Annotated in this window: 57 protein-coding genes and 5 pseudogenes (1 of these 62 running past the window's edge); 33 read left to right on the top strand and 29 right to left on the bottom strand. The window is 63.3% G+C overall.

Features of this window, described 5'->3' with window-relative positions; translation table 11 throughout:
- Positions 1-190: 190 nt before the first annotated feature.
- A complete protein-coding gene (locus ACFFDA_RS08755; protein WP_404478731.1) occupies positions 191-1,816 on the bottom strand; it encodes a tetratricopeptide repeat protein in 1,626 nt (541 codons plus the stop codon).
- 546 nt (positions 1,817-2,362) lie between these two features.
- Here ACFFDA_RS08755 and ACFFDA_RS08750 point away from each other — a divergent pair.
- On the top strand, positions 2,363-4,165 hold the full coding sequence (locus ACFFDA_RS08750) for an ATP-binding protein (RefSeq protein WP_404478730.1): 1,803 nt from the start codon (positions 2,363-2,365) through the stop codon (positions 4,163-4,165).
- Between the two features lie 31 nt (positions 4,166-4,196).
- Here the strand turns inward: ACFFDA_RS08750 and ACFFDA_RS08745 are convergent, their stop codons facing one another.
- From ACFFDA_RS08745 to ACFFDA_RS08725, 5 genes are all read right to left on the bottom strand, one after another.
- Positions 4,197-4,535, bottom strand: a complete 339-nt coding sequence (locus ACFFDA_RS08745) for a response regulator (RefSeq protein WP_404478729.1) — start codon at positions 4,533-4,535, stop codon at positions 4,197-4,199.
- 8 nt (positions 4,536-4,543) lie between these two features.
- A complete protein-coding gene (locus tag ACFFDA_RS08740; RefSeq protein ID WP_404478728.1) occupies positions 4,544-7,993 on the bottom strand; it encodes a chemotaxis protein CheB in 3,450 nt (1,149 codons plus the stop codon).
- A gap of 8 nt (positions 7,994-8,001) precedes the next feature.
- Positions 8,002-8,604: a PAS domain-containing protein gene (locus ACFFDA_RS08735; RefSeq protein ID WP_404478727.1), complete on the bottom strand. Its 603-nt coding sequence runs from the start codon at positions 8,602-8,604 to the stop codon at positions 8,002-8,004.
- Between the two features lie 271 nt (positions 8,605-8,875).
- Positions 8,876-9,508: a response regulator gene (locus tag ACFFDA_RS08730; RefSeq protein ID WP_404478726.1), complete on the bottom strand. Its 633-nt coding sequence runs from the start codon at positions 9,506-9,508 to the stop codon at positions 8,876-8,878.
- Between the two features lie 18 nt (positions 9,509-9,526).
- The gene (locus tag ACFFDA_RS08725) at positions 9,527-11,455 is read right to left on the bottom strand and encodes a PAS domain-containing protein (protein WP_404478725.1); all 1,929 of its coding nucleotides are present in this window, start codon (positions 11,453-11,455) and stop codon (positions 9,527-9,529) included.
- Between the two features lie 409 nt (positions 11,456-11,864).
- On the opposite strand from ACFFDA_RS08725, the gene ACFFDA_RS08720 reads away from it, so the two are divergent.
- The 10 genes from ACFFDA_RS08720 to ACFFDA_RS08675 all read left to right on the top strand — a co-directional run bounded on the left by ACFFDA_RS08720 (position 11,865) and on the right by ACFFDA_RS08675 (position 20,602).
- The gene (locus ACFFDA_RS08720) at positions 11,865-14,312 is read left to right on the top strand and encodes an AAA family ATPase (RefSeq protein ID WP_404478724.1); all 2,448 of its coding nucleotides are present in this window, start codon (positions 11,865-11,867) and stop codon (positions 14,310-14,312) included.
- A 4-nt stretch (positions 14,313-14,316) separates the two neighbouring features.
- Positions 14,317-14,607 carry a hypothetical protein gene (locus ACFFDA_RS08715; RefSeq protein ID WP_404478723.1) on the top strand — a complete coding sequence of 97 codons (291 nt, stop codon included), beginning with the start codon at positions 14,317-14,319 and terminating at the stop codon, positions 14,605-14,607.
- Between the two features lie 444 nt (positions 14,608-15,051).
- Positions 15,052-15,591 (top strand): HD domain-containing protein, encoded by a 540-nt coding sequence (locus ACFFDA_RS08710; RefSeq protein WP_404478722.1) that lies wholly within the window; start codon positions 15,052-15,054, stop codon positions 15,589-15,591.
- 344 nt (positions 15,592-15,935) lie between these two features.
- On the top strand, positions 15,936-16,253 hold the full coding sequence (locus ACFFDA_RS08705; RefSeq protein ID WP_404478720.1) for a hypothetical protein: 318 nt from the start codon (positions 15,936-15,938) through the stop codon (positions 16,251-16,253).
- Positions 16,254-16,300: 47 nt separating this feature from the next.
- Positions 16,301-16,639 (top strand): signal transduction protein, encoded by a 339-nt coding sequence (locus ACFFDA_RS08700; RefSeq protein ID WP_404478719.1) that lies wholly within the window; start codon positions 16,301-16,303, stop codon positions 16,637-16,639.
- Positions 16,636-17,202, top strand: a complete 567-nt coding sequence (locus ACFFDA_RS08695) for an RNA polymerase sigma factor (protein ID WP_404478718.1) — start codon at positions 16,636-16,638, stop codon at positions 17,200-17,202. Before ACFFDA_RS08700 ends, ACFFDA_RS08695 begins: the two co-directional genes overlap by 4 nt.
- The gene (locus tag ACFFDA_RS08690) at positions 17,192-17,608 is read left to right on the top strand and encodes a hypothetical protein (RefSeq protein WP_404478717.1); all 417 of its coding nucleotides are present in this window, start codon (positions 17,192-17,194) and stop codon (positions 17,606-17,608) included. The genes ACFFDA_RS08695 and ACFFDA_RS08690 overlap by 11 nt, the downstream gene beginning before the upstream one ends.
- Entirely contained in the window at positions 17,605-18,081 is a 477-nt protein-coding gene (locus ACFFDA_RS08685) for a periplasmic heavy metal sensor (protein WP_404478716.1), read from the top strand. The genes ACFFDA_RS08690 and ACFFDA_RS08685 overlap by 4 nt, the downstream gene beginning before the upstream one ends.
- Positions 18,078-19,457 (top strand): DUF1800 family protein, encoded by a 1,380-nt coding sequence (locus ACFFDA_RS08680; protein WP_404478715.1) that lies wholly within the window; start codon positions 18,078-18,080, stop codon positions 19,455-19,457. Before ACFFDA_RS08685 ends, ACFFDA_RS08680 begins: the two co-directional genes overlap by 4 nt.
- On the top strand, positions 19,454-20,602 hold the full coding sequence (locus tag ACFFDA_RS08675) for a DUF1501 domain-containing protein (RefSeq protein WP_404478714.1): 1,149 nt from the start codon (positions 19,454-19,456) through the stop codon (positions 20,600-20,602). The genes ACFFDA_RS08680 and ACFFDA_RS08675 overlap by 4 nt, the downstream gene beginning before the upstream one ends.
- A 39-nt stretch (positions 20,603-20,641) precedes the next feature.
- On the opposite strand, the gene ACFFDA_RS08670 is transcribed toward ACFFDA_RS08675, so the two are convergent.
- Entirely contained in the window at positions 20,642-21,091 is a 450-nt protein-coding gene (locus tag ACFFDA_RS08670; protein ID WP_404478713.1) for a DoxX family protein, read from the bottom strand.
- A 59-nt stretch (positions 21,092-21,150) separates the two neighbouring features.
- Positions 21,151-21,423, bottom strand: coding sequence for a DUF2282 domain-containing protein (locus ACFFDA_RS08665; RefSeq protein WP_404478768.1), 273 nt, complete (start codon positions 21,421-21,423; stop codon positions 21,151-21,153).
- A 213-nt stretch (positions 21,424-21,636) separates the two neighbouring features.
- Here ACFFDA_RS08665 and ACFFDA_RS08660 point away from each other — a divergent pair, with 213 nt between their 5' ends.
- The 6 genes and pseudogenes from ACFFDA_RS08660 to ACFFDA_RS08635 form a co-directional block, all read left to right on the top strand.
- Complete coding sequence (locus ACFFDA_RS08660) at positions 21,637-22,176, top strand: sigma-70 family RNA polymerase sigma factor (RefSeq protein ID WP_404478712.1); 540 nt, start codon at positions 21,637-21,639, stop codon at positions 22,174-22,176.
- Positions 22,173-22,814 (top strand): DUF1109 domain-containing protein, encoded by a 642-nt coding sequence (locus ACFFDA_RS08655; protein WP_404478711.1) that lies wholly within the window; start codon positions 22,173-22,175, stop codon positions 22,812-22,814. Before ACFFDA_RS08660 ends, ACFFDA_RS08655 begins: the two co-directional genes overlap by 4 nt.
- 92 nt (positions 22,815-22,906) lie before the next feature.
- On the top strand, positions 22,907-23,170 hold the full coding sequence (locus ACFFDA_RS08650) for a hypothetical protein (RefSeq protein WP_404478710.1): 264 nt from the start codon (positions 22,907-22,909) through the stop codon (positions 23,168-23,170).
- 57 nt (positions 23,171-23,227) lie between these two features.
- Positions 23,228-24,058 carry a DUF692 domain-containing protein gene (locus ACFFDA_RS08645; protein WP_404478709.1) on the top strand — a complete coding sequence of 277 codons (831 nt, stop codon included), beginning with the start codon at positions 23,228-23,230 and terminating at the stop codon, positions 24,056-24,058.
- Positions 24,055-24,810, top strand: coding sequence for a DNA-binding domain-containing protein (locus tag ACFFDA_RS08640; protein ID WP_404478708.1), 756 nt, complete (start codon positions 24,055-24,057; stop codon positions 24,808-24,810). Before ACFFDA_RS08645 ends, ACFFDA_RS08640 begins: the two co-directional genes overlap by 4 nt.
- A 188-nt stretch (positions 24,811-24,998) precedes the next feature.
- Positions 24,999-25,433: pseudogene (locus ACFFDA_RS08635) on the top strand (FMN-binding glutamate synthase family protein); the annotation flags it as partial.
- Here ACFFDA_RS08635 and ACFFDA_RS08630 read toward each other — a convergent pair.
- Positions 25,419-25,739 (bottom strand): annotated as a pseudogene (locus ACFFDA_RS08630) (IS110 family transposase); the annotation flags it as partial. The pseudogenes ACFFDA_RS08635 and ACFFDA_RS08630 overlap by 15 nt on opposite strands.
- A 69-nt stretch (positions 25,740-25,808) precedes the next feature.
- On the opposite strand from ACFFDA_RS08630, the pseudogene ACFFDA_RS08625 reads away from it, so the two are divergent.
- From ACFFDA_RS08625 to ACFFDA_RS08610, 4 genes and pseudogenes are all read left to right on the top strand, one after another.
- Positions 25,809-26,062 (top strand): annotated as a pseudogene (locus ACFFDA_RS08625) (transposase); the annotation flags it as partial.
- Positions 26,063-26,158: 96 nt separating this feature from the next.
- Positions 26,159-27,712, top strand: a complete 1,554-nt coding sequence (istA, locus tag ACFFDA_RS08620; protein ID WP_404478707.1) for an IS21 family transposase — start codon at positions 26,159-26,161, stop codon at positions 27,710-27,712.
- 15 nt (positions 27,713-27,727) lie between these two features.
- Positions 27,728-28,505: pseudogene (gene istB, locus ACFFDA_RS08615) on the top strand (IS21-like element helper ATPase IstB).
- A gap of 107 nt (positions 28,506-28,612) precedes the next feature.
- Positions 28,613-29,698: pseudogene (locus tag ACFFDA_RS08610) on the top strand (IS1182 family transposase); the annotation flags it as partial.
- 198 nt (positions 29,699-29,896) lie between these two features.
- Here the strand turns inward: ACFFDA_RS08610 and ACFFDA_RS08605 are convergent.
- Positions 29,897-30,958: an SDR family oxidoreductase gene (locus tag ACFFDA_RS08605; protein ID WP_404478706.1), complete on the bottom strand. Its 1,062-nt coding sequence runs from the start codon at positions 30,956-30,958 to the stop codon at positions 29,897-29,899.
- A gap of 91 nt (positions 30,959-31,049) precedes the next feature.
- Here ACFFDA_RS08605 and ACFFDA_RS08600 point away from each other — a divergent pair, with 91 nt between their 5' ends.
- Positions 31,050-31,430, top strand: a complete 381-nt coding sequence (locus tag ACFFDA_RS08600) for a winged helix-turn-helix transcriptional regulator (RefSeq protein ID WP_404478705.1) — start codon at positions 31,050-31,052, stop codon at positions 31,428-31,430.
- A gap of 202 nt (positions 31,431-31,632) precedes the next feature.
- On the opposite strand, the gene ACFFDA_RS08595 is transcribed toward ACFFDA_RS08600, so the two are convergent.
- From ACFFDA_RS08595 to groES, 4 genes are all read right to left on the bottom strand, one after another.
- Complete coding sequence (locus tag ACFFDA_RS08595; RefSeq protein ID WP_404478704.1) at positions 31,633-32,223, bottom strand: PIN domain-containing protein; 591 nt, start codon at positions 32,221-32,223, stop codon at positions 31,633-31,635.
- Positions 32,224-32,226: 3 nt separating this feature from the next.
- On the bottom strand, positions 32,227-32,685 hold the full coding sequence (locus ACFFDA_RS08590; protein WP_404478703.1) for an excisionase family DNA-binding protein: 459 nt from the start codon (positions 32,683-32,685) through the stop codon (positions 32,227-32,229).
- A gap of 611 nt (positions 32,686-33,296) precedes the next feature.
- On the bottom strand, positions 33,297-34,916 hold the full coding sequence (gene groL, locus ACFFDA_RS08585; RefSeq protein ID WP_404478702.1) for a chaperonin GroEL: 1,620 nt from the start codon (positions 34,914-34,916) through the stop codon (positions 33,297-33,299).
- Between the two features lie 55 nt (positions 34,917-34,971).
- The gene (groES, locus tag ACFFDA_RS08580; RefSeq protein WP_404478701.1) at positions 34,972-35,286 is read right to left on the bottom strand and encodes a co-chaperone GroES; all 315 of its coding nucleotides are present in this window, start codon (positions 35,284-35,286) and stop codon (positions 34,972-34,974) included.
- A 272-nt stretch (positions 35,287-35,558) separates the two neighbouring features.
- On the opposite strand from groES, the gene ACFFDA_RS08575 reads away from it, so the two are divergent.
- From ACFFDA_RS08575 to ACFFDA_RS08565, 3 genes are read left to right on the top strand one after another with little or no spacing between them, the layout of a single operon-like run.
- Positions 35,559-35,795, top strand: a complete 237-nt coding sequence (locus ACFFDA_RS08575) for a hypothetical protein (RefSeq protein ID WP_404478700.1) — start codon at positions 35,559-35,561, stop codon at positions 35,793-35,795.
- Positions 35,792-36,061: an usg protein gene (locus ACFFDA_RS08570; protein WP_404478699.1), complete on the top strand. Its 270-nt coding sequence runs from the start codon at positions 35,792-35,794 to the stop codon at positions 36,059-36,061. Before ACFFDA_RS08575 ends, ACFFDA_RS08570 begins: the two co-directional genes overlap by 4 nt.
- Positions 36,058-36,417, top strand: a complete 360-nt coding sequence (locus ACFFDA_RS08565) for a hypothetical protein (RefSeq protein WP_404478698.1) — start codon at positions 36,058-36,060, stop codon at positions 36,415-36,417. Before ACFFDA_RS08570 ends, ACFFDA_RS08565 begins: the two co-directional genes overlap by 4 nt.
- 8 nt (positions 36,418-36,425) lie before the next feature.
- Here the strand turns inward: ACFFDA_RS08565 and ACFFDA_RS08560 are convergent, their stop codons facing one another.
- The 6 genes from ACFFDA_RS08560 to ACFFDA_RS08535 all read right to left on the bottom strand — a co-directional run bounded on the left by ACFFDA_RS08560 (position 36,426) and on the right by ACFFDA_RS08535 (position 40,002).
- Positions 36,426-37,052 carry a MarC family protein gene (locus tag ACFFDA_RS08560; protein WP_404478697.1) on the bottom strand — a complete coding sequence of 209 codons (627 nt, stop codon included), beginning with the start codon at positions 37,050-37,052 and terminating at the stop codon, positions 36,426-36,428.
- 101 nt (positions 37,053-37,153) lie between these two features.
- Entirely contained in the window at positions 37,154-37,702 is a 549-nt protein-coding gene (locus ACFFDA_RS08555; protein ID WP_404478696.1) for a hypothetical protein, read from the bottom strand.
- Positions 37,703-37,718: 16 nt separating this feature from the next.
- Positions 37,719-38,120: an NADH dehydrogenase ubiquinone Fe-S protein 4 gene (locus ACFFDA_RS08550; protein ID WP_404478695.1), complete on the bottom strand. Its 402-nt coding sequence runs from the start codon at positions 38,118-38,120 to the stop codon at positions 37,719-37,721.
- Positions 38,121-38,214: 94 nt separating this feature from the next.
- Entirely contained in the window at positions 38,215-38,736 is a 522-nt protein-coding gene (locus ACFFDA_RS08545; protein ID WP_404478694.1) for an Hsp20/alpha crystallin family protein, read from the bottom strand.
- Positions 38,737-38,819: 83 nt separating this feature from the next.
- On the bottom strand, positions 38,820-39,296 hold the full coding sequence (locus tag ACFFDA_RS08540) for an Hsp20 family protein (protein ID WP_404478767.1): 477 nt from the start codon (positions 39,294-39,296) through the stop codon (positions 38,820-38,822).
- A 325-nt stretch (positions 39,297-39,621) separates the two neighbouring features.
- Positions 39,622-40,002: a TetR/AcrR family transcriptional regulator C-terminal domain-containing protein gene (locus ACFFDA_RS08535; RefSeq protein ID WP_404478766.1), complete on the bottom strand. Its 381-nt coding sequence runs from the start codon at positions 40,000-40,002 to the stop codon at positions 39,622-39,624.
- Positions 40,003-40,419: 417 nt separating this feature from the next.
- On the opposite strand from ACFFDA_RS08535, the gene ACFFDA_RS08530 reads away from it, so the two are divergent.
- Positions 40,420-41,166 (top strand): SDR family NAD(P)-dependent oxidoreductase, encoded by a 747-nt coding sequence (locus ACFFDA_RS08530; RefSeq protein ID WP_404478693.1) that lies wholly within the window; start codon positions 40,420-40,422, stop codon positions 41,164-41,166.
- 112 nt (positions 41,167-41,278) lie between these two features.
- Here ACFFDA_RS08530 and ACFFDA_RS08525 read toward each other — a convergent pair whose 3' ends face one another.
- The 4 genes from ACFFDA_RS08525 to ACFFDA_RS08510 form a co-directional block, all read right to left on the bottom strand.
- Complete coding sequence (locus ACFFDA_RS08525) at positions 41,279-41,557, bottom strand: hypothetical protein (protein WP_404478692.1); 279 nt, start codon at positions 41,555-41,557, stop codon at positions 41,279-41,281.
- A complete protein-coding gene (locus tag ACFFDA_RS08520; protein ID WP_404478691.1) occupies positions 41,554-41,817 on the bottom strand; it encodes a hypothetical protein in 264 nt (87 codons plus the stop codon). Before ACFFDA_RS08520 ends, ACFFDA_RS08525 begins: the two co-directional genes overlap by 4 nt.
- A gap of 359 nt (positions 41,818-42,176) precedes the next feature.
- Positions 42,177-43,184 (bottom strand): FecR family protein, encoded by a 1,008-nt coding sequence (locus ACFFDA_RS08515; protein ID WP_404478690.1) that lies wholly within the window; start codon positions 43,182-43,184, stop codon positions 42,177-42,179.
- A 33-nt stretch (positions 43,185-43,217) separates the two neighbouring features.
- Positions 43,218-43,748: an RNA polymerase sigma factor gene (locus ACFFDA_RS08510; protein WP_404478689.1), complete on the bottom strand. Its 531-nt coding sequence runs from the start codon at positions 43,746-43,748 to the stop codon at positions 43,218-43,220.
- Between the two features lie 122 nt (positions 43,749-43,870).
- On the opposite strand from ACFFDA_RS08510, the gene ACFFDA_RS08505 reads away from it, so the two are divergent.
- Together ACFFDA_RS08505 and ACFFDA_RS08500 are read left to right on the top strand one after the other, a co-directional pair.
- A complete protein-coding gene (locus ACFFDA_RS08505) occupies positions 43,871-45,031 on the top strand; it encodes an IS110 family transposase (protein ID WP_404478688.1) in 1,161 nt (386 codons plus the stop codon).
- 932 nt (positions 45,032-45,963) lie between these two features.
- Positions 45,964-46,464, top strand: a complete 501-nt coding sequence (locus tag ACFFDA_RS08500) for a hypothetical protein (protein ID WP_404478687.1) — start codon at positions 45,964-45,966, stop codon at positions 46,462-46,464.
- A 68-nt stretch (positions 46,465-46,532) separates the two neighbouring features.
- On the opposite strand, the gene ACFFDA_RS08495 is transcribed toward ACFFDA_RS08500, so the two are convergent.
- From ACFFDA_RS08495 to ACFFDA_RS08480, 4 genes are all read right to left on the bottom strand, one after another.
- Complete coding sequence (locus ACFFDA_RS08495) at positions 46,533-46,904, bottom strand: MarR family transcriptional regulator (RefSeq protein WP_404478686.1); 372 nt, start codon at positions 46,902-46,904, stop codon at positions 46,533-46,535.
- Positions 46,905-47,020: 116 nt separating this feature from the next.
- Entirely contained in the window at positions 47,021-47,464 is a 444-nt protein-coding gene (locus ACFFDA_RS08490) for a hypothetical protein (RefSeq protein ID WP_404478685.1), read from the bottom strand.
- An 11-nt stretch (positions 47,465-47,475) separates the two neighbouring features.
- Positions 47,476-47,814, bottom strand: coding sequence for a hypothetical protein (locus ACFFDA_RS08485; RefSeq protein ID WP_404478684.1), 339 nt, complete (start codon positions 47,812-47,814; stop codon positions 47,476-47,478).
- A gap of 86 nt (positions 47,815-47,900) precedes the next feature.
- The gene (locus ACFFDA_RS08480; RefSeq protein WP_404478683.1) at positions 47,901-48,488 is read right to left on the bottom strand and encodes a helix-turn-helix transcriptional regulator; all 588 of its coding nucleotides are present in this window, start codon (positions 48,486-48,488) and stop codon (positions 47,901-47,903) included.
- Between the two features lie 1,605 nt (positions 48,489-50,093).
- On the opposite strand from ACFFDA_RS08480, the gene ACFFDA_RS08475 reads away from it, so the two are divergent.
- Both ACFFDA_RS08475 and ACFFDA_RS08470 read left to right on the top strand, forming a co-directional pair.
- Positions 50,094-50,444, top strand: coding sequence for an antitoxin Xre/MbcA/ParS toxin-binding domain-containing protein (locus ACFFDA_RS08475; RefSeq protein ID WP_404478682.1), 351 nt, complete (start codon positions 50,094-50,096; stop codon positions 50,442-50,444).
- A gap of 8 nt (positions 50,445-50,452) precedes the next feature.
- Positions 50,453-50,953, top strand: a complete 501-nt coding sequence (locus ACFFDA_RS08470) for an RES family NAD+ phosphorylase (RefSeq protein WP_404478681.1) — start codon at positions 50,453-50,455, stop codon at positions 50,951-50,953.
- Positions 50,954-51,692: 739 nt separating this feature from the next.
- Here the strand turns inward: ACFFDA_RS08470 and ACFFDA_RS08465 are convergent.
- Positions 51,693-52,121, bottom strand: coding sequence for a hypothetical protein (locus tag ACFFDA_RS08465; RefSeq protein ID WP_404478780.1), 429 nt, complete (start codon positions 52,119-52,121; stop codon positions 51,693-51,695).
- On the opposite strand from ACFFDA_RS08465, the gene ACFFDA_RS08460 reads away from it, so the two are divergent.
- The 3 genes from ACFFDA_RS08460 to ACFFDA_RS08450 all read left to right on the top strand — a co-directional run.
- Positions 52,002-52,259 carry a toprim domain-containing protein gene (locus tag ACFFDA_RS08460; RefSeq protein WP_404478765.1) on the top strand — a complete coding sequence of 86 codons (258 nt, stop codon included), beginning with the start codon at positions 52,002-52,004 and terminating at the stop codon, positions 52,257-52,259. The two genes, ACFFDA_RS08465 and ACFFDA_RS08460, sit on opposite strands and share 120 nt — an antisense overlap.
- Complete coding sequence (locus ACFFDA_RS08455; protein WP_404478680.1) at positions 52,246-54,471, top strand: ParB/RepB/Spo0J family partition protein; 2,226 nt, start codon at positions 52,246-52,248, stop codon at positions 54,469-54,471. Before ACFFDA_RS08460 ends, ACFFDA_RS08455 begins: the two co-directional genes overlap by 14 nt.
- Positions 54,472-54,618: 147 nt before the next feature.
- Positions 54,619-54,623, top strand: the beginning of a protein-coding gene (locus ACFFDA_RS08450; RefSeq protein ID WP_404478679.1) for a strawberry notch-like NTP hydrolase domain-containing protein. It continues 4,372 nt past the right edge of the window; 5 of the gene's 4,377 nt are visible here — the first part of the coding sequence; its start codon is at positions 54,619-54,621; its stop codon lies beyond the right edge, outside the window.

Genomic DNA, 54,623 nt, shown 5'->3' with positions numbered 1-54,623 from the left:
GCTAGAAGCGTCTCCGGTTCTGGATAGCACACAGCAGCGGAAGTCAGAGTGAAACGCGTCATCGTCAAGCTCGGAAACCCCGACATTTGTGGCTCCGCGGCCTTTCCTGATGTTGATCGAGCACGTCAGCCAGGGTCAGCGAGGCTTTTAAGGGGCAGAGGCAGGTGTGTCTGGACTGTGAGACACGTCTTCACGGCGTTGCTTGCTGGCGCGCCTCTCCCAACTGCGGCCGTTCTGGGTGGTCAGGGTGCGGGGACATGGCCAGCAACTTCTGGAAATAGGCTCTGGCGCTCTGGCCTTTGCCGGCTCGCTTGGCCGCCTCGGCGGCACCATATAATGACCAGAACCGATTGGGCTCCTGAACAAGCGACGCTTCGAAAGCTGTCAGCGCTTCCTCCGGCTGGTTGTCCGCTAATAGCATCTCACCCAGCATCTCCCGAGCCGGCGCCACCGGTCCAGGCGTTACAGACGCCAATTGGGTCTTGTCCTCAAGGTCAGCGGCCTGGCGCATGCCCGTAAGTGCCTCTCGGACATGACCTTCCTCTAGAGAAAGGAGCGCCGCAACTTCTCGGCGCTGAATATCCGTCTGCTCTGCCCAATAATCCTCGCCCTGCTGGGCCAGCTCGTCGTGGATTTGGTCAAGCCATGATATCGCCGACCGCGCGGAGGCCGCGTCTTTCAGGTGCGCCGCGCCCAAACCCCGGGCAAAATAGGTGATCGATTCTGCGTAGAGAAACCGGCTCGGCGTCGGCTCGAGCTTGACAGCGCTTGCCCAGTCCCGGCGCTCGAGCGCGTAACGCGCGGCGATCGCGGCGTGGGCGTAATAAGCCGCCGAAGCAGGCGCGGCGCCGTTGGCTTTGGTGGGATCGAAGCGGGAAAACACTTGGACGGAGGCCTCGGCAAGCTGCTCGGCAGCCTTGTCCTGTCCAGTCTGCAGGTAAGCGTAGATCATGTAGTCGCTGGCGTGCAGTTCGTCAGCTGGTTGGTCGGCAGCCCGCGCTGAGGTCGCCGAAGCCAAGTTGGTGTCGATCGAGGCCTGCCAGTCGCCGATCCGTGTGAAGGTGTGGGAGGGCATATGCAGGGCGTGAGGCGTCGAAGGCGCAATCGCGCCGTAGCGCCTGGCCGCCTCGGCGGCGCGTGACGCTAAGGCCGGCTCATCATAGGCGTGGATGATGTAGTGGGCCAAGCCAGGGTGGTCAGGGTACTTGGCGAACAGGCCTTCAAGGATCGCGCCGGCCTTCAACTGCTTGGCGTAGGTCTTGTCGGCAGGATCGGCGGCCGCTGCGAGCGCCAGGGCGAAAAAAATCTTCGCTTCGGTGTCCTTAGGATAGTCAACGGCCAGTCGCTCCATCGCGCGCTCGTAAGCGACGTTTCGAGCATCCTGGTCCAAGTTCGCGGTCTCGGTGTAGAGGTGCGCTACCGCCTCGATATAGGCGCGTTCGCGCAAGGTCTTGGCCTTCAGGGCACGGCCGGCCTGGACCGCATCGAGGCCTTGTTTCAGCTGTAACGGCGACTTGAAGCCGGCAAACGGGTTGCTCCAGCTGCTCAGCGCGATCCCCCAATATGCGATGGCGCAACTGGGGTCAGCCGCGAGCGCTCCACGATAGCCGTCGGTCGCCGGAGCAAATTGGAAGGAGTGCATGAGCGCTACGGCTCGATTGAAGCGCAACTGCGCTTCCGCGTTGCACGATGTCTCGAAGGTGACGCTGCCAAGCCGCTCCATCGCCGCATGATCATGCTCAACCATCTGCGCCGACGCCGGGCCTGCAGAGAGCGCGACCTGGAGCCATGCGGCAAGAAAGATCTTCAATCTCATAAGTTTCGCCGTTCAGATAATGATTCGGTACATAGACAATTTCGCCCGTTCAAAAGTCTATCGCCGTGGACGTGTAAGACGGACGCGCCTCAACCTCCACATGATGATAGTGGTTTGCAAGCGCAATCTTGCTTGAGAAGGAACGGGTAAAGCGACTTTACTGGTCTGAGCCTCGCATTCGTGAAAAAGTGTCGGTCAACCTTGACCAGAGACTGTTTTGCCCATCGGCTAAGGTCAAAGCTATTGCCGACCCGGCGTTTGGCGTGACCCGAATGGCGAGTTTCAGCAAAGGCCGACGCTCACATCAACGAAGCGGAACGGCTTATGTTGGTCGCAACCTGCCGGTTACCGGACAGTCCGGACCTGGGAATGCGAAGTTGGTGCCTGAATGGCGACAAAGGGTCGTTCGAGCTACCGTGCAACGCGCAGGCGGTCGCGGAATGCGGAAGGCCAAATCCACAAGGGCATAAGCCAGGAACCTAATTTGCTCGGTGCGCGTATAGCACCTTGGTGTGATGTGATGGCAGAGCCATCGGGGGCAAATTCATGATGTCGGCAAACAGCAATCTGATACTCCAGCCGGTCCAGGAAGTGGAACCTGATGGCGGCAAGCTGTCTGACATTGATCTGCTACATCGCATAAGTGTCACGTTGATCGGCGAGCAGGACCGCTTTGAGCTTTACGGCAAGATCGTCGAGGCGGCTGTCACGATCGCGGGATCGCAGTTCGGCACCATGCAGCTCCTTTGCCCTGCGGGCGATCCGTCAGGCCATGGCGGCGAGTTGCAACTGCTTGCCCATCGCGGCCTTCCCGGACACGCTGTCGGCTTCTGGCAATGGGTCAAGCCGGCCGCATACAGCAGTTGCACCCTTGCTCTGAAGTTTGGCCAGCGCGCGGTCATTCCCGATTTTGAGGAATGGGACGACATTGCGGGTACTCCGGATCTGGATGCATTTCGGCATACCGGAATTCGCTCAGCTCAGACCACGCCCCTCATTTCACGCAGCGGCAAGCTGCTGGGCATGATTTCCACGCACTGGGCGCAGCCGCACGAGCCCAGCGAGCGCGACTTGCGGATGCTGGACATTCTTGCGCGGCAGGCTGCGGATCTGCTCGACCGCACGATTGCTGAAGAGGCTCTGCGCCAACTCAACGAAACTCTCGAACTGCGGGTGGAGGAACGATCCCGCGAACTGATGGCCTCCGAGGACCAGATTCGGCAGCTTCAGAAGATGGAAGCGATCGGCCAGCTTACCGGCGGGGTGGCCCACGATTTCAACAACCTGCTGACAATCATTCGCTCATCAGCGGAACTGCTGTCCCGGCGCGAGTTGCCTCGCGAAAAGCAGCGCAAATACATAGATGCCATCTCGGAGACGGCGGACCGGGCAGCCAAGCTCACCAGCCAGCTGCTTGCATTCGCCCGTCGTCAGCCCCTGCGGCCGGAAGTGTTCGATCCTGCCGAGAAGGTCGCCAGTATCTCCGAGATGCTGCGCACGGTGGTCGGCTCACGCATCGAAATCGACGTCCTGCCTTTGTGCGATCCGAATTTCGTTGAAGTCGATGCGAGTCAATTCGAAACAGCACTGTTGAACATGGCCGTCAATGCGCGTGATGCAATGAACGGTCAGGGCCGGATCACCATCTGTGTGGATACAGCCACGTCCATCCCGGCCCGCCGCGGCCACGCAGCGGCGCAGGGCGATTTCGTGAAGGTTTCCGTCACGGATGTCGGATCGGGAATGCCGCAGGAGCACATCGACCGTGTGTTCGAACCGTTCTTCACGACCAAGGAAGTGGGCAAGGGGACTGGACTCGGCCTGAGCCAGGTCTACGGGTTCACCAAGCAGTCGGGCGGCGAGATCGCCGTCACCAGCGAGATCGGTGTGGGGACGATCTTCAGCCTGTACCTCCCCCGGTCGACGGCGCCGGTCGAAGACGCCTGTCCGGACATGTCTGGGCCGGCAATGATCACCGACGCGAGAATCCTCATCGTAGAGGACAACCAGCAGGTCGGAGACTTCGCGGCGCAACTACTGACCGACATGGGCCTTACCGCGCGCCGCGCCGGTAGCGCGCGCGAGGCGATGGCCGTGCTGGAAGCCGGACATGATGATATCGACATCGTGTTTTCCGATGTCGTCATGCCCGGTGTGGACGGGGTGGAACTGTGTCGGCGTATCCGGGCACGCTGGCCCAGACTCACGGTCGTGCTGACCAGCGGATATAGCCATGTGCTTGCCGACGACATGCGCCATGGCTTTCCGCTGCTGCAAAAGCCCTATTCGCTCGACGACTTGGCGCGTGTATTGCGCGATGCCCACGCCCGGACCGCCAGCGTTCGTTAGACCGGGCCTGACAAATTTGCAGGTTTGCAGGCTACGCTGCCGCCCGCACCAGTGCCTCGCGCAGACGGCTGGGCGAACAGGGCTTGGAGTAAACCTGTGCGTCAGGATAGCGGGTCTTAAGCTGCGTTTCGTCGGCGTGACCGGAATGAAAGATCAGAGGAATGCCCGCATCGCGAAGCACGTCAGCGGCGGGGAACACCTCGCCATCCGGCAAGCGAACATCGAGAATGGCACAGGTGGGAAGCTGCCGCTCGATTGCAGCCAGTGTGCTGGCCAGCGTTCCGCACGTGGCGGCGAGGGCGTAACCGAGCGCTTCGACCGTATCTTCCAGATCAAGCGCTACGAAGAGTTCGTCTTCGACGATCAGCACAGTACGGGTCACCCGGCGATTACCGATCCGGGCAGCTCCATGCGCTGCACCAGTTTGCCGCCTTCAACCTGGCGTTCAATTCCGGTCCCCAGCTGGCGGGCCGACGTGGCCACAAGCAGCGTTCCAAATCCTTTGCCTTCCGTCACGTCGATCCCGTTCTCGCCTTCTTCGGCCCATTCCATCACGATGGTCCGATCGCGCAACTCCCAACGGATGGAAAGGCTGCCGGGCCGCGCGCCGAGCACGCCATATTTTGCTGCATTGGTCGTCCACTCGTGCAGGATCAGCGCCAGCGGGGACAAGGACGTGCGTGCAACGATGACGTCGGGGCCGTCGATCTCGATATTCGCCTGCCCCGCGTAAGGGGCGGTCGTGGTCTCGATGAGGTTCCGCAGCGAGATCGGCTGCGGCTCACCCGCCGGGGCCGCTAGCGAATGCGCGCTGCCCAGCGCCGAAATCCGCTCACGCAGATCCAGCGAAAGGCTCTGGACGTCGTCATGCGATCGGCTGGCGGCCGCGATCATGCCGCTGACCACCGCGAAGAGGTTCTTCACGCGGTGGTTCATCTCGCGCAGCATCAATCCGCGCGCATCGGCAAGCGCGTATTCTGCAGTGACGTCGATCGCGGCGCCCACAATCCGCAGCGGGTTCGAACCGCCGATAGCGCGCCCGAAGCTCTTGAGATAGCGGTCAGAAACGGCACCATCCTGGGCTGGCTGCGGCACGCGGAACGTGATGGCGAAGTCCTCCGCGCCCGATGCCGCGCGGCGCAAGGCGTCCTCGACCGCAGCGCGGTCCTCATCATGGATGCGTGTAAGCACGTCCGCTACTGTGACGTCGCCCTTGCCCGGCAAGCCCAGTTGAGCACGGTTGGTGCCGTCGGGAAGGAGTTCGCCGGTCTTCTCGCAATATTCCCAGACGCCGATCCCGCCCGCCGTGATCGCGAGGTCGAGCCGTTCGCGCTCGGCGGCAAGGTCGCTTTCCATCAGCAGCGCCACGGTGATGTCGGTCAGCACCAGCGTTGCGCCGTCCACCCCGCCGTGCTGCGTGCGATAGGGCAGCACGCGCAGTGCCAGCGTTCGTCCGCCTTCGCGCGTGTGGACCCGCCGTTGCAGCGATTCTCCGGTTTCGGCGACCTGGCGCGCATCGTCGAGATAGCCCGCATCGTCGAGCCGCGTCGCGACGTCGGCGAGCAGGCGCCCCCGGTCGGTCGGCTGCAGCGGGAAGATGCCCGTCGCCGCCTCGGTGAAGCTGCGGATGCGCAAGTTGCGGTCGAGGACGATAACCGCGAGGTCGGTCGATTCGAAGAAGTTGCGCAAGTCCGAATTGGCGACGGTAAGCTGATCGACCTTGCTCTTGAGTTCGTCGTTGACAGTGGAGAGTTCCTCGTTTGTGGACTGAAGCTCCTCGTTCATCGACATCATTTCTTCGTTGGAGCTTTTCAGCTCCTCGTTCGCCGTCTCCAGTTCCTCCACTGCCGTGCGCAACTTGTGACGGGTAAGGCGCAATTCCTCTTCCAGCGCCTCCATGTGATCGTCGCCGTCCTCGATCTCGGCGGCGTCGTGCTCGTCGAAGGGGCGGAACGGCGCGCGGTCGCGGAATACGAGCAGCAGGGTGCCGTCGGGCAGCGGCTCGCAGACCGCTTCGATCGGCTGCAGCCCGTAGTCGGACTTGACCTCCACCTCGCGGGCGACGGTGCGCTTCTTGCCGTCGCGCGCCTGCCGCACGAGCGGCCCCAGCACGTCGCGAAGGCCCGGCTTCGCAAGCGAAATGGCGTTTGCGCCCCCGGTGCGGGTCACGGGAAAGTCGAAGTAGCGACTGAGCTTGCCGTAAGCGGCCAGGACCGCGCCGTCCTGGTTCAGCACCATCGAGGGCGGCGCATAGAGTTCCGTCAGCCGCTGGATCGCGATCTCGCTCTCGACGGGCCTGCGTCCGCCTTCCGCCCGGCTAGATACCTGGCGCTGGCGCTGGATGTTGCGGTCGCCGGCGGGAAGCTCGATCGGATAGCTGGGATTACCGGCGCCGCGCTCGAAGATGCGGGCGTGGTGATCGACGGGCGGGAACAAGTGATCGAACCGCCCGATGCTCTCCGACGGACCGAGGAACAGGTAGCCGCCGGGCCGGATCGCGTAATGCAGAATTGGCATGACCGATTGCTGGAGGCGATCGTCGAAGTATATCAGCAGGTTGCGGCAGGATACCAGGTCGATGCGAGAGAACGGCGGGTCCTTGACCACGCTGTGGTTGGAAAACCGGATGAGATCGCGGATCTGGTTGACGATCGAGAAGCGTTCGCCGTGCGGGTTCGTCCATCGTTCGCGCAAGGGATTGGGAATGTCTGCCAGCGCGGACGCCGGATAGCTGCCCTCGCGGGCGATCTGCAGCATCTGTTCGTCAATGTCGGTCGCGAAGATCTGCATCGGGTTTGCGAAGCCGTTCTCGCGCGCGGCATCGGCGAACAGCATGGCCAGCGTATAGGCTTCCTCGCCGCTGGAGCAGCCCGGCACCCAGACGCGAATTTCTTCGTCGGTTTCCCGCCCGCGCAGCAGCGGCAGGATCACTTTCGTGCGCAGCGCCTCGAACATATCGGGATCGCGGAAGAAGCGCGTGACGTTGATCAGCAGGTCGCGAAACAGCGCCTCGCATTCGGCCGGATCGCTGCGTACCCGGTCCAGATAGGACCTTGCCGAAGCGATGGACAGCACGTGCATGCGCCGCTCCACACGCCGCACCAGCGTCGAGCGCTTGTAGCCGGAAAAGTCGTGGCCCACGGCCGAACGCAGCGTTCCGCACAAGTCGTCGACGTGATCGGCGACGAGTTCCGCCTGCTGCTCGCGCGGCTCGCCGGTGCGGCGTTCGAAGAACGCGGCGAGGCAGCCGATGATCTCCGCCGGACGCTTGACGTAGTCCACCAGACCGGTGCCCACCGCCGAGACCGGCATGCCGTCATAGCGCGCGGTTTCTGGTTGCTGGACGACGCAGACGCCGCCATGTTCCTTGATGGCGCGCAAGCCCGTGGATCCGTCGGCCCCGGTTCCCGACAGGATGACGCAGGCTGCATTCGCCTGCTGGTCCGCCGCCAGCGAGATGAAGAAATCGTCGATCGGCCGCCGCAGCCCCCGCGGCTGAGCGAACTCGGTCAGCTGCAACCTGCCGTCCTGCAGCGCCAGTCCGCGTCCGGGCGGAATGATATACACGCGATCGGGCAATAAAGTTTCGCCGCCCTCGCATTGCAGGACATCGAGCGGGCAGGCCCGGTCGAGCAGTTGCGCCAGCATGCTCTCGTAGTTGGGATCGAGATGCTGGACGATCACGAATGCCATGTTAGTGGGAACGCGCGCGGCGGACAGCATCTCGCGCAGCGCTTCCAGCCCCCCCGCAGAAGCACCGATACCCAACACCGGCACCGCGACCGGAGACGTATCATCGGATTGCGCTGTCACCTCGTCAGGCTGCATGTCGCTGCTCAAAGGATCGAACTGTCGTCAAGGTGGGCGAGGGTCAGCTTGGCCTGCGCGATGATCGCGGCCGAATTGGCGATCGTGGTCAAGGTGCCCTCGACGATAATGCCGCTTTCGGCTGCAACGGGGCTCAGTCGAGTTAGCGTCTGGTCAAGTTCCCGATCGTAGTTCTGCAGGCGGTCCGGCTGCGCGCGGCTGACATCGAACTGCGATGCAAAGATGTATCGTGTCTCGCCCGCGAGTGAGCGCAGCCGCGACATGTAGAGCAGGTTGACGAACGGAGCCCCGTCCTTGCGGAAGTTGAGGATCGGAGTGCGCACGTTGGGAGACCGATCGTCTTCCAGGAAGGCGCGTAGCTTGACCCGGGCGTCACGCTCGTCTGCATCGCGCTGGAGCACGCGGCAGTTGTGCCCGATCAATTCCGAAGTCGCGTAGCCGGTCAGTTCCACAAACCTGCGGTTCACCAGCGCCAGCGGATGGTCTCCATCAGGAAGCGCGAGCGCAAGCGCTATCGGCGAATTCTCGAAAAACGTCTTGAGTTCGTCGGGTACGATCAGGTTCTGCACTTCAGTATCTCCTGCAAGCGACGCTTGCAATTTTTGCCACATTACCACAGCGATCCGATCAGGTTGCGTTGCCGTATGTGCCTGATTTGTGAGGCAGGGTCACGGGCCTTGTGCCCGTTCTGGCGAAATTCGAGGTGAAAGCGGCCAGGGGTGAATGAACGCTCAACGATCCGGGGGGGGGGGGGAAGGTTCACTGGGCAAATGGCGCCAGAGGGTCGATAGCTCAAGCTGCGCCTGTGGACCCGACAGATTCTCCACGCCAACGGCGGGATCATCGTGGATGGATGAAGCTGTCAGACGAACCCGGTGCCGACTAGCTGGTCACTACCGGTGTGGCCAGTAGGCTATGAATGGCACTCGTCAAAGTCTCGGCGCCGTAAGGCTTGGATAAAACCGCGAATTGCGCCGTTCCTTCGCCAACCATCTGCTCGCTGTAGCCGGTTGCGAGCAAAACCGGTGTTTCGGGAGCTCGGATACGCAGCTGCCGGGCCAGATCGATACCGCTCAGGCCGGGCATCACGACATCACTGAAAACCAGATCAAAATCCTGCTCCTGAGCGATGGCCAATGCTTCGACCCCATTATGCGCTGTCACGACATCAAGCCCGAGATCCACGAGCAACTGCTCAGCAAAGTCCAGAACCTGTTCGTTGTCTTCCACAAGGAGAATTCTCAGACCGCGCGGAAGGGGCGCTTCATTGCTAGCAAGGCTGGCGGTACGCGGTTGTTTGTCGACGGTGGGCAGGATCAGCCGCACCGTGGTGCCTACCCCCACTTTGGAAAGGATTTCCACGGCGCCGCCAGCCTGTGCCGCAAACCCGTGAATCGGGGACAGTCCAAGCCCGGTCCCCTGACCGACGGGTTTGGTCGTATAAAATGGCTCGAACACACGTTCGATCGTTTCGGATGTCATCCCCGATCCCGTGTCGGTAATCTCGATGGCCACAGCGTCATCATTCCCGATTTAATAATCCCGAATGCTGAAGGTCAGAGTACCACCATCCGGCATAGCGTCCCGCGCATTGACTGCCGCGTTCAGGATGGCTGTCTCAAGCTCGGTGGGATCGACTTCCACTCTTGCATTCAAGCCTGACGGCTCGACTACAATCTCCACATTGCTGCTGATGGAGCGCGAAAGGACTTCACCCAGGGCGTCCAGCTGAATGTTGAGGTCCAATACTTCGGGCTGGAGGACACGGCGGCGGCTGAAGGCCAGGAGATGCCCGGTCAGCGTAGCCGCGCGCTTGACGGTGTCGGTCAATCCGTCGAGATACTTGGCGCGTTTCTCCTCGGACAGGTCCGGCTTTCGCAACATTTCGGTCGCCCCGGAGATGACGGTCAGCAGGTTGTTGAAGTCGTGAGCGACACCGCCGGTCAATTGGCCGATCGCCTCCATCTTCTGCGACTGGCGCAGGGTCTCGTGCAGCTTGGTGAGTTCCTCGGTTCGTTCGGCAACCCGGCGCTCCAGCGTCTCATTGGCTTCGCGCACCTGCCGAATGAGCTGCGCATTCTCGATCGCAACAGCAGCCTGCGATGCAAGGCTGGTTACGATTTCCTCGTGAAGCCCTGTAAACCGGCCCGTCTCCGGATGACCGAAGAACAGTCCACCCAGAACCTTTCCGTCATTGGTGCTCACCGGAACCGCCAGATAACTGCGAACAGGCAAGTGCCCTTCAGGCATGCCGGAGCGCGGGGCGTTCTGACCGTAACGCGGATCGGCCATGATGTCGTCTGATCGGACATTGCCGGTGCCGGCGAAGGTTGGCGCGAAGACCTCGGTGTTTCGCGGCATCGGGAAATTCGCGAACGCTTCGAGCGGAGCACCCGATAAGGAGTAGAGCGTATAGCTCTCACCGTCTGCACCGACGACGTTATAGAAGAACGCGCCGAATGCTGCTTCCGATAATTCCACGCCGGCGTCGGTCACCATCTGCACGAGGCGCTCAAGGTCATGTTCGCCTGCCAGCGCCGACCCGACCCGGTTTAACAGCTCCAGGGAGCGACGGGCCTTGCGTTCCTCCGTCACATCTTCAGCAGAAACGGTGATGCCGACAATGCTGCCCTCACGATCGCGCAGCGGCACCCAGTTCTCACGCCAGATGCTTGTCCCATCCGGTCGACCGGGAATCTTGCCGGCTACCTCCAGCCCCCACAGCGCATCACCGGCCAGAACCCTCTCGAAGATCGATAGCGCCTGCTCGTCGAGCTCAGGTACGATCTCACCGATCGTCTTGCCGATATGATCGTCAACGGACCTACCGTTCCACTCCGCCAGACGTTCGTTCACGCGAACGAAACGAAGCGCTCGGTCGAGCACCGCCAATCCCACCGGCGCAGCCATGTAGACGGATGCCAGTTCGTCAGCCTGGCGCCGGGCCAGCGCCTCGCTAACAGTGAGTTCGGCTTCCTCCTCACGCAAGCGTTGTTCAGCCAGCACCTGCTCCGAAGTTTCCGAGATGATGCACAGGACGCCGCCTATACTTCCATCATCGTCCCGGACCGGCGAGTACGATATGTCGAAATAGGCCGTCTCGCCGAAACCGTGCCGTTCGATGTAAAATGGGCGGCTCCTGGCTGAGAATGTCCTGCCGCTTTCGCGTACGCCTCGCAGCAAAGGTTCGAGATCACTCCAGAGTTCGCTCCAGTATTCCTGCGCCGGCCGACCAAGCGCTGAAGGGTGCTTGCTGCCTATGGTCGGCGCATAGGCATCGTTGTAGAGGGCAACGAACTGCGTCCCCCAGAAAAGAACGATCTGCGCTTCGGATGCCGTCAAGAGATCCATGGTTGAGCGTAACCGGGAAGTCCATTCCGAAGGCGGGCCAAGCGGCGACGAATGCCAGTCCAAACCCTCCCAGTTCGCCAGGGAACTCTCATCCGCATTCGCGCTGATCACTCACATTTCCCCTGGATCATCGTCATAAGACAAGCTCAAAGTGACGCGCGTCATCCCCACTGCCTGTCCGAACCGAACAGCAACGCCCCAAACGCAGAAGGGTTGCTTCAGGCGGGCGTGGCCGGCGAGCATTGCTTATATTGGCCTACATGGACGCAAAGCTGCCGTTCTGCACTTGGGGAATGGAAATGCGGGTCTGAACGACTGAAAAGGGTCGTTTTCACCGGCCGCGCAAGACCTTGGATTGGGACATCTACATTGTCCGCACGCAAAGTGCCGAATGGCAGTTCGCATGCAAAGCCGAAGTCCGCGATCGCTTGATCCACCTCGCATGAACACAGACCTTCTACCGGTGTCGCAATGGCACTGGCCGTGGGTCGCTGCAAGGGGATGATCTGGCGTTATCCCCTTGACATACCATCCGAAACTCGGCGACCTTGGCACCAGCGGCGCGATCGTCCCCCGTTCGCCAAATGGGAAGAAACAAGGGACGCATTTGGGGGATTTCTTGGTCAACGAGCCTATCGATGACATCATCGCGTGGTCCAAAACGCAGGCCGCGTGGCGCCAGGACTGCTTGCGCCGTCTTTCCCTATCAGACGATCTGACACAGGACGACATCGACGAACTGCTCGCAATGATCAAGGCGGAGGCTGGCCTCGCGGTAACGGGCACGCCGCCTGAGCCGATTCCGTTTGCGATGGAGCATTTCGGAAGCAACACGCACCCGCCGATCGTCCTGAAGGGCATAGCCAACGTGAAGGGTGTCAACAGACTGGCGGAAAGGGCTTCGCTTACGTTCTGCCCGGCCGCATTGACCATCGTCTACGGGCGTAACGGCAGCGGCAAGAGCGGTTTCGTGCGCATCATGCGTACGGCTTGCAGAACGAGAATCGAAAACCCGGCAACCCTGAAGGTGCTCGCCGATGTCTACGGCAGCGGCGGCGGCGTTCAGGCCGCCGAGATTATCATTGATGCCGGATATGGCGACGAGTCGGTCGCTTGGACCGCTGGGATGCCCGCTGCGCCTCAGTTGATGCAGGTCTCGGTCTTCGATTCCGCCTCCGCACAGCTGTACGTAGATGGCGGCAACCAAATCCGTTTCCTTCCTTTCGGTCTTGCGCTTCCGCACCGGCTAAACGCCACTTGCCTAGTCCTGAAGAGGGCATTGGAAAGTGAGAGGGACGCCGCGGTGGGCAACAAGGTGCAGCTCAGCGCCATTGCCTTCGCACCAGTCCGAGTCACAGCGGCGCAGAAGTTCGCGAACGGCGTCAGTGCGAAGACGACCGATAAGCAGATCGATGAGGCGACGACTTTCCACGAGACCGACACGAAGCGCATCGACGAGATCGCGGCAATCCTGTCCTCGGGATCGACCGCGCGCGCAGACCTCACGACGCTCATTTCCTGGGTCCAAGCGGTGAAGGCCGAGTGCACCACTGCTTCGATCGCCTTGAAAGACGAGGCGCTGGCCGTCCTCGATGCTCTTCGGGAGAAGGCAATTTTCGACCGCGAGGCGGCAAAGCTCGCCGCCGGATCGCTCTTCGACAACGTTCCGCTCGATGGCGTCGGAAGCGAATCCTGGCGGGCCCTATGGGTCGCCGCGAGCAATTTCTCCATCGCAGAGGCCTATCCAGGTCAGGACTTCCCGGTCGTTAGGTCCGACGCCGAGGCCGCCGCATGCGTCCTGTGCCAGCAACCGCTGCTACCGGACGGCGCCGATCGCATGACCCGCTTTCAGCGGTATATGGACGACACACTCGACAGGGCAGCCTCGCTCTCGGAACGCTTGGTGGCTGATGCCAAGGCAAGTCTACCCGCACTGCCGAAGTTGCGGGCGGACGACTTCGCGGACCGCCTCGACCAAGTCAGATTACGCGACCCGAGTCTTGCGGACAGTCTCTTGACATTCCAGTCTGCCGTGAGCGGCCGCCTGGCTAGCGCGGCCGCGCGTCTGGACGGGACAGGGCACGTTCCGGTTCAAGTTCTCACTGCCCCAACCGACGGCATCGAGGCTCTCGCGAACAAGCTAGCCGCAGAACGCGACGAACTCGTCGCTGCGGAGGACGCCGAGGGTCGTGAGAAACTGGCGTCAGAGAAGGCCGAGCTCGAGGACCGCAAGACCCTCAGCGGGAGCAAGGCGAAGCTGACGGCACGGCGAGACCTTATGTCGCTCGATGGCGCATTCGCCAAGGCGATCGGAATGGTCGGGACGACCGGCATCACCAAGCGCGCCAACGAACTGATCGACACCCACCTGACCTCCGCCGTGGTGTCCAAGTTCCAAACGGAACGCGACGGTCTCGACATTGGCCACCTCAATGTCAGCCTCGCGCGGAAAAGCGGGCAGACGAAGGCCGAGTTCCAGACGGATCCGCAGACGAGCCTGACGAAGATCACCTCGCAGATCCTAAGTGAGGGTGAGCAGCGCGCATTGGCGCTTGCGGGCTTCCTGACAGAGGTGGCGCTCACAGACGGCTCCGGGCCGATCATCGTCGACGATCCGGTTTCGTCGCTCGACCGCGACCGCAGCGCCCGAGTGGCGGAGCGGATCGCCCGCGAGTCCACCACGCGGCAGGTCGTGGTCTTCACCCACGACATGGTCTTCTTCAATGAGCTCTGCGGTGCGGCCGACGCCGCCGGCATCGAGCCGGTGACGATCGCGCTTTTCAGCGACAAGAACGCAACGGGCAAGGTCGACCAAGCCGGAATGGTTTGGAAGGGCCTTAACGTTTCGAAGCGCATTAGGCACATCAGGCATAAATTCGCGCCGCTCCCCAAGCTCCACGGGACCAGCCCGTCGTCCTACGAATTTGAAGTGAAGGGGCCTCTACGGCCGCCTACGCGACACCTATGAGCGGATGGTCGAGGAGGTCATTTTCAGCGACATCGTGCGTCGCGGCAGCGATGTCATCTCCACCCAGAAACTGCGCTACGTGACCCTGCCGGACGACCTCGCAATCCGCTTCCACGACGGACTGACGCGGGCCAACACGCATAGCCACGATAATCCGGCCTCGGATTCGGTGGCCGTTCCGACCCCTGACGAGTTCGAGGCTCACCTGAAGGAGCTCGATACACTCATCGCCGACTTCAAGAAAGCGAAGGACGGAGCCGAGGCGGGGCGCCTGCAAATGCGCCCCAAGGCCTAGCAGCAGCGCACCGCATTCCCGGTTAGCGGCTCTCCTTGACCCTCTGCCGAACCCAGAGGGCCTCGTCGGTGCCCAGCCTGAGGCCGAAGGATAAATTGAGGCACTTCTCACACGCGTCGGGAGGGGGCTCAGTCGGATTCAACAAACCAAAACCCGAGCTGCCTTTTGCAGCTTGAGCACGTCAACGTAGAAGGCCGACTCCGGATTGCCGACGTCCTCCTCCAACGCGGCCCCGATGGTACTTGGGGTCGGTCTAGTACCGGACTCAAGGGTCCAGCTGCGCTCGCCAAGTGAAGCAAGCAGCGCGAGTCTGCTAGTTGCCGTGATATCGGGTTTTTAACCCGGGTTGTAATATGCGGCAGAACGGTGATTGAAATAGCCGGGTTTATCGCAGATGCGGGAACTAGGTTTCTACCTCGCAATAATATCTGCTAAGCGTCCGACATGTCTCGGGATCTCTCACCACTGGTGTTGAAAGCGCTGGAGTTCGCCTCGCACGCTCACAACAGCGTTGATCACCGACGCAAGTACACAGGCGAGCCCTACATCAATCACCCCATTGAAGTGATGGAGATTGTCCGAGGCATCCCGCATACTGACGAAATGCTGGCTGCGGCGCTGCTGCACGATACGGTCGAGGATACCCTGACAACCCGAGAGGACATCGCGCGCGAGTTCGGCGAACCTGTCGCTGCGCTAGTGATGGAATTGACCGACCAGTGCCATGAAGGCAACCGCGCTGCACGCAAGGCTGCGGAAGCTGTACGCCTCGGCACCATTTCGCCCGAAGCGCAAACCGTGAAACTCGCCGATTTCATCAGCAACACGAAATCAATCGTTATGGGCAGCCCTGGGTTCGCCAAGGTCTATCTCCGCGAAAAGCTGCAGGTCCTGAGCGTTATGACCGAAGGCAATCCCAATCTGTATCGTCAGGCCATGGCACTGATCGAGGATGCCAAGACGAGCATAGGCTTCCGTCCGTGAAGTGATCTGCTCTGCCTCAATGCTTCGAGCTACCCAACTGGGTAAGCTTCTCACTGAATTCGCTGTCGAACACGGCCGTCTCACTCATTCAGGGCTGAAAGCGGAAAGTCCGCACCTGAGGAGCGCGAATTGGCGGCTGAACGGCGAGAATGGGTCGATACCCCCATCGGAAAGGCTCCATAGGTCGCTGCATTCAAATTGGCGGTAATAGCATGTTTGCCGACGGATAATCTTAAAACCACAAAGCCCTATCGCCCTCGCGACGGGTTTCCGCTCCTGCTGCGTTCAAGAAGCGTCATGCATGAAGCGTGGCATCCACGATCATCCTTGAAAGAGGTGAAGTCATGAACGCAAAGAGCTTCGCGGCGCGTATCGGAGCGGTCCTTCTGACCGCGAGCGTCATCGCCACTCCGGCACTGGCCGGGGTCAACGGTCGGCAGGCCAACCAGCAGCACCGCATCGCGCAGGGCTGGCACTCCGGTCAACTGACCGGGCGGGAGGCGGTGCGCCTCGAACGGCAGCAGCATCGCATCGCCCGCACCGAGCATCGCATGCGCGCCACCAATGGCATGAACCCCCACGAGCGCGCGCGCCTGCATTATCGGCAGGACCGGGCGAGCGCCAATATCTATCGCCAGAAGCACGACGGGTGGCACCGTTGATGCGCCGCCTCTCACTGCTTGCCGTCCCGGCACTCGCTGTCGCGGGCATGGCCTTCGCGCAGAGCCCGGCGGCGACTGACGGGATCGCCAAGGCCGACTTTCAGTCCATGCTGCGCGCACGGATGCTGAAGGCGGACACCGACGGCGATGGACGCATCAGCGCCGCCGAATGGTCCGCCGCCGCCAAGGCGCGCGGCAAGGGCCGGATGGGCGACCGCGTGTTCTCGCGCATGGACGCCAACGACAACGGCTTCATCGAAGCAGCAGAGCTTGACGTCATTGCGGCGAAACGGTTCGACAAGCGGGACGTCGATCATGACGGCAGGCTGTCCGGCGACGAGCGCAAGGCGATGGTCGATGAAATGCGGGAGAAGGCCGGCGCTTGATCGAGAGCGTGGACAGTCACGACCCCGACGCCGATCTCGTCCGGCGCGTGGGCCAGGGCGATGCGGCGGCTGCGCGCAGGCTCGTCGCGATCAAGCTGCCCCGCTTGCTTGCACTCGGTACGCGTATCCTTGGCGATGCCGCTGCGGCGGAGGAAATCGCGCAGGAAAGCCTGCTGCGCGGCTGGCGTCAGGCGCCGCGCTGGCGCTTCGGCACGGCGCGGTTCGATACCTGGTTGCATCAGGTTGCGCTCAACTTGTGCCGCGACCGGCTGCGCAGGTTGCGGCGAGAGGATCTGACGCCGGAACCGCCCGAGCGTATCGATCCCGCGCCGCTGCAGGATCAGGCGTTGTCAGGTCGGCACGAAAGCGAACGCATAGAACGTGCGCTGAAGGCCTTGCCGCCACGCCAGCGCGAGGCGATCGTGCTGCAGTACTTCCAGGAGCTGTCGAATGCCGAAGCCGCCCGCATCATGCAGATCAGCGTGGAAGCCCTCGAAAGCCTGCTGGCACGCGCCCGGCGCGGCCTTCGCGAACTCTTGATGGAAACCGACGATGACGCCTGAACGCTTGTCCCGGATACTCGCTGCCTATGGTGCGAACCCCGACCGCTGGCCCGCCGCCGAGCGCAACGCCGCGCTGCGCCTGGCGGAGAACGATCCTGAGGCGATGCGCCTCATGCGGGAGGAGCAGCGGCTGGATGCCATGCTGTCCCGCCATGCCGTTCCCGCGCCCCATGCGGCGCTGGTCGGCAGCGTGCTGGCGGGATTTGCGCCGCCTTCCCGCCTTTCGGTGCTGCGGAGCTGGTGGACGCGCTTTGCCCTGGCGGGGGCGGCGCTGGCGGGCGTGGCGGTGGGCGTGCTTACGCTCGACGTGATGCACGCGCGTTCGTCCGGGCGACAGGCGATGACCCTTGCCGATGATCAGGAGACGATCTTCACGCCGCTGGATACCGACGAGGCATCGCTGTGAAGGGGCGCGGCTTCCAGATCCTGCTGGTCTGCTCGCTGGTGCTGAACGTGTTCGTCGTGGGCGGGCTGATCGGCGCGGGCGTCATGTGGAAGCAGGCCGAGGTGCAGCGCCCGGTCGCCGGCCTTGGCCGAGGCGGACGACTGCGCGCCGCTGCTCAGGATCTGCCGCAGCCCTACCGCCGCGAACTGCGCCAGACCGTCGTGGAGACCATGCGCGAGCTTCGCCCCCGCATCCGCGAGGCGCGAGCGGCGCGTCAGGAAGCCGCGCGCCTGCTGGCCGAACCGACGCTCGACCGGGCCTCGCTGGACGCCGCGCTGACGCGGGCGCGCAGTGCCGACATGGCGGTGCGCACCGGGCTTGAGAGCAGCGTGGTGCATTTTGCCGGGAAACTGCCGCAGGCCGAGCGCGTCCGGCTGGTCGAGGCGCTGACCCGGCAGCAGCCGCGCACCGCCGTAAAAGATACGCAGCAATGACCGCAGCCATCGCCCTCAACCGCTTCGGCCTCGGTGCGCGGCCCGACCAGTCGGCGCCGGACGATCCGAAGCGCTGGCTACTCGCGCAGTTCGACCGCTACGATCCGCGCGGGCAGGCCTGGGCCGATCTGCCGTCCACTGCGACCATCGTTGCGGATTACCTTGAAGACCGCGACGCCGTGCGCGCGGCGGACAAGGACGCGAAGCAACTTGCCCGGATGGAACTGCGCCGCGACGGGCGCGATCTCTACCGCGTCGCGGTGAATGCGCGGGCGACGAGCGCGCTGGGCACGTCGACGCCGTTCGTCGAGCGGCTCGTCCACTTCTGGTCTAACCATTTCGCCATCTCCGCTGACAAGCAGACAGTCATCCCCTTCGCCGGCGCGTTCGAGGCAGAGGCGATCCGGCCGCATGTGCTGGGCCGTTTCGAGGACATGCTGCTCGCCGTGGAGCGGCATCCGGCGATGCAGCTTTTTCTCGACCAGACGCAGTCGGTCGGCCCGGGCAGTCCGTTCGCGCAGAGGGCTGCCGGGCGCAACTCGGCCAAGGCGCCCGGCCTCAACGAGAACCTTGCACGAGAAATCATGGAACTGCACACGCTGGGCGCTCGCACCGGCTATACGCAGGCGGACGTGACCGAGTTCGCCCGCGCCCTTACCGGCTGGAGCACGGCAGGGCTGGGACGCGGCGGCAAGGGTGGACGAGCAGGCACGCCCGGCGGCTTCGTGTTCCGTCCCATGCTGCACGAGCCGGGGCCACGCACCATCATGGGGCGTACTTACGCGCAATCGGGCGAGGATCAGGCGATGGCGGTGATGCGTGACCTTGCCGCCGCTCCGGCAACCGCGCAGCATGTCGCCACGAAGCTGGCGCGGCATTTCGTCGCCGACGATCCGCTACCCGCGCTGGTGCGCCGTCTGTCTGATGCATTCCAAAAGAGCAACGGCGATCTGCCGACGCTCTACCGCGCGCTCGTCGATGCGCCGGAGAGCTGGTCGCCCCCGCCGGTCAAGTTCAAGACGCCGTGGGAATGGCTGGTGTCCTCCATGCGCGGTCTCGGCATGGGCGACGCGGGCGAGGTGCAGGTCGCCGGTATCATGCAGCAGCTTGGCCAGCCGGTCTGGCGACCGGGATCGCCCGCTGGTTTCGACGATATCGCCGCAAGCTGGGCCGCGCCGGATATCCTGCTGCGCCGGGTCGAGATGGCCCAGCGCCTCGCCACTCGCGCCGCCGACCGCATCGACCCGCGCGAGCTTGCGCCGCGGCTGCTTCCCGGCGCGCTGTCGTCACAGACCGCGCAGGCCATCGCGCGGGCGGAGAGCCTGCCGATCGGTCTTGCGCTGTTGCTGGTCTCGCCGGAATTCCTGAGGAGATGACCATGATCCGCTCCCGCCGTCACGTCCTGCGCGACATGGCCGCAGTCGGCGCCGGGCTGCTTTTCTGCCCGCGCGTTGCCTTTGCTGCCGCACCGGGCGAACGGCGCTTCGTCTTCGTCATCCAGCGCGGCGCAGCCGACGGGCTGCATACTCTGGTGCCGCATGGGGACCCGGACTATGCGCGGCAGCGGGGTGCGCTTGCGGTCGACCCGGCGGGGATGACGAAGCTGGACGGGATGTTCGGCCTTCATCCCGCGCTGGCGGAGACCGGCAGGATGTATGGTGCGGGGCAGGTCATCGGCTTTCATGCGGTCGCCTCGGCCTATCGCGAGCGGTCGCACTTCGACGGGCAGAACGTGCTGGAGACGGGCGGCAGCCGTCCCTATGCGCTCAAGGACGGCTGGATGAACCGGCTGGTCGGCCTGATGCCGGGGCAGACAGCCGAGCCCATCGCCTTTGCGCCCACGGTGCCACTCGCCCTGCGCGGTGCCGCGGCCGTGACTTCCTACGCCGCCTCCGGCCTGCCGCGCGCGACGGATGACCTGATGGCGCGGGTGGACCAACTCTATGCACAGGACGCGGCGCTCCATGTCTTATGGACTGCCGCGACGACCACCCGCGAGCAGGCGGGAGAGGACGCCAAGGGCCAGGATCCCGCTACTGTCGGCAAGCTTGCTGCAGGGTTCCTTGCCCGCCCCGATGGTCCGCGCATTGCCATGATCGAGACCGGCGGATGGGATACGCACAGCGGGCAGGCCGGAAGGCTGGCGGCGCAGCTCAAGCGGCTCGATACGCTCATTGCCGCCCTGCGCGACGGAATGGGTGCCGCCTGGAGCCAGACGGTTGTGCTCGTCGCGACCGAATTTGGGCGGACTGTGGCGGTGAACGGCACGGGCGGGACCGACCACGGCACCGGCTCCGCCGCGCTGCTCGTCGGCGGCGCAGTGAAGGGTGGGCGCGTGATCGCGGACTGGCCGGGGCTTGCCACGCAGGCGCTCTACGAAGGGCGTGATCTGCGGCCTACCGCCGCGCTGGAGGATATCGTCGCCGCCACCGTTTCCGAAACCTTCGGGGTGGACGCGACGTCGCTGTTTTCCGACGACAGGAAGAAGGGCAGGATCGGCGGCCTGATCCGGAGCTCCTAGTGCTGTCGAATCAGCATTGTTGCGAATGGCCTGTGGTAGTCATCCGCGCGTTGGGTGACACCAGAGAGCATCGATCGACCACCTCCCGCCGCCGCGCGCGAGCAGCGGAAGCAGGATCGCGGCCCAACTGAGATGCGTCGGCCAGGCATCCGGATAGACGAACAGCTGGATGACGGCCGTCATGCCGAGCAGGGCCAGCGCCGCGAACCGCGTACCCAGGCCCAGCACCAGCAGCAGCGGGAACAGGTGTTCCGACCAGGCCGCCAGCACTGCAGCGATATCGGGCGGGACCAGCGGCAGCGCGTATTCGCTGCGAAACAGTTCGTAGGTGCCGTCCGTGATGGTCAGGATCCCATCCACTTTGGTGCGGCCGGACAGGAAGAAGACCGCCGCGATCCCGAGACGCGCCACAAGCAGCAGAAGCGCGTCGGGAAGCAGCGTGGAAATCCGCTCGGCGACGCGGTGGCGGATATTCGGCCTGAGGTTCATCGGGGTGTCTCCATCGGGGAGGGAACAGGCCGGAACGGGGACGTTCCGGCCGATGTCCATCATGACTTTGGCGAGAGTGCGCCGTTGCCCCTGGGCGTCTTGATCGAGGTGCAGGTGCCGGCCTTCACCAGTTTCCACGCATTGCCCTGGTAATCGACCTTCGATGTCCCCGCGCAGCTGGTGCCGGGGCCTGCGGCACAGTCGTTCTTCCCGGCGAGCGAGACGCCGTAGCACTTCTCCATCTTCGGCCTGGTCTGCGCGTCGGCGGTTGCGGAGAAGGCCACCGAAGCGATGGCGATGCTCGCCGCCAGGGCGGCATGGGTGGAGCGCATGGTCATGTCCTTTTCGAATGGGCGCCTCTGCGCGCGGCCCGGCGGCGAAGGCCGGACCGCGCGGTGCCCGGGGAGGAGGCGGGGGAAACCCGGGTCACGAACAGCCATTCGCGGCTGGACCGATCCGGGTTACACCGGCGCCCCTGAAAAGTTTTCCCGCATCGCCTGTAACCGTCCGGCCCGCCGCGACGAACCCGGGTGTGAGGAGTGTGAATGCAGGCGAACGAGGACGTCCTACGCAGCTTGATGATCGATGGGCTCGACGGCGATGCCGCGGCCCATGCGGCATTGCTGCGCCTGCTCGTCCCCGTGCTGCGGGGATTCTATCGACGCCGGCTTCGCGGCGCCGACGACGATGTCGAGGATTTGGTGCAGGAAACGCTCATAGCCGTTCATACCCGTCGGGCCAGTTACGATCGTGACCGGGCCTTCACCGCCTGGATGTATGCGGTCGCCCGCTACAAGATGGTCGACCATTTCCGGCGTGCGGGGCGTTTCACCGCGATCGACGGGCTGAAGGAGACGCTGGTCGCTCAGGATTTCGAGGCCGAGGCGATCGCGCGGCTGGATATCGATGAGCTGCTTACCGATCTGCCGCCCAAGCAGGCACGGATGATCCGGGCCACCAGGATCGAGGGCCTGAGCGTCGCCGAAGCGGCGGAAGCGGGCCAGCTCAGCGAGTCCGACGTCAAGGTTTCCGTCCATCGCGGATTGAAGGCGTTGATCGCCCGCGTACAGGGAGGATCGCGATGAACACCGACGATCTCATCCGGGAACTCGCGCGGGAGGTTGGACCGGTTTCGCGCAACGCGATGCGGCATCGTATCGTCATCGGCGCGGTTGCGGGCGGCATCGTCTCGGCCGTGCTGATCGTGCTGTCGCTTGGCCCGCGTGCCGATCTTGCCGTCGCGATGGGCGGGTTCAGCTTCTGGATGAAGTGGAGCTTTACTCTGTCGCTGGCGGTCGCGGGCATGGCCATGGCGATGCAGCTGGCGCGTCCCGACGGTGGCCGGCTGCGGGGTCTCTGGCTGGGGACGGTGCCGGTGGCGCTGCTGGTCGGCGTCGGTCTGGTGGAACTGACGCAGACACCGTCCGCGGACTGGCTGGCGATGTGGCTCGGCCATAGCTGGCAGGTCTGCTCCCTGATCGTGTTCACCCTGTCGATCCCGATCTTTGCGGGCCTGCTGTGGGCGTTCCGCAGGCTCGCCCCGACCCGGCTGCGCGCGGCAGGCGCCGCTGCCGGCCTGCTTTCCGGGGCGTTCTCCGCCACGATCTACTGCATCCACTGTCCGGAGGTGTCGGCGATCTTCGTGCTGACCTGGTACTCGCTGGGAATACTGCTCGCCACGCTGCTGGGCGCCCTCCTCGGGCCGCGCCTGCTGCGCTGGTGATGGCGACGGATTTCTCCGGCGGACTGTAACCTTCCCGGCCGCTCCCGCGAATGACCGATGCCAGAACGGCACAACCATTCGGAGAGCTTACCATGATGACCATCGACACCCGTCTCGGCGTTGCCGCCTCCGCTGCTATCATCGCGATCGCCACCGCCTCGGTTCCGGCCATGGCGGCGGCGGAAGGCGGTGAGACCGTCCACTGCTACGGCATCAACAGCTGCAAGGGCACGTCGGACTGCAAGACCGCGAAGAACGAATGCAAGGGCCAGAACGAGTGCAAGGGCCACGGCTTCAAGGCGATGACGGTCAAGGCATGCAAGGCCGCAGGCGGCAGCCTGACCGAGCCGAAGTAAGCAGCCCGGCCCGGCGTCTCGGGCGCCGGGCCGCCCCTCCAGCACAGGGAGATGCTGATGGTCCCGTCCTTCGCCGGTTTCGGTCTCGGCCTGCGCAAGCCGCATTACGCCGACTTCCTCGAGAGCAGGATCGAGGTCGACTTTCTCGAGGTGATCTCGGAGAACTTCATGGTCGATGGCGGTCGGCCTCGCCGGATCCTTCGGGACATCCGCGAGCGCTACCCCGTCGCACTGCACGGCGTCTCCATGTCGATCGGCTCGGCCGACGGACTAGATGTCGCCTATCTCGCGCGATTGCGCATGCTGGTGGATGAGATCGAGCCGCTGTTCGTCTCCGACCATCTCAGCTGGTCGCGCATCGACGGCTTCAATTCGCACGACCTGCTGCCGCTGCCTTACACGAAGGAAGCGCTGGACATCGTATGCGCCAATGTGGACCGGGCGCAGGAGGTGCTCGGACGCGCCATGCTGGTCGAGAACCCGTCCAGCTACATCCAGTTCGAGCCTGCCGACATGACCGAATGGCAGTTCCTCGATGCCGTTTGCCGGCGAACCGGGTGCGGGCTGCTGCTGGACATCAACAATGTCTTCGTCAGCGCCGCCAACCATCGCTTCGATCCGCGCTCCTACCTTGACGGCATCCCGCACGAGCATGTCAGGCAGGTCCATCTGGCGGGGCACAGTCAGGGTGCGGCCCTGCTGGTCGATACCCATGACCGGCCGGTGCCGGCATCGGTGTGGGAGCTTTACGCCCTTGTCCTTCCCCGGCTCGGTCCGGTTGCGACGATGATCGAGCGTGACGACGACATCCCGCCATTGGCCGACCTGCTGCGGGAATTGGAGACGGCGCGCGCCATCGCCTCCGAGAGGCTGGAGCACGCGGCATGAACCTGCTCTCGCTCCAGCGCGATATGCAAAGCTGGCTGGTGCTCGAGGATGCGGAAGCGGCAGGGCGGATGGGGGCTGCCGCTGCGCCCGGTCTCGCCGTCTATCAGAACACCTATCGCTCGCAACTCGTCGCTTGTCTCGAAAGCAGCTTCGCACGAACGCGCGCCTGGATCGGGGACACCGCCTTTCTCCGCGCCGCCGCGCTTCATATCGATGGCGTGCCGCCGTCCAGCTGGACGCTCGATGCCTATTCGCAAGGATTTCCGGCGACGCTCGACCGGCTGCACGCCGAGGATCCCGAAGTCGCCGAGATCGCGTGGATCGAGCTGGCGCTGGAGGAAGCCTTCGTCGCCGCCGACCATGAAGTGCTCGGCATAGATGGCCTGCACGACATCGACTGGGAGAATGCCGTCCTCCACTTCGCGCCGGCCCTGCGCATCGTCCACCTCTCCACCAATGCCTTTGCGATCTGGTCGGCACTGGGGGCCGATCGCGTACCGCCACCGGTCTCGCGGTTGGACGAAGCCGCTGGTGCGCTGGTCTGGCGGCAGGGCGATCGATCGATCGCCCGGCTCGTCGAGGGAGGGGAACGCCGGGCGCTCATCGAGGCACCCGCCGGGGTGTCTTTCGGCCAGCTCTGCGTGCATGCCGCCGAGTGCTTCGGCGAAGAGCGCGGCGCGATGCTCTCGGGGCAATGGCTGGGCCGATGGATCGCGGACGGGCTTATCCATTCGATCGGGAGCGGCCGATGATAGTAGCTCGGAACACCCGCGGCTGCTCGCGCTTTTCCGCTGTGATCGTGGGATACACGCGGGAAACAACGGATGACGACAAAGGGCGAGGCGGTCGTGAGGGCGCGGACGGAAATGATGGAGGCGGCAGGCTGCGCACCGCATGAGGTCGCGGCCCTATCGCAAGATGGCGGTCGGATGGCGGATCGATGGCTGTGAGGCGCAGTTCGGGGCTCGCAGCCGCATTGACGCGCGATCACGCATTGTCGCGCAATCTCTTTCTGCTGGCGGGACTGGCGGCAACTGCCGTGGCGATCATCGTCGGCCTGCGTCACCCGGCTGCGTTCTGGTTGCTGCTGCTGAGCATTCCCACGCTGGCGGTGTCGCTGCTCGACCTGATCCAGATGCAGCACTCGCTGCGGCGGAACTATCCCGCTTCCGCCCGGTTCCGCTGGTTCTTCGAGTGGCTGCGCCCGTTCGTGCGATCCTACATCGTCGAGAGCGATCTCGATGGCCGCCCCTTCAGCCAAGATGAGCGCGCTCTGGTCTATGCGCGGGCAAAGGGTGATGTTGCGGCGCATCCCTTCGGCACCGAACTGGACGTCTATTCCGACGAGTACGAGTGGCTGGCGCACAGCATCGCGCTGCGCAGCCTCGCAGATCGCCTCGGCATCAGCCATGTCGTTCTTCTGTCGCTTCACGAACGGCTTCACGTACGCAGGCGCGATCAGCTTCACATCGTGACCGAGCCGCCCAATCTCACGCGCCCAATGATGCGCGCCGCCGCACGCCTCCATAGCGACCGTGCAACGGGGCAGCTCAGCGAAGAAGCCAAGTAACTGCTCACGCCGGAGCTTCTTCCGCATAACCACCGCGCCATCGCGATCTGCGCCATGCACCTGAAAAACGTGTTTGGCCAAATCCAGCCCGACTGTGATAATCTGTTCCACGGACGCCTCCTTGTTGGTGCAACACCACCATTCTGGCACATAGATGCCGCCGGGGGCGTCCACCCCATCAACCTGTCGAGCCACAAGCGCGCATCGGTGCAGGTGCTCATCGAGGCCGCAGGCGCAACCCTGCGCTTTCTCTCGCCTACAGCCCCGACTTCAACCCGATCGAGAAAGCGTTCTCCCGCCTCAAGGCCATGCTCCGTAAAGCGGGCGAGCGTACCGTCAGTGGCCTGTGGAGCTTGATCGGCAAACTCGTCGATATCTTCCAGCCTCAGGAATGCGCCAACTACTTCAGATCATGTGGCTACGAACCAGAATGATCGAAATCCCCTCTAAGTCCCGGACAGTTTGTGCGGTTGGTCATTGGGTGCGCCGGTTTGGCATGAACGTCCCCGCAAGCGGAGCTTGGAGGGACCATGCCGAGACGGAATCAACCGAGACGAGCGGACGTGAAGGACATCAGATCGATATTGCGGCTGACCCATGAGAGTGGGCTCTCGGTGTGCGAAGTGTCGGAGCGGCTTGGGCTGAGCAAGTCGACCGTGTCGACTTACCTGCTGCGGGCGCGTGAGGCGGGGCTGGACAGTTGGCCGATGCCAGATGGCGGCGGCGATGACGCCGCGCTGGAGCGCAAACTCTTCCGGCAAATGGGACGGCCGCCGCGGGATACGAGCGAGCCGGACTGTCAACTGGTCTCCCGTGAGATGAAGCGCAAAAGCGTGACGCTGCTGTTGTTGTGGCAGGAATACCGCGAGGCTCATCCCGACGGCTTTGGCTACACCTGGTTCTGTGACAAGTTCGGCGCGCACGAGAAGCGCGCCCACCCGACCTATCGGCATCGGCATGCCGCCGGTGCGGTGATGCAGACTGATTACGCCGGTCAAACGATCCCGTTGATCGACCCCAGCACCGGCGAGATCCACCAAGCACAGCTGTTCGTCGCGGTGCTTGGGGCCTCGAGCTACACCTTTGCGGTGGCGAGCCTGCACCAGCGGCTGCCTGACTGGATTGAGGGCCAGGTCCGGGCGCTGGAGTACTTCGGCGGAGTGCCCGCTTCCATTGTCTGCGACAATCTCAAGGCGGGGGTGGTCAAGGCGCTATGGTTCGAACCGACCCTGACTACGACCTTTGCCGCGATGGCAGAGCATTACGACACGACGGTCCTGCCGAGCCGGCCGGCGAAGCCGAGGGACAAGGGGAAGATCGAGGGCGCGGTGCTGATCGCGGAAAGGTGGATCATCGCGCGCTTGCGCAATCGGCAGTTCTTCGACCTGGCGGTGCTCAATGCCGAGATCGGCCACTTGCTCGAAGTTCTCAATGGCAAGACGATGCGTCACGTCGGTCGTTCGCGCCGCGAGCTGTTCGACGAGATCGAGCGCGCGGCGCTCAAGGCGCTGCCGGTTACCCCGTTCGAATACGCTGAATGGAAGAGCGCCAAGGTTCATCCCGATTACCACGTTGCCGTCGACCGCAACTTTTACTCGGTTCCGCATGGTCTGATCGGCCGCAAGGTCGATGTGCGGCTGACCCAGCGGGTGGTTGAGATCTTCCAGGATCACAAACGGGTCGCCAGCCATGTTCGCAGTTCGCAGCGCGGGTTCCACATCAGCGTCAACGCCCATATGCCCAAGGCTCACCAGCGTTATGCCGACCGGACGCCGGCATCGCTGATCGAGCGCGCGGCCAGGATGGGCACCAACGTGGCGGTCATGGTCGAGCGCATGATGCGTGATCGGCGCCATCCCGAGCAGGGTTATCGCTCGGCGATGGGCATCCTCTCGCTAGGGCGCGGCTATGGCCATGTCCGTCTCGATGCGGCCTGTGACCGCGCGCTGGCAATCGAGGTCACCACATATGCCTCGGTCCTCTCGATCCTCAAATCCGGGCTGGATCAGGCCAGTCCTGCCCAAGAACCGATCCGGTCAGCTCCATCGCACGGCAACATCCGCGGTGGGGTCTACTATCAGTGAAAGGAAGCGACGATCATGCTGACACACCCCATGTTGGACCAGATGCAGACGCTGGGGCTCGCCGGGATGGCGAGTGCTTACCGTGAACTTGCCGAACAGGCGGGAAGCGAAGGGCTCGCCCGGGACGAATGGCTCGGGCTGATGCTCGATCGGGAGATGGCGATGCGCTGTGACAAGCGGCTCGCCAACCGGCTTACGGCCGCGCGACTACGAATTCAGCGACGCCTGTATCGAGAACATTGACTTCGCCGCGCACCGCAAGCTGGATCGCCGCAGCGTCCTGGCGCTTGCGCAGGGCGACTGGCTCAAGGCGCATGAACATCTAATCATTACAGGGCCAACCGGTACGGGGAAAACCTGGTTGGGGTGTGCGTTCGCCCGTCAGGCAGCCCGGCTCGACTACTCGGTACTCTACGTTCGCATGCCCCGACTGTTCGAAGATCTGGCAATGGCCCGGCTCGACGGCCGCTTCCCGCGCCTGATCGACAAGCTCACCCGCATCCAACTGCTCGTGCTCGACGACTGGGGCAGCCATGGGCTGACCGAGCAGCAGCGCGGCGATCTGCTTGAAATCTTCGAGGAGCGCTACAAGCGTAAATCCACCTTGATTACGGCTCAGTTACCGGTCGCTCAGTGGCACGAAATGATCGGTGCCCCCACGATCGCTGACGCCATCCTCGACCGCCTGGTACACAATGCCCACCGCATAACACTCGAAGGCGACAGCATGCGCAAAACTCGACCCGCGCCCCTCTTGACCGACATAGAGAAAGCCGAAATCATAACCGCCTGAACCACAACAAGGCACCTATGACCAAACTGCGCCGACTGTCCGGGACTTAGCGAAACGCCTGTCCGCGATTTTGTGAAACGGCTGTCCAGAACTTCTGAAATACGCACCGGGCGGTCTGCAGCCAGTTTGTGATGCTGTGCCGGCAGTTGAGCCTTTTCGGACAGGCAACGGTCGCGATCGATGGCAGCAAGTTCAAAGCGGTGAACAATCGGGATCGCAACTACACAGAACACAAAGCGATCAAGCGGATCGAACAGGTCGAGGCCAGCATCGAGCGCTACCTTGCCGCACTCGACCGTGCTGATCGTGAGACAAGCGACGTCGCGCAGGCACGGGTTGAGCAAATCCGGGAGAAGATCGCTGGCTTGCGCGGGCAGATGCGGTTCCTGAAGGAGATGGCCGCACAAGTCGAAGCGGCGCCCGATCATCAGGTATCGCTGACCGATCCGGATGCCAGGTCCATGAACAGCAGCGGTCGAGGTACTGAAATCGTCGGCTACAATTTGCAGGCAGCGGTGGATGCCGAACACCACCTCATTGTCGCGCATGAAGTGGTGAACGAGGGCAACGACCGGGCGCAACTCGCGCCAATGAGCCGGCTAGCCCAGGCAGCCATCGCCGAACCTGAAATCACCGTCCTCGCGGATCGCGGTTATATGAACGGCGAACAGGTGCTGGAATGCGAAGGCACCGGCATTTTACCCTGCGTACCCAGAACCGACACATCCGGCAAAGCCCAGCGCGGCTTATTCACCAAGGCTGACTTCGTGTACGATGCCGACAACGACCATTATACCTGCCCGGCAGGGGAACATCTGACCAAGGCGCGTGCACGGTCCGATCATCACGGCGACATTGATCACTACCGCAACCTGAGCGCCTGCCAGAGCTGCGTTCTACGACCGCGCTGCACCACTGAATACGTGAAGCGGGTCAAACGGTGGAAGCATGAGGCGGTCATCGATGCCATGCAAAAGCGGCTCGACCTATTACCCAATGCCATGGGCATCCGTCGCCGGACCGTCGAGCATGTCTTTGGCACCCTCAAATCCTGGATGGGCAGCACGCATTTTCTGACCACGACCCTAAAAAACGTCAGAACCGAGATGAGTTTGTGCGTGCTGGCCTACAACATGAAGCGGATGATCCAAATCATGGGCGTCCAGCCCCTCATCGCCGCGATCCGGACCTGATCGCGAAGCGCGCCTTCAGCAATACCTTGCCCAGCCACCATCTCACCAAAACCTGCCGCCTTCGCCGCCCCGCGTTTTTACACAGCCTCGGTCGCGACCTGCCGAACAGGAGCATCCGCACCGTGGCATCAGCTTTGGCGGCTGAGCAGCCGACAAGGGTCGCCGCCTGCCGGAAACTCGGACTGATCTCGCAGCCCTTCACGGGATCAGTCTATTAGTGCGTAGTCGCTTGAACAGGGCAAAGAACGCATCGGCGGTGGGTTGGTAACCGGTGAAACCAAGGCGCCGGCTTTTGGACATGTCTGTCACGACCTCGATGGGACGGCCCAGATCGGCATCAGTATGCCAGGGTGAAGCGAGGCGCGAGAGTTCCGGTTCCGCTAGTCCCTCGTGGGTCGCAATCTCGCGCCACAGTGCAACATCACCCGCCATTTGCTGCTCTAGCGGCCGAATTGTGCCATCGAATGGCGCGGCCTCGATACCGAACCAGTCAGCGATGCGAGCCCACATCCATTGCCAGCGAAAGATGTCACCATTGACCACATTGAAGGCCTCATCATGTGCAGCCTCGGTTTCCGTCGCCCACAGCAAGTGATGCGCAAGTTGACTGGCGTCGGTCATGTCGGTGAGCCCCGACCACTGCGCAGCGGAACCTGGGAAGGTGAACGGCCGCCCCGTCTGGCGGCATAGCGTCGCATAGACCGCCAGCGTAGTGCCCATGTTCATCGCGTTGCCCACAGCCAAACCGATCACGGTGTGCGGACGGTGTACGCTCCAAGTGAAGCCATCGCGCGCAGCTGCGACGAAAACCTCGTCCTCCTGAGCATAATAGAAATTCTCGACGTCGAGGCGCTCCTGTTCTTCGCGGAACGGGGTCTGGGGCAGCGTGCCCTTTCCATAAGCCTCGAATGGCCCGAGATAGTGCTTCAGACCGGTGACCAGCGCGACGTGACGCGGACGCTGGGGCTTAGGGAGGCCATCCAGCAGGTTGCGGACCATGGCCGAATTGACGCGGATGTTCTCCGCTTCGCTGTCCTGCCGGAGCCAGGTCGTAATAAATACGGCATCCGGATTAATGTTGCGCAGCGCCTCGGCGGTCGCGGCGGCATCCTGCAGATCCGCTGCAACCGGCTGGACGCCTGCCAGATCGGTGGGCCGTCGCGCCAGGCCATGCACCGCCCAGCCGTGTTCGACCAAGAGTTGAGCCGTCGCGCCGCCGACGATGCCGCTAGCGCCCACCACCAATGCCGTTTTCGTCATGAACATCTCCTTGTCCCATCCGAGCTAGGCATTGTCGTGTGCTGGGTCTAGACGGCACCATTCACGACCCCAGGCACCAAAAGGTAACCACATGCAGCCCGGAACATCAGACCATGAATGGCGAGAGGATTGCGCGCCCCGCCGTGTGCTGGAACTGTTCGCCACCAAATGGACCAGTATGGTCCTGCACACGCTCCACGCCCGTCATGACGGACATGCACGCACTGGCGTACTGCTGCGCAGCCTGCCCGGCATCTCGAAGAAAATGCTGACGCAGACTGTACGCGACATGGAGGCGAGCGGGTTGATCAGCCGCCATGTTCAGAGCGCCATTCCGCCGATGGTGGAGTATCGCCTGACGGATCTTGGCCGACGCTTCGTCGAGCCGGTCGAACTTCTATATGGCTGGGGCCGAGACAATGCTGACGTACTGGACCAACTGGTTCCCCGCCCCAGCTCGCGGCGTCCCTAGCTAAACGGACAAGTTTACGCTCAGTCGATCCGCCTTTCGTTTCGAAGGAGTGGCCATTCTGTCGCGAGTAGGCGTTGAACGGGGCTCTCATGAACGACGCATAGCGGTCGACACCTGTCAGGATTGCCGACCGTCCGCAGCTAGGGATCGAAATTTCACGGCTGAGCGACCGATAAGGGTCGGAGATGTTTGAAGCGGGCCTTTAGATCGAGCTAAGGTGGGGAGTGAGGACCGAAGCAGTTTCAAGCAGCCCGTTGGCTTCCAACGCCCGCAGAATATCTTCAGGGGACATTTCAGGTCGCTTCAGGCGCTCCCGCATTTTCCGGATGGCGGCGATCGCCCGTCCCTCATCAAGGGCAACGGTGTCGGCGATGAAGTCGTCGGCGCTTCGCGCCTCGATGTTGAGCTTGCTGAGGATGGCCGCTGGAAAATCTTTTAGATTCTCGGTGACGAGGGCTTGGGCTTGCGTTTTGACGGCAGCGGCGATGACGTGTTCGTCCCCAGGGTCGGGTAAGCCAAACTGGGCGCTACCAATCAGCTTGAAGTCTTCAACCATGGCTTCCGGAAAGGCCATCTGCATGGCCTTTACCGCTCGCGCCCCTCTCGCCTCAGGATCGTCGAGATCGCGCTCTCGCGCCATCTTGATCAGGGCTGCTTTGGTCTCGTTCAGAATGGGCTCTGACCAGCGGATGCGGAAAAATTCGGCTTCGGCAAGCGACAGCAGCAAGTTGCGCCGCCAGACACTGGCGAGCGTACAGGCATCAATGAGGGCAGTGTAGCGGTTTGCGAACACGGTTCAAACTAAGTCCGCATCGCCGCTAATGAGTTCGTCGAGGGCCCGCGAACGCTCATCATCGCGCTGCGCCTTGTAGCGGAACACGTCATCGGCCCGGATACGGCGATGTCGTCCTATCAGAGTGTAAGGCATGGCCTCCTGCTCAAGCAGCTTGATTAGGTATGGACGTGATACATTGAGGAGGTCGGCGGCTTGCTGTGTCGTCAGCATTTCCTGGATCGGTACAAGTGTCACCGCACTGCCGCTGCCGATATGGCGCAGCAATTCAAGAAACAGGTCAGACATGGCGGGAGTGAGAGTGATTTCGACCGGCCTCTTCGATTCCGGCTCCCGTACACGCAAGGTTGCTTCTCCCGACTTTTGAGCAGCAAGCATGCGACGAAGCTGGTTAGCGATCTGACGGTCATCAGCCGACGGCATATGGCCGCCGAACGGCTCTGAATGCGAAGGCAACGTCATTGGAACTCTCCGTGGTTGACCAATCCAGTAGCGCATATTCGAAATAAACGCAACGAAAATTGGTTCCCTTGGAAAGGGGTTAACCTTCCGATCGGCCGTCAAATCCGCTGGTGCCGGTCGCCGGGCCCTATAAAGCGCTCCACGGGGAAAGCTGCCTGGCCGCTCCTGGGCAACGAGATTTAGACCCGGAGCGACCGATAAGGGTCGACACCGGAAGGCAGGGCCTGGGACGAAGCCGCCATCCGCAGAGACTTCGCCGAATGGCTGATTCAATCAAGAGCTGCCATTCGCAAGCGTCCCGAAAGGTTGGTGAAACGAGAAAGTCGCTAAGCCACGGCTGCTAGGCATGCCGTTAGGGCGGTGAAGGCGCTCGCTAGGAGACGGCTCCTGGGCGACGGGCTTTGGTGCCCGTTGAGGCTTTGGAATTAATTACGGCCTCTGCAGTGCGGAACTTAGTTACAAGGTTCGGTTAGTCGGCCTGGAGGGGGAAGTAGGCCGCCTGAACCGCCAATCCGACCTGGGGTCAAGCGCTCGGCAACTGCACTATCGAAACATCGAGATCAGGTCATGCCGGAGAGACCGGAGGCCCGGCGTACCGGGCCTCCCATCAATCAATAATCCATCGCCGGCATCGGCGCGGATTTCTCCTCCTTCGGCACCTCGGCGACGAGCGCCTCGGTGGTGATGAGGAGCGAGGCGACCGAGGCGGCGTCCTGCAGCGCCGTGCGCACCACTTTAGCCGGATCGATCACGCCCGCCTGGACGAGATCCTGATACTCAGCGGTGGCGGCGTTGAAGCCCCAGTTATAGTCGGAACTTTCGAGCAGCTTGCCGACGATGTAGGCGCCGTCCTCACCGGCATTCTCGGCGATCTGCCGCGCCGGTGCGCGCAGCGCCCGGCGGATGATGTCGATGCCGGACTGCTGATCGTCATTGGCGGCTTTCAGACCGTCGAGCGCCTTGATCGCGCGAAGCAGCGCGATGCCGCCGCCGGGCAGGATGCCTTCTTCGACCGCGGCGCGGGTCGCATGGAGCGCGTCGTCGACACGGTCCTTCTTCTCTTTGACCTCGACCTCGGTCGCGCCGCCGACCCGGATCACCGCCACGCCGCCAGCGAGCTTGGCGACGCGCTCCTGCAACTTCTCACGGTCATAGTCGGATATGGTGGTCTCGATCTGCTGGCGCAGTTGCGCGACGCGGCTGTCGATATCGGTCTTCTGCCCCACGCCGTCGATGATGGTCGTGTTGTCCTTGTCGATCACGACCTTCTTGGCCCGGCCGAGCATGTTGATCGTGACATTCTCGAGCTTGATGCCGAGATCCTCCGAGACGGTGTTGCCGCCGGTCAGGATGGCGATATCCTCGAGCATCGCCTTGCGGCGATCGCCGAAGCCCGGCGCCTTGACCGCGGCAATCTTCAGCCCGCCGCGCAGCTTGTTGACCACGAGCGTCGCCAGCGCTTCGCCCTCGACATCCTCGGCGATGATCAGCAACGGCCGGCCGGACTGGACGACCTTCTCGAGCAGCGGCACCAGCGCCTGCAGGTTCGAGAGCTTCTTCTCGTGGATGAGGATGTAAGGATCGTCGAGCTCGACCTTGAGCTTCTCGGCATTGGTGATGAAGTAGGGCGACAGATAGCCCCGGTCGAACTGCATGCCCTCGACCGTCTCGAGTTCGGTCTCGAGGCTCTTGGCTTCTTCGACGGTGATCACGCCCTCGTTGCCGACCTTCTCCATCGCTTCGGCCAGGATGCGCCCGACCTCCTCGTCGCCGTTCGCCGAGATGGTCGCGACCTGCGCGATCTCACTGTTGGCGCCGACCTTCTTGGCGTGGGCTTCGAGGTCCTTGACGACCGCGCCGACGGCAAGGTCGATGCCGCGCTTGACGTCCATCGGGTTCATGCCGGCGGCGACGGCTTTCGAGCCCTCGCGCACGATCGCCTGGGCGAGAACGGTCGCGGTGGTGGTGCCGTCGCCCGCCTTGTCGTTCTGCTTGTTGGCGACCTCGCGCAACATCTGCGCGCCCATATTCTCGAACTTGTCGGCGAGCTCGATCTCCTTGGCGACGGTGACGCCGTCCTTGGTGATGCGGGGCGCCCCGAACGACTTCGCGATGACGACGTTGCGCCCCTTGGGACCCAGCGTCACCTTGACGGCGTTGGCCAGCGTATCGACGCCCCGCAGCATGCGGTCACGCGCGTCCGACGCGAACTTCACTTCCTTGGCAGCCATCTGCCTGCTCCTTTCTCAATTTCCTTCCTGATGGTTAGAGGGATGGCAGGCGGGCTCAGGCCGCCTGCTTTAGAGGCACGACATTGTCGATCACGCCAAGAATGTCGCTCTCCTTCATAATGAGCAGATCTTCGCCATCGATCTTGACCTCGGTGCCCGACCATTTGCCGAACAGGATGCGGTCGCCGGCCTTGACGGACAGTTCGACGAGCGCTCCGCTATCGTCGCGCGCGCCGGGGCCGACGGCCACGACTTCGCCTTCCTGCGGCTTTTCCTTGGCGGTGTCGGGAATGATGATGCCGCCCGAGGTTTTTTCCTCGGCTTCGATGCGGCGTACGACCACACGGTCGTGCAAGGGGCGGAAATGCATGCATAACCTCCAGATGCAAAACAGGTTGTGATGTCCCTGCCGTTCATCTGAACGACAGGTTCGCGTGAACTAGGAAAAGAGATTTTCGGGTTCAAGAGGGCAAAGGAAATTTTTTGGCACTCATCTCCCCAGAGTGCCAAATCCAGCCCTTTTCAGCGACATGGCCGACATCTTCTCTCTTGACGCGACTCAGACCAGCACCAAAATCTTGTGCCGCGTGCGGCACCGCCCACGCATGAGAAAGGAGCGACACAAGGAAAGGAGCCAAGACCATGTCGCAGCCATTTTCCCGTTTCCTGCACCCCTTCGACGTTGCGCACCATCCGAGCCTGGAGCCGGAGGTCAAACGCGCCATCCTCGCCTCCTGGGCATCCGACCGCTCGGCGGTGAAGGACCAGCCGGCGATGCGAAAGCCGCCCGGCGCCAAGCGCGCCGTCCCGATCGATGAGGTCTTCGCCGCGATGCGATCGCTCGATGAGCCACGGACTGACGGCCGACCGCTGCAATGAGCGATCGCGGCTTCATCGCGCAGTTGGAGGGCTATGGTCTCACCACAGCCGAGATCCATTATTACCGGTCCGATGCGCCGTCGCTTCTCCAGCTGTTCATCTGGCAGGAATATGATCTTGCGCCCGATTTCCCGGTGCTGTTCGATTTTCTCGACTATTGGCGGCGCGAGATCGAGGCCGCGCTCCATTCGGTCCGGATCGCCCATGGCCGGTCGATCGGACCCACCGAATGGCGCGCGGTCGATGGCATCATCCCGCTCCCATGACAAACGGTCTTGGCGAGCGCTGGCGCAGGCGAGGCGGACGGACGGTCCGCCTCGTCCTCGCCTTCGACGACATCATGGAATTCGCGCTCGCGCTGCTGTCGGTGCCGCCCGATGAGCTGGAAGCACTGGGCTGGAGCTTTGCCGACCGCAAGCGGCTCCTCGATCACTTCCTGCGATCCGGCAAAGCAGCCCAGCGCGTGCCCCGCGATGCGCTGGGGCAAAGCCTGATCACGCTGCGGCTGCCGCGGCGGGACTTGGCACCGCTCCAACGTTTCGCCCGCCGCGAACTGCCCAAGGCCGCTTCCAACGCCGCCATGCTCGACCGGGTGCTTCGGGTGCTCGACGACGCCGCATAGCGGCTGCCTCAGCCGGCAAGGAACGGCGCGGCTGCGAGACCGTCGAAGACGAACTGGACAGCAAGGCCAGCGAGAAGCACGCCAGATACGCGGCCGACGACATCGGCGCCGGTGCTCCCGAGCAACAGGACAAGGCGGTCAGCCGCGAGCATCGCGAGCCAAGTCAAAACGATACAAGCGACGATCATCGCGAGCACGGCGCCGCCCTCGAGCCAGTTCTCGGTACGGCCCATGACGAGCACGGCGGCCGAAAGGCTGCCAGGGCCTGCAATCAAGGGAAAGGCCAGCGGAAAGACCGCGATGTCGCCGGGCCCTTCAGCCTCCCGGCGCTCCCCCTCGCTGATCGACGAGAGTCCAGGACTCGAGAAGGTGAGCGTCAAGGCCTGAAGGAAAAGGAGCACGCCGCCCGCCACCCGGAACGCGGGCAGCGAGATGTGCAGGAGCGAAAGAACGACCCCGCCCGCCACCGCGAACAGCAGCAGCACGCTGGCGGCGATCGTGACCGAGCGCGCAGCGAGGCTGATCCGCTCGCTGCGGTGAATCCCGGCCGTCAGGCCGGCGAAGACCACCGCCGTCTCGATCGGACCGATCGTGACGAGCAGGGTGATGAAGGTGGAGAGGATGCTGGCTGACATGTGCACGGGTCAAGCAATGGAAAGCTCGCAAAGGGAGCGGCGCTTACGCCGCTCCCTTATGACTCAGATGGCTTCGAATGAGCGGCCGACAGCAGGCTGCGTCATGTGCGGCGCATTCCGTCGGTTCGGTTCGGGTGGGTGACAGTCGCCGACGGCGCTTCGCCGCAGTCACCGACGCTGTTCGATACGACCTTCGGTTGCTGCCCCGAGCCAAGCGAGGTGACTTGAACGCTGCGGCTGCAGGTGCTTCCCCCGTTGGTCGTCGAGACGAAGCTGTAGCTGACGGTCCCCGGAGGCAGGCTGCGCAACGCCGTCAGGTCGATCTTCCCGTCTCCGGCCATTGCCGGGAGCGGCAAGGCGCGGACCTGACGCATCATCAGGTCGCTCTGCCGGTCCATGTCGGCCGCAATCCGATCGACCAGCGCGAATGGGGCCGGCTCGAACGGATCGAGCCAGGCGATCGGTGCCACGCTGGAGGCAGGTGCGACCGTGACCTTGGGCGCGATATCTCCCTCATATTCTATGCGGGCGACCGTACCGTCAGGCAAGCCGACCTTCATCACATGGCTGCCATGGCTCGCCGCCAGCGCGGTACCGATGGCGGCGACCGCCGCCACGCCGGCCAGGACGGCTGTACGAATTTTTCGCATCAATCGTCTCCTCTGATCATGGTGAATGTGAAAATGCCTTTCCCCCGACGCCAGCCGCGCTTCCCGAGCGCAGGGCGCTTTCAATCGCGGCGGGATACCGGCTGCAGCATCGCGCGTGCGGACCGGTGGGCCAGCAGCAGAGCACCGGGGTCGGTTCCGCTGGCAGGCGACTGAAAATCGAGTGCTGGCGACCCAGCGCGCCATGGATCGAGAAGGCCAATCCCTGGCGCCGGCAGTAGTCCGCTGCGCTCTCCAGGCCGGAAAAGCGCAGCTCGATCGTCTCGAGCGGATCGCCGCCCCCGGTCCATCCGGTCAGGGGATCGGCCACCGGCCGCCAGCGCGGCGCGAAGCGCACCCGCCATTCTCCGCGCCTGCCGCGTCCGCCCTGGTTGGTCGCGCGCGGCACCGGGTCGATCACGGCCCGCGCATCTGGCGGAAGCGCGCTCGACGCGTCTGGCCCAGCGTGATTATCGTTGGCGAATGGCCCGGAACCGAAGTCCCGGGCCAGACCGTCAGGCCGCCTTGCCATTGATCGGGATGCGGCGGACATTTTCGTTCGCCGTCTCCGTCTTCGGCAGGGTGACCGTCAACACGCCGTTCCTGAAGGTTGCGGCGGCGTGGTCACGGTCGACCCCCTGAGGCAGCCCGATACGCCGTTCGAAGCGGCCGTAGCTGCGCTCGGTATAACCGCGGTCCTTGTCCTCGACTTCGGACCGCTTCTCGCCCCGGAGCGTAAGGGCACCGTCTTCGACAGTAATCTCCACGTCCTTCTCGTCGAGACCCGGCAGTTCGGCCGTGACGCGGATTTCCTTGTCCGTCTCGCCGAGCTCGACATGGGGCCAGCCTGCAGCGCGGTCGAACCCGGCCAATGCGGGTACGCCGAAGCCGCGGAAGACGTCGTCGAACAGCCGGTTGACCTCGCGGTGGAGCGAGAGCAGCGGGTGGGTATCACTGCCGCGGCCGCGCTCGGCGCTGACCGGGACGGGGAGCCGGTTTTCCTGCCGGCTCCAGGGAATGAGATCACGAAAAGCCATGATGGTCATCTCCTTTTCAGGCTGGAATGGACAAGGCCTGCCGGCCCGCCGAAAGCGGCGCCGGCAAACCCTTTGATCAGGGATCAGGCCGCTTCGCGGACCTCATCCTTGCGCGCTTCGATCTGATCGAAGGCAGCTTTGCCGCCAGCGATTTCGATCCGGCGCGGCTTCATCGCCTCGGGCACCACGCGCTTGAGCGCGATGCTCAGCAGGCCGTTCTCAAAGCGGGCATCGCCGGCTTCCACGAAGTCGGCAAGCTGGAAGCGCCGCTCGAACGCGCGAGCGGCAATGCCGCGATGCAGATATTCGCCCGGGCCGTTGTCCTCGGCACGCGTGCCGGTCACGGTGAGCAGATTCTGCTGGGCCACCACCTCGATGTCCTCGGGGCGGAAGCCGGCGACCGCCAGCGTGATGCGATAGCTGTCGTCGCCTTCTCTCAGAATGTCGAAGGGCGGATAGCCATCGTCTTCGCGCGTGCCCGCTTCGAGCAGGTTGAACAGCCGATCGAAGCCCACGGTCGAGCGCCGGTAAGGCGCAAAGTCAAAAGTAGTCGTTCTCATTTCCAAATCCTCCTGATTGAGCAATTCGGGCATGAGAAACGCCGGAGAGAGCCGGCGCTCTCAATGTCCACCGGACCCGGTTTTCAGCGTCCGGCGAGAAAAATCTAGGAAGCAGCGAACCGGTTTCAAGAGAGATTTTTGGGTTGCTTGCCGAGCGCGTTTTCTTGTCGGCTTTGGCCCAGTCAGGGCTCAGACGGCTTGCATTCTGGGCTCAGGCAATCGGTCGTGCGCCGCGCGTATGTCCGCTTCTGGCATAAGGAGGCATCGGCATCGAATTGAGCGAATGGCCGAAGGTGGTCGACTCCTGCCAGACGGTCGGGGGCACTCAGACTCTTTTCGCCGGGGTTAAGTCATCAGCAAGCGTCCGCCACTTGCTCCAGCCAGCCACGAAGAATTCGACAGCAGCGTGAGAGCGTTCTCGTGTATGGTTCGTGATCCCAGCTGGTTCGATACCCTGCGCTGCGCGGTCTAGCGCCTCTCCGGCGACCAGGCGGACGAACATGTCCGCGCCGAGCCTGATTGTCTCCGCAGTACGATCGTCATTCACCGCCAAGATCGCCGCGACCGCTTCACTGGCTTGCTGAAAAGGCCCGTCGACTGTCTGCGCCAGCCCCGGATGCCGCGCCGCATCAGCGATGATCATGCGGTAAAGCGCCAGGGCATCGGGCTCGAGCAACCAGTGCAGCAGGATATCGCACGCAGCCATCAATCGCTCCTCCAGCGGGCCGGGCGGGATGCGTGACAAATGCGGCAGCTTGGATCGCCGGGCAAGACGCTCAACGATAGCGACGAACAGATCGGCCTTGCTCGCTGCGCGTCGGTACAGTGTTCGCTTGGTCACCCCCGCCGCCCGCGCGATCGCTTCCATGCTGGCACCCCGGAACCCGGCATCAAGGAAGACCCGCATGGCAGCGTCCATCATCTCATCCTCAATGCGTCCCGCTGCTTCCAGCGACGGGCGCCCGGTCGGGCGAGGTGCCTCATCCTGATCCATGTTCTCGGTCGCCATCCCAATTTTGATTTTCGGAACCATCACCATAAAAGATACGGAACCGGATACTTTGTGCCGGGTTCCGTCACCGATACTCATAGCCGCGTTAATGCGGCCACGATCAAGGAGCTTATGATGCTGTTCAAGGACCGAGTTGCGATTGTCACCGGCGGGGCATCTGGTATCGGCGAAGCCGTCGTGAAGGACCTGCTGGCCGAAGGCGCGAAGGTCGTCATCGCCGATTTCGCTGAGCCAGCCGCAACGGCATTGGCTGATAGCTATGGCGCGGAACGTGCCTTGGCCTTCAAGGCCGACGTCAGCGACGCCGAGGCCGTGAAGGCCAGCATCGATTTCGCCGTCGAGAAGTTCGGCGGGCTGCATCTGGCGGTCAACAATGCGGGTATCGGAGCACCGTCGACCCCGCTTGCCGATATTGCCATCGATGACTGGCACCGCGTGATCGGCGTCGATCTGCACAGCGTATTCTACGGCATGAAGTACCAGATCCCGGCGATGCTCAAGTCCGGCGGCGGCGCCATCGTCAACATGGCCTCGATCCTCGGCGCCGCGGGCTGGGCTGGCTCAGCCGCCTATGTCACCTCGAAGCACGCGGTGGTCGGAATGACCAAGACGGCCGCCCTCGACTATGCAGGCCAAGGCATCCGCGTGAACGCCGTCGGTCCGGCTTTTGTGGAAACGCCGGCCCTGGGCAAGACGATGACGGACGACGAACGCTCGGTCCTGGCAGGCATGCATGCTTTCAAGCGCCTTGCCCGGCCTGAAGAAATCGCCGCGTTCACCAGCTTCCTGCTCTCGGACCGCGCATCCTTCATGACCGGAACCTACTACCCGGTCGACGGTGGCTATCTCGCTCGCTGACCGTGCGCCGAGGCAAATCTCGGTGACTTGAAAAAAGTGGGTGCGGCAGTGCGGATTGCCGCACCCACAACGCCATCAGGCAAGGGGCATTGCTGACGGCGCGACCTCTGGATCAGAGGTGCGTCAAGGCCAGCTGCAGCTGGTCCTCGGAATCGTTGCGGTTGACCGCCGCTGCCATTCGCTCCCACGCTTTCGGGTCGCCAAAATCGACACGCTCGATCGATAGGAGGTTGCGGGTGATCTCAACCTTCTCACACAACCGCTGAAGCACGGCAGGGAAGATGTCCCGCAGTTCGCGACAGTCTTCGCCCGTTGCTCCGTTGCGCTCGGCTTGATCGAACCGGTGCTGAGCAAGGGCGATCAGCGCGTCATCTGAAACGGGTGCGGTCATAGCGCCGACCAATCCAGCTCAGCGTCGTCCACAGCATCAAACATTTCCGGGTCTGCACCGGTATCACCGAGGCGCTTGCGCACGGCCTCAGGGTCACCGTTCTTCGGAAAGCCACGATCGGTTTTCGCGATGCCGGCAAGCTGACCGATGAAGCCGCCGCGCTCCCCCTGATCGAGAACCCATTGCCCGAACGATACCGCTTTCAATCCCTCGGAGCCGAGCAGGTGGGCGGGCCCGCCCATTTTCGACATATCGGTCATCGAGACTCACCCTCGTGTTGGATTGCCTATCTCTATATGTTCACTGTTCGTTCTTCAATATGGTTTTCGTGATGGGCATGGGAAAAACTGCGATGCCGCGCTGTGCAGCTATGCATTGTCCGGGCGACGTACCCCTCAACGGCAATCGGCCGTGATCGGCCATTGTGCCGGCATTGCCGGTCGCCTTGGAGGCGGTCGCCCGCTTATCCCGAGCCCTGGGGCCGCCTGCCGCGTCGTCATCAAGCGGGACGCAAGGACTGCAGTGCGATCAGGAAGAGAGCATTGAGTGGCTTCAAAGGCAGTCCCCGGTTCCGCCAGACGCCAATGGGCAGCCCACCATAACCGGGTGGCCTGGTGGCTCAGCGGCGTGTCCGCAGCACGATGCGGCCCGGCTCTGCATCGTCGATCTCGAGATTGAGGAAGCCTGCGAGCGCATCGGCGACCCGATGGATGTCGCGGATGTCGATGTCCGCTAGGACACGGCGCTCGCCCAGTGACGGATCGGCCAGTTCCAGTCTGGTCCGGCTGTAGGTGTTGGCCTCTGCGATGATTTCGTTCACCAGGGCGTCGTCGTAGCTCTTCGTGCCCTTCACCCACTGCCCGTCCGACACGCGTGCGATGTGCGGGGCAGGCGGTCCTGCCGAGTGGCCTGAAAGGACGAGAACCTCTCCGGCGCGCACAGGGATCGGCCGCGGGGCAGCATCCTCCGGCGCGCGTACGTCGAGACCACCCTCGATCGCGGCAATGCTGACGGTCCCGCGCATGCTGACGTCGAACACGCGGCCCGTGGGCTCGACCGTGAAGGCGCCAAGCCGGACGATCAGGGGGCGCTCGGGATCGGGCGCTGCGGTTATGCGTGCGCGGCCCCGCGCGATCTCGATCACCCGCTCGTCCTTCGAGAAGGCGACGCGGGCCTGTGTATCGGTATCGAGCACGAGCGAGGTGCCGTCGCCGAGTTCCTCGGTGCGGACTTCCCCGATCCGGGTGGTAAATATCTGTGCGCGTGCCTCGTCCACAAGCCCCGGCGCGCCCATGTCGAAAGTGTGGAGCGCGATCCAGGTGACCGCGCCCACTGGCACCAGGAGGCCAAGCGCGCTGAGTACCGGATAATCGTTCCAGATCCGAGAGAGCTTGCCCGGCTCTTTGGGACTGACCTTGCTCATCGACATGAGCGCGCTGGCCCGCGCGGCCGTATCGATTGTCTCCAGCAGGCCGAGATAGTATTCGCGCCGCACCGGCTTGCGCGCCAGCCAGTCCGCAAGGCCCTGGGCGTAAGTATCCGGCTCATCGAGCATCAGCATCACCCAGCGCTGCGCATCGGCGCGGTCCCGGCGTGTAATGCGCCGGCGGGTCAGAAAGGCCATCATCTCAGGCCTCCTCGGCGGTGCGGTTGACGTCGATCAGACGGATCGCTTGAGCATGTGCTTTTGCACCTTCCACAAGGGAAGGCCGCGCGCTTCGGCTATCTCGCGGTAGCTGTAACCCTCGACCCTGTTGAGCATGAAAATCTCCAGAGTTGTCGGATGAAGCTGGGAAAGGATCTCCTGCCATCGCGCCAGATCGCGCCGCGACTGAACTTCCCGAAACGGATCGAGGCCCGCCGGCGCGTCTAGCCCCGCATCGAGACTGGTGCTCGCACGCGACAACCGGGTCGAGCCGCGCTGCGTATGATCGCGCAGCAGGTTCGTCGCGATGCGCGTGAGATACGCCTGGGGAGTGTCGATCCGGCCCTGCGACGCTGTGGCGAAGCGTGAGAAAGTCTCCTGACTCAGTTCATCCGCATCCGCCCGGTTGCCCAGGTTGCGGAAGAAGAAACGAAGCAGCCGGGGACTTTCCCGGCGGTAGAAGGCGGCGAAACCGACGTCGTCGTCATGGGTCTCGCGCGCCGCATCCGAGGCAGCCTTGCGGCCGTCCGTCTCGCTCTGGCTCATGCGTCGCACCTATGTCCACTCGGGGCGACGGCCAAAAGCCGGGTGAGGTTTAGCTGAGGTCTTCTTTTCCTTCGACGGGGTGCATGATGCCGAGATCGATGTCGTGCGTGAAGGAGGAAGTAATGGCGAAGAAGATCATGAATCCCGCTTTCCTGGCGCTGAACGAGGCGGCAGAGGCGGACCCCGCCCGCGGGCGCGTCTGGATTGGCCTTGATGTCGGCCTTCGATCGACGGCGGTCTGCGTCGTCGATAGCGACGGCAAAGTCGTGCACCAATGTTCCATGAAGACAAGCGCGACCGAGATGGGCCGCTACTTCAGCAAGAACTTCAGAACGAACATCGTAATGATCGGGCTGGAGTCTGGGTCCATGGCGACGCATCTGACCACCAGCCTGAGACGGCTCGGCTATCGTGTTACCATGCTAGATGCGCTTCAGTGCAAGCGGGTGTTGTCGATCAAACGCAACAAGACCGACGTCAACGACGCGCGCGGCATTGCCGAGATCACGCGGACTGGTCGGGAATATCTGACCGAGGTCTATGTGAAGAGCGCGGCCTGCTTCGAGATCAGGGCGCAGATCATCATGCGTCATCGCCTCGTTCAACAGCGCGTCGAGACCGAAGCCATGATCCGGGGCCTGTTGCGCGTCTATGGCGGTCGCGTCGAACCTGGAGCGCAATCCTCCGCGACATTCCGCGAACGGGTAATGCAGCAGTTGCTCATCATCCAGGATCAGGAGGGCATCAACATGCGGCCACGCATCCTGCCGATCCTCAAGCTGTGCGAGGAGTTCAGAACCGAAGCCGATCGCATCGAAGCTGAACTGGAAATGCTGGCGAAAGAGCATCCGGTATGCAGGCGCTTCCTGGAAATCCCCGGCGTCGGCGCGATAACCGCTTTGTCTTTCTACACCGTAATCGAGGATCCAACCCGGTTCCGGCGCTGCGACGACGTTGCCGCCTACCTCGGCCTCACGCCGAAGATCAGCCAGTCCGGTGAGATGCTGCACAAGGGGCCGATCAGCAAGATGGGCAACCGGCTGACGCGCACGCATCTGGTCGGTGCCGCCACGGTCATCATGTCCGCGACCAAAACCTTCAGTTCGCTAAAGGACTGGGGCGTCCGGCTGTCGAAGAAGGTCGGCTACAACAAGGCGAAGGTCGCCGTCGCCCGCAAACTTGCCGTCATCATGTTCGGTATCTGGCGCGACGGCACACACTTCCAGTTCAAGACCGAGACCGTCGAGCCGCATCGACAGATGATGCAGGCGGCGCGGGTCTGACGAAATCCATCCGCCTGGACGCGGATGGCACGATCCTCCCGGGAGGCGAAGGGACCGGAGACTTCGGTTTACCAACTTAGGGCAGCAATGACCCTGTGCCTGGTTGATGAAGTTCCACCCTTCGATACGGACTGACCTTAATGCGGCGTGCGATCCACCGGCCACCAAGCCGCCGCACGACCCCGGAGAGAGTGTTGCACCTCGGGTTGATCGATGCTTGCCGTCCAGGCCTTGAAGAGGAAACGAGATCATGCTCTGATCATACTTGTCGAGCGTCTCTCCCTGCCGAGGGACCTCAGCTAGAGAGTTCGAAACCTGATCAACGAACAGGCGCATGCGCCTTTACCGGCGGGCCGGCTGGACATGCGCGCATGCCACCCGGCCTCCAGAAACTGGTGACCGAGCAACGTTGATTGGGGTTTCGACGCCCCGCTCCCGCGTATCTCGGGAGCGCGTTCACTTTCGCTTGCCGGGGCGCTTTAGGCAACCCTGAAGGCGTGATTATCTGCCAATTTGAGAACGATAGTGACAGCGGCGCGACACCGGGCCGGCAAGTGATGGCGGCGTGGCTGCGGGCGTCGCTGCGGGTTGCGGGGTGTAGCCGATGGCCGGGATGGTATCGGCGGACGGCTGCCCGCTGGGGCGGGCACCGCGCTCTGCCTGCGCGGCGCTGGCGCGCCGCTCCGCTCGGGCCCGGCTGCGCCGGTCCCGATCCTTCGGGCGACGATCGCTGCCGCGGTGGCTGGTGGAGGTCGGCGAAAGGCGGCGCTCGGGGAAAGCTCGCGCGAAGCGCATTTTGGCGACAAGGCGACACCACTCATGGTGTCGGCGGCGATCTCACGGCGTCCCGGCGGCGGTCAGGAAGGGAAGGGGGGAGCACGGAGAGGGCGAGCGGATGCTTGCCCAGTGACCCTCTCACGTGGAGCCGACCTATGTCTTTTGATGTATTCTTTGCCCGTTTGCGCGCCGTCGTCGCGGGAGTGCTGCCGTTCCGGGGCAGGGTGCCCATCGATCCCGACCCTCGGATCGAGGCGATGCGCGCCTGGATGGCCGATGCCGTCCCGCTGACTGACCCCTCGAATGCCGTGTCCCTTGCGCAAGCCTCGCTGCGTTACACGCCCGGGATAACGATCGATTTCGACGAGACATGCTGGCGCCAGACCCCGGCAGGCATTGAAGTGCGCGCCTGGTGTCTGGTGCCGCGCAGCACGCTCGGTGCGAAGTCCTGGCCCAGTCCGGTTCTTGGCCAAGTGCTGCCCGGCCTTCCCGAGCGCACCCGGCTGGTCCTTGCCCTTCATCTCAAATACGGCATGGCGTCGCACGAGATTGCCTCGCGGTTCGGGATCGGCCGCAGGCAGATCCGCCGCGACCTGTTGGCCGGGGTGCGGGCGGTTGCATCGCACACCGAAGTGCGTCCGCACCGGGGAGACTGACCAGAGTGCTGCCGCCCTTGCGCTGGCGGCAAAGCGCGTCGCCTTTGCCGCCAGCGTCATCGCCGTGATCAGACGGCCCTCGGATTCAGGATGACGATAAAGCTGTCGAGCAGTGCGTCGAGCGTTGTATTGCCCGCCGCCGTCATCTCGATGCCGATGCGGCGGCGGTCGCCGTCCCCCGATCGCCGTACCACCAGGCCTTGCTTCTCCAGATCGCCGACCTTGCGATGGGCGGTCGAGAAAGGGGTATGGGCCGCCATGCATAGAGCCCAGATGTATACCTCTCGCCCTTCGCTTTGCGCGGTGTAAAGGTCTGCCAGCATGTCGAGGCAGGGCGCAGGGCTGAACGTCTCGCCAAGCAGCTGGTGGGCCGCCCTGCGCATTGCGATGAGCTTGCGGCACATATCCAGGCGCCTGGCAGATGTGATGGGATCGGTCATGGACGGGTTCCTCGGTTGGCGCATGCCATTGGGTGCCCCTCTCGGTCTTACTCTGGCAGCGGATGTGCTGCCCTCTTTGCTTTCCTGCCGCGTGAATGATCACGCGGCGGCAAGGTTCAGGCCTTCCATGGCGGGTCCGGTTCTCCGGTTCTTTCCCTCCAACGGTGGCGGAAAGTGCCGCCAAGCAGCAGGATCAGCGAGATCCAGCTCCACAAAGCCTGGGCGCGCAGGTAGCCGATCGGCACGCTTCTGGGCGCAAGCGCGCTCATGATGTGCACGACCGTCTCGGCGAGGATCATGGCCGCAACCCAGATCGGCCAGAACCGGGTACTGCGGACCGCAAGCCAGGTGATCACGCCGAGCATGGCGAGATCGACCAAAAGGATTCCGCCTTCCGCATGGATGAAACGCGATCGCGGCGCATGTACCGCGCATGCCGAAAGCAGCGATCCTGCGAGCATGGTGGCTGCGCCGATGCGCTCGGGCCTGCCACCCCTGATCACGGCGTAAAGGCTCGTCGCAACCAGGAGTGCCAGAAAGACAAGATGGCGGCTGGGCATCTCGAGCGCGGTCAGGCTGCGCGCAGCTGACCGCCGGGGCTGCGAAGCGTATCTTCCTTGATGAGATCGCCAAAGGCCATTTCACCAAGGCCGATCACGCTGCTCGCCTCCTTGAGGCTGGCATGCGTGGCGATGATCTCCGCGCGCGTCTGTGCAACGAGCACGATCGCGGAGGCGGACCGCGCCAGCGCTTCCTGGCCGACGCTGGCGGCGAGGTTGGCGTCCAGACGGGCCAGCGGCAGCGCGGCATTGAGCTCCGCGATGCGGGCGGCGGCGATATCGAGGGCGGCCTCGGCGGCGAACAGACGCTGTGCGACGTCGGTGGCGATTTTCTGACGATGGGCGCGCATGGGGTCTCCTTTCCCGCGGCATGAAGCGGCGGAAGTGTGATTGTCGGGATCGATGTCGGGCGGTCGTGATCTCACTGTCGCGCAGGCTACGGCTGGGAAAGACTACCGAAGGCGTCGAGCAGCGTCACGGCCGAGCCTGCGGCTACCAGGGCGGCCGCAGAAAGGATGGCGATCGAGATCAGTGTGGATCGAGTGTCGAGGTCATTGCCCTGTCTCCTGTAGGATCGCAGTGCCGACAGCGTAACCGTCAGGTCCATTGGACCTGGCGCATGCTCATGTCCGGCCGTACTGCCCGGTCTGCCAGGCGGCCCGGCAGGTTCATCCTGCAGCACGGGCCCGGCAGCTTCGGGTCCAATAGGTCCGATCTGGACGATAGGGTCGAGGGGTAAAGAAAGGGCGCCCAATAATTGCCCCCCCTTGCAATTGCGTCCGAGCCCGGCCTCGTATGCCGCAACCAGCCGCGCTCCCTCGCGCCTTGGCAGGTTCCCAAGAATTCGGCGTGCCTCAAGAATGTGCTTCTCGACCCGGCTGGGTGAAATGCCTAGGGCTTTGGCAATAGCTTTGCCGCTGTGCCCCTGATCCGCGAGCAGCATGCATTCGCGCTGTCGGATCGTCAAAAGTGCCAGACGTTCGCGATACTTCTCGACGTCTGGCGCATGGCCGATGTTTATCACCGCAGCCAGTCCCTCCTGTCTACCCCGCCGGACCGGGGTGTCCGTCGATGGTTGATCACAATGTCACGGAACTGTCACATGAAAGCAATGATGCAGTGCACAAATGAGGATAGACCAGCTGCGTTGCGGACTTCCGATGTGTTCGCCCCTCAATGATGGAAGGCCATGAGATCGGGGCGACCGTGTACATGACGTCCCGAAAGTCCCTTGTGTGGCCGGCAGGGTTAATCGTTGCCGATGGTGGGCCATCATCGCTACGCCGAAGGACAAACGATTTTGCGCGGACCAGCTTAGCCGGCCCCCAACGCCAAATTGAAGGACGCGTGCTGCTCATCGCTGTTGCCGCCGTTTGGCTTTGCAGGCGGCGCCTTGCCGAAAAGTGGCCCCGTGATTCCAGAACACATCGGCAAAGCTGACGCCGGGAACGGCCTCGAAGCGCTTACTCGCCGAGGCCAAGGCGGCAAAGCGTCGAGGAGAGTCGGCGGTCGGATCATATGGCTCTGCGCGCCCTGCGCGAGCAGGTGCAGCAGATCGGCGATCCTCTAACCATGCGTTGGGGTCTGGCGCGGTGCGTCGGGAAATGGCGAAACGCCGGGATACGGGTCCGCCGCAAACAGCGAGCGTGCTGGACCGGACGTCAGTTCCTCGCACTTGGTCACACTGGACATGGCCCCCAGATGCCGCGCACGACGATATCGGTCCGCATGGTAAGGGCGCCGCTCATCGCCGCGTATACCCGGACCGATTGTATTCCCCCGTCGTCCATCTGGCGATCGACAGGCAGAGACAAGGCAAGAGATAAGGTTCGTGAAGCGCGGCTCTGCAAGAGACCGGGCGGCCATACGCCTCGCAGCCTCAAGTCCTTATCTCTGCTGAAGGGATGACAGGCACAAATGCGCCGATGCCGCACGAGCGAAGCGTATGCCGACCGATCCGCGTCAGGGGGGTAGTGTGGGAACGAACGCATTGCTCTGCCGCTGCGACTATCTTCCCAGTGCGGGTCCGGCAGTGGCAAGCGGCCCGCGAACCGGGCTGTCAGTGGCTGCCGCCCAAGGTTTCAGTATTGTCGAGGCGGCCAGGCATTGCATTTGCCCTCTCGCTGTCAGAGCGGGCGATCGCAGAATGACCGCCTGTGGAAGCGTCGCGATCGCTCCGCCGGGCGAGCCACTCCCCGAGAGATACCTTCCCAAGACCGCCGCGCGCGCCGACCAGATCGGCAGGTCCACCCAGTTTGATAAGGCGTGGCAAGGGTTAGAGACTCGCACCGATTGCAGAAGCACCCAGGGTATCGGCTCGCGGCACACACGGCAATGAAAAGGGTTCTGGACAAAGCGCGGCCAATGCACCCAATCCCAATTTGGTATTTATGCCCCACGGCATCGGGAACGTACCTGTCGGCACACGAATTGGCCCATCGATACGATTCAATTCCACATACGGAAACCCGCGCTACCGTCGATAGCCGCTCACGATAGAACTGCAGCTCCGATATTCGTATGGGGCATCCAGGCCCGCGGCTGTGAACGGACGAATGGAGAGCTCCATCTTGATTGTCGCAAATTATGACGCTATTGTGCGTCAAAATTGCTGTAACAGGAAAATGCCATGGGATTGCTCGAATTCGCCGATCACGGTCTTTTCGTACCGAGCAAGATCGCTTTGGCGTTGCGCACTACCAGCGAGGAGGTGGCTCGGTCGGCGGGCCTTGGCCGCGATTCCGTGCAGCGCAAGGACCGTGTCCGGTCCGCCAGGACGCAGCGGCGTCTGAGGGAAATGATCGAGGTTGTGACGAAGACGACCCCACGTTTCGGATCGTCGCTGATCGCCTACGCATGGTATCGTTCGGAGCCGCTTCCCGGTTTTTCGGGACAGACGGCCATGCAGCTTGTTCAGGGCGGCCGGGCAAACGAGGTGCTGGAGTACATCGATGCGGTAGATGCGGGTGTATATGCCTGATCGTACCGGTGAGATATGAAGGCAAGCTCTACCGAGCGTTGAATCCAGTCTTTGCCCGCGAGCCTTTGTCAGGGCGTGGCGCTGCGCTGTACGGTGGACGTTTCAATCCCCGTGGGACCCCGGCACTCTACCTTGCCACCTCTCTCCACACGGCCATCCGGGAGGCAAACCAGGTAGGGGATCTGCAGCCGACGACGATTGTCGCCTATGACTGTGCCATCGACAATCTGCTCGACACCCGCGATAGCCTGGAACTCGCAAAGCTCGGGATGACGCCTACCGATCTGGCTGATCCGGGCTGGCGGGATCAAATGCACAGACTTGGAAAGTCCAGAACGCAAATCTTCGCGCACAGCCTCATCGCTTCCGGATTCAACGGTTTGCTCGTTCGCAGCTTTGCCCGTGGCGCCGACGACGATCATCTCAATCTCGTGCTTTGGAAATGGAATGACGGACCGGAATCGCAGATTACACTCATCGACGACCAGGGACGTCTGGGCACGAACTGAGGGGCCGAGCCTGAGGCCATTCAGGGCGTTCAAACAGCACGTCGCGCGGTGGAATGGCGCCGGGCGGAATGAACACGAAAGGCTCGGCGTTCACCTTGCCGCATCCACGGCACTGCTGCTGGGGTCGATCGCGATCAAGAGGCCGGTGAATATCTGCCACTGGACTTCACCAGCCGTCCCTGGGTCCCTTCGTCTCGCGGACTCATCAGCCAATTCGTTACGGCGCGAGGCCAGCTAACCGCGGTTCAGGGGGCAGATCGGCCTTCGTATCCCGAAATAGCTGCGCCGTCGCAAAGGACCGGGGCAGGCGCCGCATCCGCGAAGCCCGAAGGGAAGGGGGAGAGAAGGGGATACAGAGCCTGAGACGAAGGGTCCTTGCACCATGTCCCCTCATACCGATCGCCTCTCCCTCGAAGCCGCCGCCGCAAGGCTTGTCCATCATCTGGGAGGGCGTTGGCAAGCAAACGGCGCGATGTGCCGATGCCCAGCCCATCGCGACAGAACGCCGAGCCTCTCGGTCCGCATCGGCCACAGCACGCTTCTCTTCAAGTGCTTTGCCGGCTGCTCCGCCGATACCGTCATCGCTGCGATCCGCACGATGCGGTTCGATATACCTCTTCATGCACACGCAGCGACAGCATGTGCCACGACGTGCGATGACAGGGGGGGCGACCTGGCACGCGCGTTGTGGGAGCGAGCCGTTCCCCTTCGAGGAACGCCGGGCGAAAGGTATTTTTCCTCACGCCTTCTCTCGCCTGAGGGACATGCCTTGCGCTGGCTTTCCCGCACCCCGCTGGGGCGAGGTCGCAATGTAGAGTTTCGCGCCGCCATCATCGCGGCAATCCAGGAACACGATCGCATTGTTGCGGTACAGCGCCTGTTCGTCGACCCAGCCTCGGCGCGCCTTGCGCCAGACATCCCCAAGCCGAAGATGACGCTTGGTCGCCCGCGTTCCGGCGCTGTGCGCCTGCGGCCATGCGATATGGTTCTGGGCCTTGCCGAAGGCATCGAGAACGCGGAATCGGCTGCGGTGCTTCTGGGTCTGCCGGTGTGGGCAACCCTGGGTGCAGAACGTCTGCACCAGATCAGCATACCGGAGGGCGTTCGGCGGGTTGTGCTGCTCGCGGACCGCGACCGCGCCGGCTGGCGGGCCCAGCAGACCGCTCACGAAAGGTATGCCGCGTGTGGCCTGGCCGTCTCCACGCTTTGGCCATGGTACGGGCTGAACGATTGGAACGACGTTCTGCAAAAGGAGGGAAGGGGGAGGAAGCCGGGTGCGGCAGGCGGCCTGGATGGCAGGCCGTGACCGCATCCGGAGAAACGAAATGACCCGACCAGCGATCGAATACGCCCGTGCGGCCGACTGCTTCAAGTCGCCCGATAATGTTCGCACCCACAGCGAGCCCACTGCGGATGCAGAGCTTGAAGCCAATATCGCCGAGACCGGCCTGGTCCTGGAAAACCTGATCGGCGTTCGCGTCAGCCGCGGCGCGATGAAAGGGAAAATCGAGATCTATGGCGGGGGGCGCCGCCTCGATGCCGTGATGGCCAATATCGAAAAGCAGATCCTCGATGCAGACTTCATGGTCCCTGTCCTCGTCGTCAGGGGGGCGAAGGACGCCATCGAGATGAGCCTTACGGAAAATTACTTCCAGCTGCCGATGAACCCGGCGGATGAATGCTGCGCCTTCCAGGCGATCATCGAACGAGAAAAAAAGACCCCCGCCGAGCTCGCCAAACGCTTCGGCAAGACCGAAAAATTCGTACTCGGGCGGCTGCGCCTCGCGAGCCTCGCCGAGCCGATCTTCGATGCGCTGCGCACGGGCGAGATCGGCATCGAGGTCGCCAAGGCGTTCGCCAGCATAGCCGACCGCGCCCGGCAGGAGCGCGTCTTTGAGCAGATCCGGAACTCCTACGACCGCGGCAACGTCAACGAGATCCGCCGCCAGCTGGCGAGCGGGTCCTATTGCGGCGCGGACCCCAAGGCTCTGCTGGTGGGGCGTGAAGCTTATGAGGCTGCCGGCGGGCGCTTCGAGCACGACCTGTTTTCGGATGCATCGAGCGAGGTTTGGCTCGATGGCGAGATTGTCGAGCGACTTGCCGAGGAGACCCTTGCCGCAGCCGCAGCCGCGCTGCGCGAGCGTAATGGTTTCGCCGAGGTTCGTGCGCTCTCGGCGACTTCAGTCCCTTACTCGATGACATGCCGGCTGCGCGAGGTCGAACCCCAGCAGTGCCCGCTCAGTGACGAGCTTGCCACCCGGAAGTCCCAGATCGAAAGCGAACTCGAACAGATCGAGCGCGATGTCGCGGACGAGGAAGATTACACCGAGGAGCAGGCCCAGCGGTTCACCGCCCTGGCGGAAGAACTCGACGGCATCATCCACCAGAGTCGCGAGCTGACACCGGCCCAGAAGGCGGGCGCACTCGCCTACCTCATCATCGGCGAGGATGGCGCGCCCGAACTGCACGATGCCGTCTTCCAACTCGATACAGCCACGCCGGCGGGCGGCGGCGGCGATCCCGATGACGCAGAGGCGGCCTTGGGAGATGGCGGTGAGGACGATACCGAAGCAGGCGAAGATGACGGCGCTGAAAGCGGACCAGACACCAGTATCGCCTACAGCAATCGCCTGCGCGACGAACTTGCCGTCATGAAAACGCAGATGCTTGCGCTCCATATCGCCAACGATCCTGCCTTCGCGCTGGACCTTGGCACCTTCATCATGGCGCACGAGGCCTGTACCCGGGGCTGGACCGGCATGCCCAGCGAACTGCGTGCGATGGCGCCTTCGCCGCGCGTTGCCAACTTTGAAAGCACGACTGCGGCCGCCAGGAGCTGGACCGACCTGGAAGAAGCACTCGATCGCAGCTGGCTCGAGCACGATACGATCGAGCAGCGCTACGAGGCGTTCTGCGACCTCGATGATGGCGCCAGGGCCGACTGGCTCGGGTGGTCGATCGCCCGCACTATCCACGCCGTACCTCACGGCGAAACCGGCAGCAGCTTCATCGACATCCTTGGCGCGAGACTCCGGATCGACGTCGCGGCATGGTGGCGGCCGACCGCGAGCAACTTCTTCGATCGTCTGACCAAGCCTTCGATGCTCAACCTGTTCGAAGAGATCGGCGGCGTCGAACTGCGTGGCCGCTACGCCGGATCGCGAAAGTTCGATCTTGCGCTCTCCGCCGAGAAGCTCTTCGCCGGAGACGTGCTGGCGGACGTCGAGGTCAAGGAACGCGCCCGCGCCTGGCTGCCTGATCCCATGCGGTTTGCAGAAAAAGGTAAGGTGCCCGAAGCGCCGGGAGATGACGTGGCCGATGGTGCCAATCACGGCGATGAAGCGCTGAGCCACAGCGGACCGGGCGGTAATGATCTGGCCGACCATGATTTGGCCGACCATGATCTGGCCGATCGTGATCTGGCCGTCGAAGACCGGATAAGCGCTGCGGTCGAGCCGGGAGACCTCACCACGGATGGCGCAACCGACGGGGATGAGCCCGTCGTCCGGGCAGCCTGACGCGACCGGGTGTCACCGGGCCCCGTCCGGGTGCCCGGTGACCGCCTTCACCACAACCCTCCCACGTCCTCCCGCGCAAGACATCGGGCGGGCCTCGCAGCCACTCGCGCCGGCATGTCGATGCAGGCGGCGACGGAGTATTGTTTCATGAC

The organism is Novosphingobium sp. BL-52-GroH (assembly GCF_044813085.1).
Taxonomy (GTDB): Bacteria; Pseudomonadota; Alphaproteobacteria; order Sphingomonadales; family Sphingomonadaceae; genus Novosphingobium.
This window is presented reverse-complemented; position numbering and strand designations above follow the sequence as displayed.

Excerpts from the sequence above, each read along its gene's own strand:
- istA (WP_404478707.1), top strand. The coding sequence starts at position 26,159 with ATGCCGAGACGGAATCAACCGAGACGAGCGGACGTGAAGGACATCAGA.
- groL (WP_404478702.1), bottom strand. The coding sequence starts at position 34,916 with ATGGCTGCCAAGGAAGTGAAGTTCGCGTCGGACGCGCGTGACCGCATG.
- ACFFDA_RS08645 (WP_404478709.1), top strand. The coding sequence starts at position 23,228 with ATGGTCCCGTCCTTCGCCGGTTTCGGTCTCGGCCTGCGCAAGCCGCAT.
- ACFFDA_RS08735 (WP_404478727.1), bottom strand. The coding sequence starts at position 8,604 with ATGTGGCAAAAATTGCAAGCGTCGCTTGCAGGAGATACTGAAGTGCAG.
- ACFFDA_RS08705 (WP_404478720.1), top strand. The coding sequence starts at position 15,936 with ATGAACGCAAAGAGCTTCGCGGCGCGTATCGGAGCGGTCCTTCTGACC.
- ACFFDA_RS08505 (WP_404478688.1), top strand. The coding sequence starts at position 43,871 with ATGGCGAAGAAGATCATGAATCCCGCTTTCCTGGCGCTGAACGAGGCG.
- ACFFDA_RS08640 (WP_404478708.1), top strand. The coding sequence starts at position 24,055 with ATGAACCTGCTCTCGCTCCAGCGCGATATGCAAAGCTGGCTGGTGCTC.
- ACFFDA_RS08455 (WP_404478680.1), top strand. The coding sequence starts at position 52,246 with ATGGCAGGCCGTGACCGCATCCGGAGAAACGAAATGACCCGACCAGCG.
- ACFFDA_RS08490 (WP_404478685.1), bottom strand. The coding sequence starts at position 47,464 with ATGCCCAGCCGCCATCTTGTCTTTCTGGCACTCCTGGTTGCGACGAGC.
- ACFFDA_RS08665 (WP_404478768.1), bottom strand. The coding sequence starts at position 21,423 with ATGCGCTCCACCCATGCCGCCCTGGCGGCGAGCATCGCCATCGCTTCG.
- ACFFDA_RS08600 (WP_404478705.1), top strand. The coding sequence starts at position 31,050 with ATGCAGCCCGGAACATCAGACCATGAATGGCGAGAGGATTGCGCGCCC.
- ACFFDA_RS08710 (WP_404478722.1), top strand. The coding sequence starts at position 15,052 with ATGTCTCGGGATCTCTCACCACTGGTGTTGAAAGCGCTGGAGTTCGCC.
- ACFFDA_RS08495 (WP_404478686.1), bottom strand. The coding sequence starts at position 46,904 with ATGACCGATCCCATCACATCTGCCAGGCGCCTGGATATGTGCCGCAAG.
- ACFFDA_RS08690 (WP_404478717.1), top strand. The coding sequence starts at position 17,192 with ATGACGCCTGAACGCTTGTCCCGGATACTCGCTGCCTATGGTGCGAAC.
- ACFFDA_RS08535 (WP_404478766.1), bottom strand. The coding sequence starts at position 40,002 with ATGGCTGCGTGCGATATCCTGCTGCACTGGTTGCTCGAGCCCGATGCC.
- ACFFDA_RS08740 (WP_404478728.1), bottom strand. The coding sequence starts at position 7,993 with ATGCAGCCTGACGAGGTGACAGCGCAATCCGATGATACGTCTCCGGTC.
- ACFFDA_RS08575 (WP_404478700.1), top strand. The coding sequence starts at position 35,559 with ATGTCGCAGCCATTTTCCCGTTTCCTGCACCCCTTCGACGTTGCGCAC.
- ACFFDA_RS08530 (WP_404478693.1), top strand. The coding sequence starts at position 40,420 with ATGATGCTGTTCAAGGACCGAGTTGCGATTGTCACCGGCGGGGCATCT.
- ACFFDA_RS08655 (WP_404478711.1), top strand. The coding sequence starts at position 22,173 with ATGAACACCGACGATCTCATCCGGGAACTCGCGCGGGAGGTTGGACCG.
- ACFFDA_RS08560 (WP_404478697.1), bottom strand. The coding sequence starts at position 37,052 with ATGTCAGCCAGCATCCTCTCCACCTTCATCACCCTGCTCGTCACGATC.
- groES (WP_404478701.1), bottom strand. The coding sequence starts at position 35,286 with ATGCATTTCCGCCCCTTGCACGACCGTGTGGTCGTACGCCGCATCGAA.
- ACFFDA_RS08520 (WP_404478691.1), bottom strand. The coding sequence starts at position 41,817 with ATGACCGATATGTCGAAAATGGGCGGGCCCGCCCACCTGCTCGGCTCC.
- ACFFDA_RS08510 (WP_404478689.1), bottom strand. The coding sequence starts at position 43,748 with ATGAGCCAGAGCGAGACGGACGGCCGCAAGGCTGCCTCGGATGCGGCG.
- ACFFDA_RS08750 (WP_404478730.1), top strand. The coding sequence starts at position 2,363 with ATGATGTCGGCAAACAGCAATCTGATACTCCAGCCGGTCCAGGAAGTG.
- ACFFDA_RS08675 (WP_404478714.1), top strand. The coding sequence starts at position 19,454 with ATGACCATGATCCGCTCCCGCCGTCACGTCCTGCGCGACATGGCCGCA.
- ACFFDA_RS08680 (WP_404478715.1), top strand. The coding sequence starts at position 18,078 with ATGACCGCAGCCATCGCCCTCAACCGCTTCGGCCTCGGTGCGCGGCCC.
- ACFFDA_RS08555 (WP_404478696.1), bottom strand. The coding sequence starts at position 37,702 with ATGCGAAAAATTCGTACAGCCGTCCTGGCCGGCGTGGCGGCGGTCGCC.
- ACFFDA_RS08570 (WP_404478699.1), top strand. The coding sequence starts at position 35,792 with ATGAGCGATCGCGGCTTCATCGCGCAGTTGGAGGGCTATGGTCTCACC.
- ACFFDA_RS08485 (WP_404478684.1), bottom strand. The coding sequence starts at position 47,814 with ATGCGCGCCCATCGTCAGAAAATCGCCACCGACGTCGCACAGCGTCTG.
- ACFFDA_RS08755 (WP_404478731.1), bottom strand. The coding sequence starts at position 1,816 with ATGAGATTGAAGATCTTTCTTGCCGCATGGCTCCAGGTCGCGCTCTCT.
- ACFFDA_RS08565 (WP_404478698.1), top strand. The coding sequence starts at position 36,058 with ATGACAAACGGTCTTGGCGAGCGCTGGCGCAGGCGAGGCGGACGGACG.
- ACFFDA_RS08700 (WP_404478719.1), top strand. The coding sequence starts at position 16,301 with ATGGCCTTCGCGCAGAGCCCGGCGGCGACTGACGGGATCGCCAAGGCC.
- ACFFDA_RS08670 (WP_404478713.1), bottom strand. The coding sequence starts at position 21,091 with ATGAACCTCAGGCCGAATATCCGCCACCGCGTCGCCGAGCGGATTTCC.
- ACFFDA_RS08590 (WP_404478703.1), bottom strand. The coding sequence starts at position 32,685 with ATGACGTTGCCTTCGCATTCAGAGCCGTTCGGCGGCCATATGCCGTCG.
- ACFFDA_RS08660 (WP_404478712.1), top strand. The coding sequence starts at position 21,637 with ATGCAGGCGAACGAGGACGTCCTACGCAGCTTGATGATCGATGGGCTC.
- ACFFDA_RS08475 (WP_404478682.1), top strand. The coding sequence starts at position 50,094 with ATGGGATTGCTCGAATTCGCCGATCACGGTCTTTTCGTACCGAGCAAG.
- ACFFDA_RS08545 (WP_404478694.1), bottom strand. The coding sequence starts at position 38,736 with ATGGCTTTTCGTGATCTCATTCCCTGGAGCCGGCAGGAAAACCGGCTC.
- ACFFDA_RS08515 (WP_404478690.1), bottom strand. The coding sequence starts at position 43,184 with ATGATGGCCTTTCTGACCCGCCGGCGCATTACACGCCGGGACCGCGCC.
- ACFFDA_RS08715 (WP_404478723.1), top strand. The coding sequence starts at position 14,317 with ATGGTCGAGGAGGTCATTTTCAGCGACATCGTGCGTCGCGGCAGCGAT.
- ACFFDA_RS08650 (WP_404478710.1), top strand. The coding sequence starts at position 22,907 with ATGATGACCATCGACACCCGTCTCGGCGTTGCCGCCTCCGCTGCTATC.
- ACFFDA_RS08540 (WP_404478767.1), bottom strand. The coding sequence starts at position 39,296 with ATGAGAACGACTACTTTTGACTTTGCGCCTTACCGGCGCTCGACCGTG.
- ACFFDA_RS08500 (WP_404478687.1), top strand. The coding sequence starts at position 45,964 with ATGTCTTTTGATGTATTCTTTGCCCGTTTGCGCGCCGTCGTCGCGGGA.
- ACFFDA_RS08525 (WP_404478692.1), bottom strand. The coding sequence starts at position 41,557 with ATGACCGCACCCGTTTCAGATGACGCGCTGATCGCCCTTGCTCAGCAC.
- ACFFDA_RS08605 (WP_404478706.1), bottom strand. The coding sequence starts at position 30,958 with ATGACGAAAACGGCATTGGTGGTGGGCGCTAGCGGCATCGTCGGCGGC.